45 protein-coding genes and 3 pseudogenes are annotated in these 57,671 nt (G+C 64.7%); 23 read left to right on the forward strand and 25 right to left on the reverse strand.

Annotated elements, in window-relative coordinates:
• Positions 1 to 420: hypothetical protein (locus GJ630_RS04270; RefSeq protein WP_191449437.1), on the forward strand; the 420-nt coding region annotated here is incomplete at its 5' end.
• Between the two features lie 207 nt (positions 421 to 627).
• Here GJ630_RS04270 and GJ630_RS04275 read toward each other — a convergent pair.
• The 3 genes from GJ630_RS04275 to GJ630_RS04285 all read right to left on the reverse strand — a co-directional run bounded on the left by GJ630_RS04275 (position 628) and on the right by GJ630_RS04285 (position 3,662).
• Positions 628 to 861 carry an HTH domain-containing protein gene (locus GJ630_RS04275; RefSeq protein ID WP_008308192.1) on the reverse strand — a complete coding sequence of 78 codons (234 nt, stop codon included), beginning with the start codon at positions 859 to 861 and terminating at the stop codon, positions 628 to 630.
• 312 nt (positions 862 to 1,173) lie between these two features.
• Positions 1,174 to 1,989: a winged helix-turn-helix domain-containing protein gene (locus GJ630_RS04280; protein ID WP_050036983.1), complete on the reverse strand. Its 816-nt coding sequence runs from the start codon at positions 1,987 to 1,989 to the stop codon at positions 1,174 to 1,176.
• A gap of 68 nt (positions 1,990 to 2,057) precedes the next feature.
• Positions 2,058 to 3,662 (reverse strand): FAD-binding domain-containing protein, encoded by a 1,605-nt coding sequence (locus GJ630_RS04285; RefSeq protein ID WP_050036984.1) that lies wholly within the window; start codon positions 3,660 to 3,662, stop codon positions 2,058 to 2,060.
• 142 nt (positions 3,663 to 3,804) lie between these two features.
• Between GJ630_RS04285 and GJ630_RS04290 the strand changes: the two genes are divergently transcribed.
• On the forward strand, positions 3,805 to 4,317 hold the full coding sequence (locus tag GJ630_RS04290) for a hypothetical protein (protein ID WP_050036985.1): 513 nt from the start codon (positions 3,805 to 3,807) through the stop codon (positions 4,315 to 4,317).
• A gap of 59 nt (positions 4,318 to 4,376) precedes the next feature.
• On the opposite strand, the gene GJ630_RS04295 is transcribed toward GJ630_RS04290, so the two are convergent.
• The 7 genes from GJ630_RS04295 to GJ630_RS04325 are packed head-to-tail and all read right to left on the reverse strand — an operon-like array spanning position 4,377 to position 11,285.
• Entirely contained in the window at positions 4,377 to 4,910 is a 534-nt protein-coding gene (locus GJ630_RS04295; RefSeq protein ID WP_044952001.1) for a hypothetical protein, read from the reverse strand.
• Positions 4,907 to 5,311, reverse strand: a complete 405-nt coding sequence (locus GJ630_RS04300; RefSeq protein ID WP_191449438.1) for a hypothetical protein — start codon at positions 5,309 to 5,311, stop codon at positions 4,907 to 4,909. Before GJ630_RS04300 ends, GJ630_RS04295 begins: the two co-directional genes overlap by 4 nt.
• A complete protein-coding gene (locus GJ630_RS04305; protein WP_191449439.1) occupies positions 5,304 to 6,008 on the reverse strand; it encodes a hypothetical protein in 705 nt (234 codons plus the stop codon). Before GJ630_RS04305 ends, GJ630_RS04300 begins: the two co-directional genes overlap by 8 nt.
• The gene (locus GJ630_RS04310) at positions 6,005 to 6,451 is read right to left on the reverse strand and encodes a hypothetical protein (protein ID WP_014041146.1); all 447 of its coding nucleotides are present in this window, start codon (positions 6,449 to 6,451) and stop codon (positions 6,005 to 6,007) included. Before GJ630_RS04310 ends, GJ630_RS04305 begins: the two co-directional genes overlap by 4 nt.
• Positions 6,444 to 7,169 carry a hypothetical protein gene (locus GJ630_RS04315; RefSeq protein WP_014041147.1) on the reverse strand — a complete coding sequence of 242 codons (726 nt, stop codon included), beginning with the start codon at positions 7,167 to 7,169 and terminating at the stop codon, positions 6,444 to 6,446. The genes GJ630_RS04310 and GJ630_RS04315 overlap by 8 nt, the downstream gene beginning before the upstream one ends.
• Positions 7,166 to 9,058: a type II secretion system F family protein gene (locus GJ630_RS04320; protein WP_371726949.1), complete on the reverse strand. Its 1,893-nt coding sequence runs from the start codon at positions 9,056 to 9,058 to the stop codon at positions 7,166 to 7,168. Before GJ630_RS04320 ends, GJ630_RS04315 begins: the two co-directional genes overlap by 4 nt.
• The gene (locus tag GJ630_RS04325) at positions 9,048 to 11,285 is read right to left on the reverse strand and encodes a type II/IV secretion system ATPase subunit (protein ID WP_191449440.1); all 2,238 of its coding nucleotides are present in this window, start codon (positions 11,283 to 11,285) and stop codon (positions 9,048 to 9,050) included. Before GJ630_RS04325 ends, GJ630_RS04320 begins: the two co-directional genes overlap by 11 nt.
• A gap of 377 nt (positions 11,286 to 11,662) precedes the next feature.
• On the opposite strand from GJ630_RS04325, the gene GJ630_RS04330 reads away from it, so the two are divergent.
• The 5 genes from GJ630_RS04330 (at position 11,663) to GJ630_RS04350 (ending at position 16,213) form a co-directional block, all read left to right on the forward strand.
• The gene (locus GJ630_RS04330; protein WP_014041151.1) at positions 11,663 to 12,184 is read left to right on the forward strand and encodes a hypothetical protein; all 522 of its coding nucleotides are present in this window, start codon (positions 11,663 to 11,665) and stop codon (positions 12,182 to 12,184) included.
• Positions 12,185 to 12,267: 83 nt separating this feature from the next.
• Positions 12,268 to 12,945: a helix-turn-helix domain-containing protein gene (locus GJ630_RS04335; RefSeq protein ID WP_014041152.1), complete on the forward strand. Its 678-nt coding sequence runs from the start codon at positions 12,268 to 12,270 to the stop codon at positions 12,943 to 12,945.
• A gap of 96 nt (positions 12,946 to 13,041) precedes the next feature.
• Positions 13,042 to 13,815, forward strand: coding sequence for an SDR family oxidoreductase (locus GJ630_RS04340; RefSeq protein ID WP_014041153.1), 774 nt, complete (start codon positions 13,042 to 13,044; stop codon positions 13,813 to 13,815).
• Positions 13,816 to 14,050: 235 nt separating this feature from the next.
• Positions 14,051 to 15,274 carry an FAD-dependent oxidoreductase gene (locus GJ630_RS04345; protein ID WP_064288815.1) on the forward strand — a complete coding sequence of 408 codons (1,224 nt, stop codon included), beginning with the start codon at positions 14,051 to 14,053 and terminating at the stop codon, positions 15,272 to 15,274.
• An 87-nt stretch (positions 15,275 to 15,361) separates the two neighbouring features.
• The gene (locus tag GJ630_RS04350; protein WP_014041155.1) at positions 15,362 to 16,213 is read left to right on the forward strand and encodes a translation initiation factor eIF-2B; all 852 of its coding nucleotides are present in this window, start codon (positions 15,362 to 15,364) and stop codon (positions 16,211 to 16,213) included.
• Positions 16,214 to 16,219: 6 nt separating this feature from the next.
• Here the strand turns inward: GJ630_RS04350 and malQ are convergent, their stop codons facing one another.
• Positions 16,220 to 17,710 carry a 4-alpha-glucanotransferase gene (gene malQ, locus GJ630_RS04355; RefSeq protein WP_023843398.1) on the reverse strand — a complete coding sequence of 497 codons (1,491 nt, stop codon included), beginning with the start codon at positions 17,708 to 17,710 and terminating at the stop codon, positions 16,220 to 16,222.
• Between the two features lie 141 nt (positions 17,711 to 17,851).
• Between malQ and GJ630_RS04360 the strand changes: the two genes are divergently transcribed.
• Positions 17,852 to 18,907 carry a glycosyltransferase family 4 protein gene (locus GJ630_RS04360; protein ID WP_044952006.1) on the forward strand — a complete coding sequence of 352 codons (1,056 nt, stop codon included), beginning with the start codon at positions 17,852 to 17,854 and terminating at the stop codon, positions 18,905 to 18,907.
• A gap of 14 nt (positions 18,908 to 18,921) precedes the next feature.
• On the opposite strand, the gene GJ630_RS04365 is transcribed toward GJ630_RS04360, so the two are convergent.
• The 4 genes and pseudogenes from GJ630_RS04365 to malA all read right to left on the reverse strand — a co-directional run bounded on the left by GJ630_RS04365 (position 18,922) and on the right by malA (position 27,029).
• Positions 18,922 to 19,251 (reverse strand): hypothetical protein, encoded by a 330-nt coding sequence (locus GJ630_RS04365; RefSeq protein ID WP_011223949.1) that lies wholly within the window; start codon positions 19,249 to 19,251, stop codon positions 18,922 to 18,924.
• Between the two features lie 129 nt (positions 19,252 to 19,380).
• Complete coding sequence (locus GJ630_RS04370) at positions 19,381 to 20,325, reverse strand: sugar phosphate nucleotidyltransferase (RefSeq protein WP_014041158.1); 945 nt, start codon at positions 20,323 to 20,325, stop codon at positions 19,381 to 19,383.
• A gap of 50 nt (positions 20,326 to 20,375) precedes the next feature.
• Positions 20,376 to 24,910: pseudogene (locus GJ630_RS04375) on the reverse strand (glycoside hydrolase family 15 protein).
• A 127-nt stretch (positions 24,911 to 25,037) separates the two neighbouring features.
• The gene (malA, locus tag GJ630_RS04380) at positions 25,038 to 27,029 is read right to left on the reverse strand and encodes an alpha-amylase MalA (RefSeq protein WP_191449441.1); all 1,992 of its coding nucleotides are present in this window, start codon (positions 27,027 to 27,029) and stop codon (positions 25,038 to 25,040) included.
• 97 nt (positions 27,030 to 27,126) lie between these two features.
• On the opposite strand from malA, the gene GJ630_RS04385 reads away from it, so the two are divergent.
• Entirely contained in the window at positions 27,127 to 27,462 is a 336-nt protein-coding gene (locus tag GJ630_RS04385; RefSeq protein ID WP_007188723.1) for a hypothetical protein, read from the forward strand.
• 485 nt (positions 27,463 to 27,947) lie between these two features.
• Here GJ630_RS04385 and GJ630_RS04390 read toward each other — a convergent pair whose 3' ends face one another.
• Complete coding sequence (locus GJ630_RS04390; protein WP_004958206.1) at positions 27,948 to 28,712, reverse strand: IclR family transcriptional regulator; 765 nt, start codon at positions 28,710 to 28,712, stop codon at positions 27,948 to 27,950.
• A gap of 413 nt (positions 28,713 to 29,125) precedes the next feature.
• Between GJ630_RS04390 and aceB the strand changes: the two genes are divergently transcribed.
• On the forward strand, positions 29,126 to 30,433 hold the full coding sequence (gene aceB / locus GJ630_RS04395; RefSeq protein WP_191449443.1) for a malate synthase AceB: 1,308 nt from the start codon (positions 29,126 to 29,128) through the stop codon (positions 30,431 to 30,433).
• Positions 30,434 to 30,478: 45 nt separating this feature from the next.
• Here the strand turns inward: aceB and GJ630_RS04400 are convergent, their stop codons facing one another.
• Positions 30,479 to 30,859, reverse strand: coding sequence for a VOC family protein (locus GJ630_RS04400; RefSeq protein WP_011223955.1), 381 nt, complete (start codon positions 30,857 to 30,859; stop codon positions 30,479 to 30,481).
• 102 nt (positions 30,860 to 30,961) lie between these two features.
• Here GJ630_RS04400 and GJ630_RS04405 point away from each other — a divergent pair.
• Positions 30,962 to 34,011, forward strand: a pseudogene (locus tag GJ630_RS04405) (FAD-binding and (Fe-S)-binding domain-containing protein).
• A gap of 325 nt (positions 34,012 to 34,336) precedes the next feature.
• Here GJ630_RS04405 and GJ630_RS04410 read toward each other — a convergent pair.
• Positions 34,337 to 35,635, reverse strand: a complete 1,299-nt coding sequence (locus GJ630_RS04410) for a DUF362 domain-containing protein (protein ID WP_191449444.1) — start codon at positions 35,633 to 35,635, stop codon at positions 34,337 to 34,339.
• Between the two features lie 123 nt (positions 35,636 to 35,758).
• The gene (locus GJ630_RS04415) at positions 35,759 to 36,889 is read right to left on the reverse strand and encodes a serine hydrolase (protein ID WP_191449445.1); all 1,131 of its coding nucleotides are present in this window, start codon (positions 36,887 to 36,889) and stop codon (positions 35,759 to 35,761) included.
• Between the two features lie 145 nt (positions 36,890 to 37,034).
• Between GJ630_RS04415 and GJ630_RS04420 the strand changes: the two genes are divergently transcribed.
• Positions 37,035 to 37,805 carry an IclR family transcriptional regulator gene (locus GJ630_RS04420; protein WP_014041168.1) on the forward strand — a complete coding sequence of 257 codons (771 nt, stop codon included), beginning with the start codon at positions 37,035 to 37,037 and terminating at the stop codon, positions 37,803 to 37,805.
• Positions 37,806 to 37,865: 60 nt separating this feature from the next.
• On the opposite strand, the gene GJ630_RS04425 is transcribed toward GJ630_RS04420, so the two are convergent.
• Positions 37,866 to 39,029, reverse strand: coding sequence for an acyl-CoA dehydrogenase family protein (locus GJ630_RS04425; protein ID WP_050037003.1), 1,164 nt, complete (start codon positions 39,027 to 39,029; stop codon positions 37,866 to 37,868).
• A gap of 82 nt (positions 39,030 to 39,111) precedes the next feature.
• On the opposite strand from GJ630_RS04425, the gene GJ630_RS04430 reads away from it, so the two are divergent.
• Positions 39,112 to 40,581 (forward strand): aldehyde dehydrogenase family protein, encoded by a 1,470-nt coding sequence (locus GJ630_RS04430; protein WP_191449446.1) that lies wholly within the window; start codon positions 39,112 to 39,114, stop codon positions 40,579 to 40,581.
• Between the two features lie 56 nt (positions 40,582 to 40,637).
• On the opposite strand, the gene GJ630_RS04435 is transcribed toward GJ630_RS04430, so the two are convergent.
• Positions 40,638 to 41,699 carry a zinc-dependent alcohol dehydrogenase family protein gene (locus tag GJ630_RS04435; RefSeq protein ID WP_064288805.1) on the reverse strand — a complete coding sequence of 354 codons (1,062 nt, stop codon included), beginning with the start codon at positions 41,697 to 41,699 and terminating at the stop codon, positions 40,638 to 40,640.
• Between the two features lie 143 nt (positions 41,700 to 41,842).
• Complete coding sequence (locus GJ630_RS04440) at positions 41,843 to 43,498, reverse strand: long-chain-fatty-acid--CoA ligase (protein WP_050037006.1); 1,656 nt, start codon at positions 43,496 to 43,498, stop codon at positions 41,843 to 41,845.
• 171 nt (positions 43,499 to 43,669) lie between these two features.
• On the opposite strand from GJ630_RS04440, the gene GJ630_RS04445 reads away from it, so the two are divergent.
• The 3 genes from GJ630_RS04445 to GJ630_RS04455 all read left to right on the forward strand — a co-directional run bounded on the left by GJ630_RS04445 (position 43,670) and on the right by GJ630_RS04455 (position 47,712).
• Positions 43,670 to 44,464 carry an enoyl-CoA hydratase/isomerase family protein gene (locus GJ630_RS04445; RefSeq protein WP_050037007.1) on the forward strand — a complete coding sequence of 265 codons (795 nt, stop codon included), beginning with the start codon at positions 43,670 to 43,672 and terminating at the stop codon, positions 44,462 to 44,464.
• A gap of 43 nt (positions 44,465 to 44,507) precedes the next feature.
• Positions 44,508 to 45,578, forward strand: a complete 1,071-nt coding sequence (locus tag GJ630_RS04450; RefSeq protein WP_050037008.1) for a phosphotransferase family protein — start codon at positions 44,508 to 44,510, stop codon at positions 45,576 to 45,578.
• A 169-nt stretch (positions 45,579 to 45,747) separates the two neighbouring features.
• The gene (locus tag GJ630_RS04455) at positions 45,748 to 47,712 is read left to right on the forward strand and encodes a 3-hydroxyacyl-CoA dehydrogenase/enoyl-CoA hydratase family protein (protein ID WP_191449447.1); all 1,965 of its coding nucleotides are present in this window, start codon (positions 45,748 to 45,750) and stop codon (positions 47,710 to 47,712) included.
• Between the two features lie 27 nt (positions 47,713 to 47,739).
• Here the strand turns inward: GJ630_RS04455 and GJ630_RS04460 are convergent, their stop codons facing one another.
• The gene (locus tag GJ630_RS04460) at positions 47,740 to 48,957 is read right to left on the reverse strand and encodes an acyl-CoA dehydrogenase family protein (protein ID WP_014041175.1); all 1,218 of its coding nucleotides are present in this window, start codon (positions 48,955 to 48,957) and stop codon (positions 47,740 to 47,742) included.
• Positions 48,958 to 49,125: 168 nt separating this feature from the next.
• Here GJ630_RS04460 and GJ630_RS04465 point away from each other — a divergent pair, with 168 nt between their 5' ends.
• Positions 49,126 to 49,827 carry an HAD family hydrolase gene (locus GJ630_RS04465; RefSeq protein ID WP_371726958.1) on the forward strand — a complete coding sequence of 234 codons (702 nt, stop codon included), beginning with the start codon at positions 49,126 to 49,128 and terminating at the stop codon, positions 49,825 to 49,827.
• 36 nt (positions 49,828 to 49,863) lie between these two features.
• On the opposite strand, the pseudogene GJ630_RS04470 reads toward GJ630_RS04465, so the two are convergent.
• Positions 49,864 to 50,672 (reverse strand): annotated as a pseudogene (locus tag GJ630_RS04470) (SDR family NAD(P)-dependent oxidoreductase).
• 276 nt (positions 50,673 to 50,948) lie between these two features.
• Here GJ630_RS04470 and GJ630_RS04475 point away from each other — a divergent pair.
• Entirely contained in the window at positions 50,949 to 51,392 is a 444-nt protein-coding gene (locus GJ630_RS04475; protein ID WP_014041178.1) for a MaoC/PaaZ C-terminal domain-containing protein, read from the forward strand.
• Between the two features lie 30 nt (positions 51,393 to 51,422).
• Here the strand turns inward: GJ630_RS04475 and GJ630_RS04480 are convergent, their stop codons facing one another.
• The gene (locus tag GJ630_RS04480; RefSeq protein WP_191449448.1) at positions 51,423 to 52,562 is read right to left on the reverse strand and encodes an acyl-CoA dehydrogenase family protein; all 1,140 of its coding nucleotides are present in this window, start codon (positions 52,560 to 52,562) and stop codon (positions 51,423 to 51,425) included.
• Positions 52,563 to 52,663: 101 nt separating this feature from the next.
• On the opposite strand from GJ630_RS04480, the gene GJ630_RS04485 reads away from it, so the two are divergent.
• The 5 genes from GJ630_RS04485 to GJ630_RS04505 are packed head-to-tail and all read left to right on the forward strand — an operon-like array spanning position 52,664 to position 57,486.
• Positions 52,664 to 54,034, forward strand: coding sequence for an ABC transporter substrate-binding protein (locus tag GJ630_RS04485; RefSeq protein WP_191449449.1), 1,371 nt, complete (start codon positions 52,664 to 52,666; stop codon positions 54,032 to 54,034).
• A gap of 3 nt (positions 54,035 to 54,037) precedes the next feature.
• Positions 54,038 to 54,925 (forward strand): branched-chain amino acid ABC transporter permease, encoded by an 888-nt coding sequence (locus GJ630_RS04490; protein WP_014041181.1) that lies wholly within the window; start codon positions 54,038 to 54,040, stop codon positions 54,923 to 54,925.
• Positions 54,918 to 56,039: a branched-chain amino acid ABC transporter permease gene (locus GJ630_RS04495; protein ID WP_050037014.1), complete on the forward strand. Its 1,122-nt coding sequence runs from the start codon at positions 54,918 to 54,920 to the stop codon at positions 56,037 to 56,039. Before GJ630_RS04490 ends, GJ630_RS04495 begins: the two co-directional genes overlap by 8 nt.
• On the forward strand, positions 56,036 to 56,773 hold the full coding sequence (locus tag GJ630_RS04500) for an ABC transporter ATP-binding protein (protein ID WP_371726961.1): 738 nt from the start codon (positions 56,036 to 56,038) through the stop codon (positions 56,771 to 56,773). Before GJ630_RS04495 ends, GJ630_RS04500 begins: the two co-directional genes overlap by 4 nt.
• Positions 56,770 to 57,486, forward strand: coding sequence for an ABC transporter ATP-binding protein (locus GJ630_RS04505; RefSeq protein ID WP_146416950.1), 717 nt, complete (start codon positions 56,770 to 56,772; stop codon positions 57,484 to 57,486). The genes GJ630_RS04500 and GJ630_RS04505 overlap by 4 nt, the downstream gene beginning before the upstream one ends.
• The last annotated feature ends 185 nt before the right edge of the window (positions 57,487 to 57,671 follow it).

Genomic DNA, 57,671 nt, shown 5'->3' on the forward strand with positions numbered 1-57,671 from the left:
GGCCGGGGCGTCATCACGTTCACCGACGGCGTGCCGGTGCTGGCCTACCACACCGGCACGGACCGCGGCGGTCCGCCGGCGCTCGCGGACCTCGCCATTCCCGGGCCGTACCACGTCTCGTTGTACACGCTTGACGCCGCTGACCTCGAATCGGCACACGAAGCAGCCAACCTCCGAGTCCCACCCGGGATGCCCGCCGAACGGCTGGGCGGCGACCCGGCGCTGGCCGACAGTACGCGACGGGCGGCTCCCGACGAGCGGCTGCCAGCGATGGGCGACGGCGACGCGGCAGCAGCCGAGGACGGAACCACCGAACAGAGTGCCGTCGAAGCGTTCCTCGACGATGCCGAGAAAATCGAGGCCATCAAACAGCAGGCGCGCTCGGAGGCCCGCGAACGTGCTCAGCAGTGGGAGTTCTGAATGGTCCCGCTTGCGTGGGGTTCTATACAGCCAGCCATGAGATCAGTCTGCTTTGCTACAGGTCTTCAGTGTGTCCGTCGTGACACGGCCCCAATCCCACTCCAAGAGTAAACCGCCTGACGGCACCGTCGCATAGTTGTAGCGATGTACCGATCTGTGTCGACTCCGAAGTCGGTACTATCGGGAAATAGTCGACAACAATCCGCATCAATCCGCTCGCACGGGGATCCACCACACCCGCGACCGGCCCCCGACTTTCTTGCTCGTGATATCTGTCTCCGATTCGAGGTCGTGGAGTTTGTTCAGCGCAGTCCGTCGCGAACAGCCGAGTCTGTCCGCCACCTCCGACGCCGTGAGTGGCTCCGCGTAATCGTTTCGGTGTCTGAACACCTCGATAACGTCCGATTCAGTGTACTGAATCTCCCGTCCAGGCGGAGACATACTTCTGTCAACGATTGCCACATACTTATACTGTCGGCTATTATTTCATTCTGGGTGAAAGTATAGAAACACAGCCCGTTGTTGTCGCAAAACGAACCCGGACGTCGGATCAGAATAGCATGAACGTTCTAAGCTGTTACAGCCCCTGTAACATGTGTTGTGTCCCGAAACAGTTACAGCGAATAAGTATAGGCCCCCACCGGCTATACCATGCTCCGGGGATACGCCATCCCGCCCTCCAGTGAGTGCTGGCGCGCCGACCAGTGCTCCCTTCGGCCCTTCCACACCGGATTCCATCCGTGAGCGACTGGATTATTGCTTGTTTTCTTGCACCGACAGGACCGATTCAAGCGGCTGTGACCGCGCTCTGTATCGGTCGAACACCGTCTCAGCCCAGCTATACACCGCTGTGGCGTCGGATTCGGCTATTGCCCGGACGTTGTTCCGATCGTCGTAGGCCGCCAGACAGACCCGCGAGCGGTCCAGTGCGAGGCCGATATCAAGCGGAGTATCGTGGACGTACGTGTCGATGTTCTCGTGTTCGACGCCTCGTTCCAGCGCGTCTGCGAAGTCCGACGCTGACCGTTCGAGGACGCTGTGATCGATGATGAACTCGATACGCGTCCCCGTTTCGAGCAGGTCCACCGCGACGTCGTTGAACACCGATGTAACGATCGGCGAGATGGCCCGAACGTCGCCGTCGACCTCGTGCAGCCAGTCCGTGAACCGATCAATCGCGGCCAGCGGGTTCTGTTCGGAACTCGTCGTGAGACAATCGGGGTCTAACAGCTCCGCCGGGAGATCCGCCGCGATGGAACCGAGGTGGGCTGCCAGCGGACCGACCGCCCGAGCCCGTTCGATCTCGCTCATGAGTGCCGTGTACTGGTCCAACACCCGCTGTCCAGTCACCGTGAGCCGGTACTCGCCGTCCCGTTTGACGACCCACTGCCGCTCGGAGAAGCCCGCGAGTATCCGCTGGATCGTGGTCCGAGTCGCGTCCACCGCATCGCACAGATCGGTGGGCCGTGCCGGACGCTCCCGGAGCTGGGCCAGTACTGCGAACCGCTGTGGTGACCCAGTAAGGAACTGGCAGTCCTCGAAAACGGTGTCGTCCGGACCCTCCGCCATTGGATACGTCTGCGTGGGCAACCGTCTTAGCCTCTTTGGCGTTTGGCAACACTGAACGAATTGTGGAGCTACTCGTCGCCGAACGAGCCGAGGGTGCTTTGGGTCCCGCCGTCTTCCGCGCCGTTCGACGCATCCGTCCCGTGTTCCGCGGCGATGCGTGCAGCGGCTTCGCGGCCGCCGGAGAAGGAGGCACGGCGCGCAATAGCCGAGTCCTGCAGGGCGTCGGCCGCGTCAGCGCGGACCTCCTCGTAACGCCTGCGGAACGCCTGTCTAGCCGCGTCGTAGTCGACGACCGGGTGCGGGTAGTCTTCGCCAATGCTGACGCCACAGGACGCCTGTACGTGGACCGGCGTCCCCTCGGGCCGGTCGAGGTACTCGTCGGGGAGCGAATCGAGTTCGGGCACCCACCGACGAATGAACTCGCCGTCCGGGTCCTGGTCACGGACCTGCTTTCGAGGATTGTACAGCCGGAGCGTCGGTTTGCCGATCAGTCCACATTGTGATTGCCACTGTGTGTAGTTGATCGCCGCCGAGGCGTCGATGAGATGGTGGTAGAACCAGTCCGCGCCGATCCGCCAGGGCTGCTGGAGCAAGTGGTAGTAGACCGAGGCACACATCGCCCGCATCCGGAAGTTGAGCCAGCCCGTCTCCTTGAGACACCGCATCGACGCGTCGACCATCGGGAACCCGGTCCGTCCGTGCTTCCAAGCGGCCACCAGATCGGGGTCATACTGTGCCGTGTTGAACCCCTCGAACACCGGGTTCACCGCCGTATCGAGCCAGCCGGGCCAGTCTTCGAGTTTCTGTTCGTAGTGTTTGTTCCAGAACAGCCGCGAGACGAACATCTCTTTCCCGCGGCCGTCGGGCGCGTGGGCCTCGATGTACTGGATGACCTGCCGCACGGAGAGACAGCCGAAGGCGAGGTACGGCGAGAGCCCGCTGGTCCCGTCCCGCGCGTCCGTCGGCGCGGAGATGTTCCCCGGGTAGTCGTCGATCCGCTCGGCGAACGCAGACAGCCGTTTGCGTGCTGGCCCGGTTCCGCCGCGCGGCACCGCAGATTTCGACGGCGTGAGGTCGTAGTGTTCCTCAATCGTGCTGATGTCGATGCCGCTATCGAAGCTCCGAGAGGTGACCGTACTCGGGTCCCAGTCGTACTGGTCGGCGGAGAACCACGCCGACACGTCGTCCTGCCACCCGTTGCGGGTCTCCGCTCGGTCCCGAACCAGCCCGTCGCCGTCGACGAATGTGACGCCACACTGTTCCCGAACGCGGCGGTCCCGCTCCCGGCCGTAGCGTCCGGTGGGAACGGCCATCGTCACGATGTCCCAGCCGGCCTCGCGGAACCGCCCCAGCACGTCCACCGGGTCCCCGTGGGCGTAGGTGAGCCCGCGGCCGGTCACAGTGTGGTACTGGTCTGCGAGGTCGGCCAGACAGTCGTGCAGGAAGCGGATACGGCTGTCACAGGCGAGGCCGTCCGCGCCGTAGAACGCCGGGTCGAACACGAACAGCGGGAGCATATACTCGGACGACGCAGCCCTCGCTACCGCGGCCTGATCGCGAATCCGAAGGTGTTCGCGATGCCAGACGACTGTGCCGGATACATCGCTCTCAAGCGTCGGAATCGCGTCCTGTCGTGGCGCGTCCAGCGTCTCGTCCGACTCCAGTCCCGGCATACGCGCTATTGATTCGTCATTGGACCACAGGCACCACTGTCTTTCGTCTCTCGAAGCCACAGTGTTCGAGAGGGCAGCCCAGTGGAGTGAGCCGCGGTCGGCTACCAGAAGGGTTACACCGCGAGACCCGCGCTAGTCGATAATGGAATTCGAGTCCACACGCCGACGATTCATGGAACTCGCCGGAGCGAGCGCGACAGTGTCGCTCGCCGGCTGTAACGCCCTTCAGGGAGGCGACAGCGACGGAACGAACACGGGTACAGGGCCACAGAGCCAGAGCGCGGACGCGGACTCCGCGACCGTGACGGTCGTGGTTGAACCGGACCAGACACAGTTGCGGGAACGACAGCAGGAGATCCAATCTGAACTCCAGGCAGGGAATCTCACACAAAGCGAGGCACAGGCGGAATACCGTACCGCACAGGAGAACCTTGGCGAAGACGCAATCAGTTCTTTCGAGGAGCGTGCGACAGCAGACTTCGGTCTCACTGTCGACGATTCTGTTCCCGAAGCGAGTGCGCTGTTGGTCACTGGCCCACCAGCCGGCCTCATTGGTACCCTTTCAATCGAAAGTGTCACCGGGATCCTCTCGCAAGCGACGTTCGAACAGATCCGGTCGCAGGTTCGGACCGAGACGCCGGGTGCGACGGAGTAACGAACGCTACGGACCGTCTCCTGATTTGCGGCGAGGGGTGCAGCTTTTGTTCCGGACTCTCACCACGAGGACCGACCGCTGGTCTCCAGAACCACGGTGACGGTGGTTTCGCCGCGTTCGGTCGTCGTCGTCACGTCGAAGCCGACGGCGAGGACGTGCGTGCGGCCGACCCGGTCCTGAGCGACGACGCCGCGGTCGGCGACGCAGTCCCCGAACTGGCGGTCCGGCCCGGACGGACAGTTCGCGTCTTTCCACTGCCGCGTTGCAGTGCCGTTGTAGGTTATATTGTAGTGAACACCGTCTTCGATTCGGGAGGTCTGGAGTCGGTCGAGCCGAGGCTGCAACCCCGTCCGAACGGCCGTCACTGCCGAATCGTTCGCGGCCCAGGCGTACTGGCTCGGGATGGACGTGCTCTCCGTCGCGACGGCTCGCTCAAGCACCCGAAGCGCGTCAGCAGACGGGTCGTCGTCGTAGTCTGCCGTCGCCCGAACGTCGTCGTGATAGCCCAGTTGGAGTGAGGCGAGCACGATTGGGACCAGCGCTACAGCGATGACCGTGGCCGCAACGAGGACTAGCTGTCCGCGCCGGGTCATGTGTACCACACGATGATTTGGACACTCCCGTGTCCCGTCGGCACAGTTGCGGTCCCAGTGCTGACGCCCTGTGGCGTCGGTGTTCCGACCGCTCCGTGCGGTGTTTCGACCCGGAAGAGGACGTTGTCGGGCAGGATACGGGCGACCCGGTTCGAAAGCGCGTCCCGTTCGCGGTCGAACGCCGTCGGACTCGACACGATCTCCTGCAGTCGCGTCGCTCCGCTGTGTCGCGGCGGGTCGTTAGCCAGCAGCGCCGCCGTATCGGAAGCGTAGGCGTCGAGCTGTGGCCCCTGTCGGTCCGGCGCTGGCGTCCCCAGGGCAAACCCGAGCGCGACGCCGAGAATCAGTACTGTCCCGAAGGCAACTTCCACGAGCGACAGCGGCAGCTGGGCTCTACGCATCGACGGTCACCACCAGGGTTTCCTTCGTCGACCGCGGGGCATCGTAGCTGACGGTCACGTTCCCAGGTTCGAGTTGCCCGGCCCGCTGGAAGCGCAGTTCCGTCGTCTCGTAAGGGACCAGTGGGACCTCGTAGCTGCCGTCCAGCCCGCTTCGGTTATGCAGGACGACCCGGTCGTTAGCGCGGACCGTCCAGACGGTCGTGGCGGCCGGCGGGTCGATAGTTACTGTGGCCTGCGCGCTCCGGCGAGGGAGCGTCACCGCGTCGGTCGTTGCCAGATCAGGCGTGAGGGTGCGTTGCTCCTGAGACTTGACTACGACGAGACGGCTGATTCGCGTGCCGCCGTGAACCGTACCGCTGCGTGCGATCTCCTCGTCAGCCACCGCGACGCTGACCGCGTACTCACCGGCCGGCGGTGCGCTCCCCTCCAGCGCCGACTGGTCGAAGTCGTCCACCCGAGATTTGTTGAGGACGTTGCTCCGGGCGGCCAGTGGACCGCCCGCCGCGACGAGTCGGTCAGCGATAGCGGCGGCGACCCGACGCTCGTCGGGGGCCCTGTCTGCGCCGGCAATCGCGGTGTCGGCCATGGCGACACCCAGTCCGGTGACGACGGTCAGCAATACAAGCGCGATGCCCAGCGCTGGTAGCGACGTCTGTGCGCGAGTAGAATGGTCACAGCGACGGTTCGACAGGGTCATCGCTCCGCCTCCAGTGTCACCGTCACGCTCCCCCGTGTTCCGGAGACAGCGACGACGGTCGGACTGCCGCTCTGCCACTCGCCTTCGAAGGTATCGACTCTGTCGGGCAACAATGGCTGTGTTCGGCCGCCGATTTCGGGGTCGGGATGGTCGAGGACGAGAGCATCCCCGTCAGTCCGGATGCTGTATCCTGCGCCGTCGATGGTCTCCGGCAGCGAAACCCGAACAGTGGCCGAGACGGCCCGAGCATCCGGCGGGATAGCCTGCTCGACGCGGGCCGTGGCTTCGGCGAGCGTTCGGTCGCCGAGTTCCGCCCCAACGGCGGATTGGTACGCTGGGACAGTGCCGCCGTACAGCGTAGTCGTCACTAGTCCGATGTACAGCAGCACCAGTCCCATGCTCAGCAGTTTCTCGACGACGGTGCTGAGCGCACGGTTATCCATGCCCCACCTCCGTCCGCATATCGTGGCGGACCAGATACAGCGTCCGGCGGCCCGGGAACGTCGCCACGACGCTCTGAACGCCGTCGCCGTCGATATCCCTGACTCGCGTGGTTGCGCCGACACGCTGGAAGGACTCGGTAAACGGACGGGGCGTCTCCGTCTCGATAGCCACGCTATAGTTGTCGGCCGGGAGCCGTTCGCGTTCGTGGCTGACGTTCTGGCGGATATGTGCGGAGACGCCGCCCGTTCCGGACACCGTGCCGCCGCTGGCGTTGACGAGCGGTGCACCGACGATGACCGCCGTGTCGTCCCGCGTCGCCGTCACCGGCGGGTCCGATTCGAGCCAGGCGTTGCCCGCTGTCCCGCGGACGACACTGCCCCCGAGAAACCGAACGCGGCTGTCGCCGGAGTCGTACACTATCGCGTCGATGGGAACCGTCCGCTGAACTCCCGAATCGTTGAGGACTCGGAGTTCCCGCTCCGCAGTGGTCAGCCGCCCCGCAGTAAACCGGACGCGAGCAGTCTGGTGGCCCGTCTGCTCGACCGGCCGGAACGTCGTCTCGAACGTGTTGGCGACGCGGGTCTCATCGGCAGTCGCAGTGTGGCCGTCGACGACGGTCCCGACGACAGCCGTCAGTCCACCGAGCGCGACGACGGTCAGTCCCAGCAGCAACACCACGCCGACGACGTGTGACTGAGCGTCGGTGTCGGGAATCAAATCAGACCAGCCCCCGCGAAAACGACGTAGGCGACGAGTACCAGCCCCGAGGAGTGTAACAGCGCTTCGTAGACGCCGCGACTCGCCGTGCCGGCGAACCAGCCACAGGCCAGCATCGTCGCCTGCGTGACGACGTAGAACCGGTGTTGCTCCCGGACGGGTTTGATTGCGGTCGGGTCGAAGGCAATGTTCGCGCCGCCCGAGACCGACGACAGTTGCGCGAAGCTATCGAGGACGTAGACGTTGACGGCGACGGTGATCCCGATGACGAGCAGCGCCGTCGTCCAGCCGACCGCAACGTAGACGAGCAGCGCTGAGCGGATGGATTTCCGGAGGTGATAGAGCTGGCCGATTTCGGTCTGGAGCGTTTCGAACACGTCCTCCGCGTCACTCCCCGTATCCAGTGCGCCGACGACCAGCCCGATGGTCTGTTCGGCCATCGGCGTGCCGACGCGGTCGACGAACTGGTCCAGCGCCGCGGCCCGGCGGTCAGCCGCGGCGTCGCCGGGGCTATCGCCCAGCGACAGTGTGAACGCGAGCGACTGGACATCGCTGGCGAGCGCACCGAGTTCCACGTCGTCGGCGACGCGTCGGACCGCCTCTGGAAACGGGCGGCCCAGCGCGACGTGGCCGGCGACGGCGTGAACGAAGTCCTGAATCTCCCTGTCTTTCGCGTCGTCCGCTCTGGCCCGGCGGACCGTCACCACGCCGACGGGGACGCCAATGGTAGCATACGAGAGAAGCGCGACGTTGACCGGACGGTAGCCCAGCGACCAGAGGCCAGCAGCGACGCCGGCACCCAGCGGGACGCAGGCGAGGAGTGCACTCGCAGGGTTCGAGGGGATCGAGGTGAGTATTGCCACGGGACCGTCCGGGAGGCTGTAACTCGGGGCAGCCGTGTTCCGTGGTCGGAGCGTAGCGACGACAAAGGCTGCCAGCAGCCCAGAAGCCATCACGAACGCCGCGCTCCCGTAGACGACGATGGCACGGACAGTCGTCTCGCCCAGCGGCGTCGCAACGGGCTCAGAGAGGCCGGGCGCGAGAATACCCATCACGGTGACGATGAGCACCACGAGCGCCGGCAACACCAGCAACACGACGAATAGCTCCGCAAGCAGTTCGAGATAGCCGGTCGCCCGCTCGTGCTGCCGGCTCTGCTCGTGGGAGAGCAAGCGGCCCTCCATCTCCAGGTACCCCTCAAGCGCCTCGGCGCTCTGGTTCGCGTGTTCACGGAACTTCAGCAGAAACGGTGCAAGCAGGTCCCGTGAAGGGGTTTCGCTAGCGACTCGTTCGATACCGGTGTCGAGACTGCCGGTGAGAATGCCCTGATTGAGTGCGCGCCGGAAGGCGACCGCCGTCTCGCCGTATGCGTCCTGTTCGGCAACGGCGCGGAGCATCTCGCGGCGGTCGTGGGTTCCGGAGGCGAGCACTCTGAGGTATCGGACTGCGCCAGGGAGCGTGGCCGCGATGTCCGCGCGCCGCGCGCTGGCCACCCACGAGAGATACCGGTTCCCGGCGACGAACACGCCCCGCTTGAGCGTGAGTCCAGCGACGGTTCCGATGCCGGTGGCCACGAGAAGTCGAGGGACTTCCGGCAGCGCCAGCCGATTGATGACCGGGAGGCTCTGCTGGAGCACCGCGACGAACGAGTCGAAGGTCCCCGGCGGCACGAGCATCGCTGCCGTGGCGGTTCCGACAACGCCCACAACGAGTGCCAGCCACGACAGCCCGTACACTCTGGCGACGTAGACGCCGAAGCCGGCGCTTGGATAGGCGGCCCGGTAGCGGTCGCGGGTGCTCGCGTGCCGGTCGTCCTCGGCGTGGTGGGCGAACAGAGCGTACAGACCCCGGTCGAGCAAGCCAAGTGTCCCGCCGCCCTCAGTCGTCACCCGTACTGACCTCCAGTTGCGGGTCGTCGGGCGTCCCGGCCTGTCGCCGCAGTCGCTCGACGGTCGCTGCCTCGTTCGTCTCTAAGTCGGCCAGCACGCCGAACAGGTCGTCGAAGTCGGTCACCTCCTCCTGGGCGAGATACTGCACGTAGCGATGGCGGCGGTGGAACGCGTCCTCGACGGCCGACACCGGTTCGTCCCGGAGGTCCGAAAGCCGGTCGAGAATGCCGGTGTCGACCTGCCGCTGCTCGTCGCCGAACTGCGGGTGGTCGTAGGCGAGTTCGAAGCTTCCGTCCGGTCGCCGCCAGCAGACGCTGTTCCAGTGGATGGTCGTCCCGTCCTTGTGTATCGTGCCGCTCCGGTCGGTCCCGGTCTCGACCATCGATGGGTCGTCGACGAACTCGACCACTTCGCCGACGTAGCGCTCTCCGCCGACGTGGCGGGGGAACACGACGAGGTCGATCTCGTTGAGCAGATAGGTCGGCAAGCCCTTCTCGATGACGCGATTGACCAGCGACTCGATATCGTCGGCGTGGGTCGTCCCGAGGACACCGTGACCCGTATTCAACGTCTCAGCGAAGGTTTCGAACGACGCGGCCGTGTTGATCTCCGCGATGACCTCGACATCGGGGTTCAGGTAATTGCACTGTGTCATCAGGTCGGCCATCGTCACGCGGCGGTGGTCCCGCTCGTGGTCTCTCGTGGTGAGCGAGACGCCGGTCTCGTGGGGAATCCGAACCTCACGCGACCCTTCGTCGATACTGATGGGACGGTCCCGATACGGGATAAACGGCATATGCGCGTTCATAAGGGTCGTTTTGCCGGCTCCCGTGGGTCCCGAAAAGAGGACGACCCCGTGAGACTCGTACAGGAGCCACAGCAGCGCGACGAGTTCCGTCGGCAGTGAGTCCCGCTGGACCAGATCGACCGGCGTCATCGCGTCGCCCGACTGTTTCCGGATGGAGATGTGTGGACCGCCTTCGCTAATAGTCGGCAAGGCAACTGCACAGCGGATGGTGTCGTCGGCGTCGTGGAGGCTGTCCCCGTCCGGGTCGATGTTGACCTTCGCGCTCGGGTTCGAGGCGTTGAGTTCGACGCCGTCGTCGGCAGCCAGTTGCGTGACGACGTTGACGAAGGCCGCCTCGGAGTCGAAGGCGAGGTTGGTCGGCACCCGGCCGTCGTGGCCGAGATCGGCGCGTGGGAGGACCTTCACGCGCTCGTCGACGCGGTTCGCCTCGATGTCTTCCAGCGTGTGGTCCCGGATGGGAACGGTGAGCTTTCCGTAGCCGACGAGGTCTCGAAGCACGTAGTACAGCAGGTCGTCGAGGCGGTCGTCGGCGAACCGATGGTCGACCGGCGGCACGGCCAGGTCGAGTTCGGCCAGCGCCGACCGCAGCCGGTAGCGGGCGGCGTCGACCCACTCGGTCGTGTTGCGGACGGTTAGCTGCCGGGCCAGGAGCGAGCGGGCACGCTCCCGCACGAACTCGACACGGTCCTGAACGACGCCGTCGACGCCGGTTTCCCAGACGCGCTCCTTGCACACCTCGATGAGTTGCTCGTCGCCGGGGAGCAGGTCCGGCTCTCGAACCGCGTACTTCGTCGTGAACGGGTCGGCACCGAGGAGATGCTCGCGGTAGACGACGACCGGAATCTCGAAGCCCTGAAAACGGACGGTGTGGCGCTCGACACGCTCGCTCGCGAACCGGTTAAGATACGCCGGGTCCGGGCCAAGGTCAGTCTCCGCCGGAGCGTAATCGTCAGTGTGGACGACGACGCCGTCGTCGGTCACGTCAGCAACGTCGATGCGGGAATCCAGCGCGTATGGGGTCAGGTCGTCGAAACACGCCAGCGACGAGAGCGCATGGTACTCGATTCGACGGCGGCTCGCTGGCGACGCGTCGATCAGTCGGTCGATTACCCGGCGGTGTTTCGCGTCGAACCCCCCGTTCATCCGCTCGACGGCCCCCTCACGCGTCCGCGGTCGCTCGATGTTCGCACCTGCGAAGTGTGATTCGACAGTCGACAGTGCGTCAGCCTCTGCCGCTGAAAGTACCGGATCACGGACATCGTACCGGAACCCGCTGCGTTCCCGTCGGACGGTCACGACGACGCCCGGATACACCTCGTCTTGCTCACGAACGTCCGGCGCGTACCAGGCGTCGGCGGCGTCCGGTGGCGTCGGTGCGGGAACCACCGGTGCGGTCTCCGTGCCAGCCTGTGCGGTCATACGCAGTTTTAAACTAGCTATTGTACTTAAAGTTGTAGACTTAGTTTTGCGGAATTTAATTAAAATATAATCTCCCTATATGGAGAATGTGAGTTGGAGTACAGACCATGAAAACACTCTGTCAGCATAGAGGCATACGAGCACAATAGGGGTGTCTGATAACATCAAAAAACCACTAATTAGGAGATATGATCCCGCTTTCGGGTCCGCTCTCTCCCATAACTCGGTGTTTCGAGATATGCACCAGAATTATCATAACTGTGCCAGCGGATCAGTTCACGTGGATGAAAGGAAAGGAGTCAGCGACGAGCAACGATAGCACAAAATCGGCAACTACCACACGACGACGGCTCCTCAAAGGAACACTTGGCACAGCAGTGACCGCGGCCGCGGTTCCGAGCCTGAGCGGCGTCGCGGCGGCCCACTTCCCGGTCGAGATCACGGTCGACGTCCAGCCCGAGAACGCGGAGAACTTCATCGACCTGTCGGAACACGACACCATCACCGTCGCAGTCGAGCAGTCAGAGTTCGTCAACAGCGACGGGGACAGCGAGACCTTCGACCCCACGGAGCGGGCCGTCCGCTATCGGTTCGGCTCGCGTCTCGCGCTGGAAGACGGCGAGGGGGCGCGTCCCGTCGAGGATGGCGAGATCAGGGAACCGGACGACGATGCTGCGGACGGCCAGGCGTCGCTCGTTCTCACATTCCCAGTCGATGAAATGGGCTTCGATGGTGGGGAGGAGACAGCATGGCTGTACTGGGAGCGGGACGAATCCGGGAACCACGGGTACGCGGGCTTCGATTCCGTGCGGGTGTATCGTGGGCAGCCCGCAAGCCGCTCGTTAATCGAACAGCTACAGCGATTGCTGGGTGGTGAGACAGCGTCCAGTTCTGACTGAGCGGCTGCGAACCGGAGCGGGGCTGTCAGTGCGCCTGTAATCGCAATGCTGGCGACTATATACGTCGACTCCGATGGCACGCTATGGCCATCGTTGCTGAAATCCTCCTCGCGGACGAGACGCTTCCGCTGGTCGGTGTGGCGGACTCGATTCCGAGCGGCGAACTCTCGATTTCGAACGCCGTCGGCCTCGAAGACGGACGACTGCTGCTTACAGTTAGCGTCGACGCTGGCTCCCGCGACGCCTTCGAGCGAGAACTCGACGCGCGGCCACAGATCACCGACGCGGCGGATATCGGGCAGACGGCCGATGGCTGGTTCTACAAGGTGGTCGTCGACAACGCACCGGATCTCATCGCGTCACACGACCCGGAGGAGTTCGAGGGCGTTGCGATGGACGCGACGGTCACCGGCGACGGGATACGGGAACAGAAGGTGTTCTCCGACTACGACGCGTTCAGTGCGCTACGGGACCGGTGTGCGGTCAACGACATCCCGCTCGAACTACTGCACATCGCTTCGGACCCCGAGAACCCCGGGGAACGCGACCAGTTCGGACTCACGGACAGGCAGTATCGGGCGATGTCCGTCGCCCTCTCCTCGGGGTACTACGACTCGCCGCGTCGCTGTTCGACGGCGGAACTCGCCGACAAGCTCGATGTGTCGGCCGCCGCGGCCTCTGACCTCTTGCGTCGAGCCGAAAAACAACTCATCAGTTCGACAGTCGGCCCCGACCAGTTCCGGAACGCGCTCGCACAGTAGCCGCCAGCCTGTGCGACTGCGCTGTTGCAGCCAGTATATAAATGGGCTTATCAGTAAGCAAAGGACGCTCGTGGCTGTCGCACTGACTAAACAGCGATGTCAGACGAATCTGCAGCAGACGATCAGGACGCACAGCGGCTTGCAGGCGACGTGGCGATTGTAACCGGCGCATCGTCGGGAATCGGTGAGGCAACCGCGGAGGCGCTGGCCGACGCGGGCGCGAGCGTGGCGCTGGCGGCCCGCCGCGCTGACGAGCTAGAGGCTCTGGCGGACCGAATCGAGTCGGCTGGCGGGGATGCGCTGGTTGTGCCGACCGACGTGACCGACGAAGACGACATCGACTCGCTGGTCGACGCGACGACCGACGAGTACGGTCGCATCGACATCCTCGTCAACAACGCCGGCGTGATGCTCCTCGAACCACTGGAGCGGGCAGATCGCTCGAACCTCCGGCAGATGGTCGAGGTGAACCTGCTCGGACTGATGAACCTCACCCACGCAGTGCTTCCGGTCATGCAAGAGCAGGAGAGCGGCCACATCGTCAACGTCTCCTCCGTCGCGGGACGCCGGGCCTCGGCCGATTCGAGCGGCTACAACGCGACAAAGTTCGGTGTGAACGCGTTCACCGAGGCAGTCCGGCAGGAAGTGACGACACAGGGCATCCGGACGACGGTTATCGAACCGGGTGCTGTCGATACGGAACTCGCGACACACGTTCCGGACGAGCAGGTGCTTGAGCGGTTCGCGGAGATGGACCTTCCGATGCTCCACCCCGACGATATCGCTCGCGGCATCGTGTACGCGACGAGCCAGCCCGCCCGCGTGGACGTGAACGAACTCCTGATCAGGCCGACCGGGCAGGATATCTGATCGAGGCCGGTCTTGCGAGTGGGAGACAACGGAGAAACGGAGCAGCCACCATTTACGCGGTCACACAGCCGACGACAACGGCTACTGGAACCGTGTCTCACTCGTTCGATCCGGTAGCACTTTACCGGGTTCGTGTCCACCGGCCGCGGTCAGTTTCCGGGGGTGAAACTGGACGCACAGTTGTCGAAACCCCCGGTATCGGAGGAATCTTACGTCGTCTACCCTAACCAGACACATGGCAATTGAGACGGATGTCCTCGTCGTCGGTGGTGGCGCGACCGGCGCTGGCGTCGCTCGTGACCTCGCACTCCGTGGCATCGACGTGACGCTCGTCGAGCGTGACGGGCTGACAAGCGGTACCTCCGGACGTTCGCACGGGTTGCTGCACAGCGGTGCCCGCTACGCCGAGGCAGACCGGGTCGGTGCCGAGGAGTGCATCACCGAAAACCGGATACTCAAAGAAATCGCCGGGGCCTGCATCCGTGACACCGGGGGCCTGTTCGTCCAACTCGCCGGGGACGACCCCGACTACTTCGAGGCCAAACGGGCGGCCTGTGAGGACATCGGCATCCCCGTCGAGACGCTGGACAGCGATGCAGCCCAAGAGCGGGTTCCCGACCTCGCCGCGGAGGTTGAGCGCGCGTTCGAGGTCCCTGACGCCGTCATCTACCCGTCGCGCCTGGTCGCCGCGAACGCCGCCGATGCTCGCGACCACGGCGCAGCGATACACCCGCACGCACCTGTCGAGGACGTGCTCGTCGAGGACGGACAGGTGACCGGCGTGCGGGTCGGTGGGGCAATCAACGACACTATCGAGGCCGACTACGTCGTCAACGCGACCGGTGCCTGGGCGGGCCAGTTCGCCGCGATGGCCGACCTCGACGTCGAGATGCAACCGACGCGGGGCGTGATGGTCTCCGTCGAGTACGACGACCTCGGGCCGGTACTCAACCGCTGCCGGGACCCCGACGACGGCGACATCGTCGTGCCACACGAGCGCGAGGCTGTCCTCGGAACGACGAGCGTCCCCGTCCGCGACCCGGACGAGTACGAGACGGAGCAGTGGGAAATCGAAGAGAGCATCGAAGAGTGTGCGGCGATGCTGCCGCCAGTTGCAGACGCCCCCGAGGTCCGAACCTGGTGGGGCGTCCGGCCGTTGTACGCCCCAGACGAGGACGAGCGCGGCGGCCGCGGCATCTCGCGTGGCTTCTTCCTGCTCGACCATGCCGACGACGGCGTCGACAACATGGCGAGCATCGTCGGCGGTAAACTGACCACCTACCGGCAGATGGCCGAGGCGACGGCCGACCTCGTCTGTGACGGCATCGGCGTCGATGCGGACTGTCGGACTGCGGACCGAAGGCTCCCGAGCGTCGACGACCCGGCGCAGTTGGACGCGCTCGTGGCCGAGTTCGACGGTCAGGGACCGACCGACGAGGACGTGGTCGGGTCGGTGTGACCACGCCCGTCGTGGCCCGTTGCAAGCCGCGGGAACGGGCTGTCAGCCGGCTGTAGCGTTATAAGGGAGGCAACCGCACGTACACTCATGATAAACGAGACCGTGCGGCAGATCGAGGAGATGGAGACACAGAGTTCCTCGATTGCCGCCGTGAAAGCTGCGAAGGCGCTCCGCGAGCTAACAGACCGCGAGTGCCACACGGTCGAGGACTTCCTCCGCGTGGTCGAGCGCAACAGTAGTGCGCTCCAGCGGGCGAACCGCTCGCACGCGCCGCTGTACACCACACAGCAGCGTATCGTCACGGACCTGAAAGACGCCGACCTCGACTCCGTCTCAGAGGCCAAGGAGCGATTGCTCGACACAATCGACGAGGTCGTCACGGAAATCGAGACCAGCAAGGACCGCGCGGCGGAGCGGGCGGCGACGCTCATCGACGACGGCGACGTGCTGGTGACTCACGAGAACTCCTCGACGGTGATGGCGACGCTCATGGCGGCGCTTGACGACGGCAAGGAGTTCCACCTGTACGCCAGAGAGTCGCGGCCGCATTTCCTGGGCCGGCGAACCGCCCGCCAGTTGGCCGACCGAGACGGGGCCGACGTGACGCTCATCGTCGACGGTGCGGCGGGCCACTACCTCTCGGAGGCCGACCGCGTGTTCGTCGGCATGAACTGCCTCATCGACGACACGGTGTACAACCGTATCGGGACGTTGCCACTGGCCGCGACGGCCAACGAGATGGACGTCCCCGTGACCGTCGTCGGGACCTCGTCGAAGTTCATCGGAAGCGGCTTCACCTTCAGGAACACGTTCCGGCAAGGTTCTGACGTGATGCTCGAACCGCCAGAGGGGTTCGATATCGGGAACCCGGGCTACGACGCGACGCCGACCCGCCTGCTCGATACGGTCGTCACGGAAGACGGTATCCTGCAGTTCTGAAGGTACTCAGCGGATCGTTCTGTCGGTGACCTGTCTGAGCCGTTCGGCGACCTCGTCGTTGATGGCGTCTTCGGTCACCCGCCACTGCCAGTTCCCGGTCGCCGTGCCGGGGACGTTGAACCGGGCGTCGCTGTCGAGGCCGAGCAGGTCTTGCATGGTCGTCATCGCGACGACGGCGTTCGAGTTCCACACCGCCTCGATGAGGTCCCAGTTGATCTCGTCTCCGTCGGTGCCGAGGTTGTAGTGGAGGCAGTCCCGTTGCCGGTCCGCGAGGTCGCGGTAGTAGCCGACGATAGTGTCCGTATCGTGGGTCGAGGTGTAGCCGACGGCCGACTCCGGGTAGTGCATCGGCTGGTACATATGCCCCTCCTCGCACCAGTCGGCGTACTGTGGCACGCGCATGCCGGGGAAGCCGAACCGGTCCCGAAGCGCGACGATGCTCTCGTCGAGAAAGCCCAGATCCTCGACGAAGAACGGCAGTTCGCCGAGCCGGTCTCTGACCGTCTCGAAGAAGTGCGCGCCGGGGCCGTCCCGCCACTGCCCGGCGGCCGGGTCGTCCGCCTCGGCCGGAATCGACCAGAACTCGTCGAAGCCCTTGAAGTGGTCGATGCGGGCGATGTCGACGAGGTCGAACAGCCGCTCGAACCGGTCGACCCACCAGCCGTAGTCGTTCGCACGGAGGGCGTCCCAGTCGTACACCGGGTTCCCCCACCGCTGGCCGTCGTCGCCGGGATTGGGCGGGACGCCAGCCACCTCTGCAGGGTGGTGGTCGTCGTCGAGTCGGAACACCTCTGGATACGCCCAGACGTCCGCCGAGTCGAGGCCGACGTAGATGGGGAGGTCGCCGACGAGGCCGATGTCCCGTTCGGCCGCGTACTCGGCCAGCGCCTGCCACTGGCTGTCGAAGCACCACTGGACGAACTTGTGGTAGCGAATATCGTCGGCCAGTTCGTCCCGGTATCGCTCCACGGCCGCCGGCTCGCGCGTTCTGATATCGTCCGGCCAGTCCATCCAGCCGGCATCGTCGAACTCGGCTTTCAGCGCCGTGAACAGCGCGTAGTCGTCCAGCCAGCCGGCCTCGCGCTCGCAGAACTCGGCGAACGACTGCTGGTCCGCATCGCTTGCGCTCTCGTCGAAGCGCTCGTACGCGGTCCGGAGCCGGCGCTCCTTGAACTCGGTCACGCGGTCGTACTTGACGTGCTGTTGTGAGAAATCCTCGGGCGGGTCGACCTCGTCCGCTGTGAGATAGCCGCGGTCGACGAGGTCGCGGAGGTCGATGAGCAACGGGTTTCCGGCGAAGGCGGACGACGACTGGTACGGGGAGTTCCCGTGGATGCTCGCCGTGGGACCGAGCGGACAGAACTGCCACAGCGACTGGTCGGCCCGGTCGAGAAAGTCGACGAACGCCCGCGCGCCGGCACCGAGGTCGCCGATACCGTGTGGCCCCGGGAGCGACGTTTGGTGGAGAAACACGCCACTCTGCCGTTCGAATTGCATACGCACCTGTTGCCCTGACAGGCATTTCAATGGGCGGGGTCGGTGACTGCCATCGTGTCTGCTTGCGGGGCCGGAGAAGGGCGCACGCAAACATATATATTGTATCCATTTGATGCTATGGTGAGAGAGCCAGTTACAGAGATGCCACCGAACGTTCTGATGCTTGGCTGGGGGTTCCCACCCAACATCACCGGCGGGCTTGATACCGCTATCGGGGAGCTGTTCGAACAGCTTGAACCGAGAGACGACGTCGAGTTCGAGTTGGTGTTGCCCGCGGAGTACGCGCCGCCGGACCGCGACGGCATCCACGGCGTCTCGACGGGAAGCGGCGACATCGTCACTCGCATCGGCCGGCTGGCTGGAGAGTTCGCCGACGAGGCGGCCGATGCCGACATTATCCACACGAACGACTGGTTCGGCTACAACCCCGGTTCGCGAGCCAAATCGGCCCACGACGTCGAATGGATCTCGACCTTCCACTCGCTGTCGGCGGACCGGAACGTGACGCCGCCACAGCGGGAAGTCGAGACGGAACAGCGGGTCGCCAACCGCTCGGACCACCTCGTCGCGGTGAGTGAGTTCACGCAGCGACGGATACGCGAGCAGTACGACGCCGACTCGACGGTCATCTACAACGGGTTCTCGTCGGTGGAGCCGACGGGCCGGGACATCAAAGCGGAACTCGGTATCGACGGGAAGATGCTGTTTTTCGTCGGCCGACACACCGACCAGAAAGGGCTGTCGTACCTGCTGTACGCGCTCTCGAAGCTCGGTCGGGACGACGTGAGCCTAGTTCTCGGTGGCTCGGGGCATCTCACTGAACAGCTCGAACGGTTCGCGGAGCTGCTGGGCGTCGAGGACCGAGTCTACTTCCCGGGGTATCTCCCCCAGTCGGAACTCGGGGACTACTACAACAGCGCGGACCTGTTCGTCTCGCCCTCGCTGGCGGAGCCGTTCGGCATCACCATCGTCGAAGCGCTATCGGTCGGGACGCGCGTCGTCGCCTGCGAGAGCGGGGCCGCGGAGCTGTTGAACGAGGACTGCGTCATCGAGGTCGAACCCGATTCGGACTCTATCGCCGAAGGGATCGAGCGCGCTCTATCGCTGTCGACGCCCATCGACTACGATGTTCGGACCTGGGAGGAAGTAGCCGACGAACACGTCGAGTTCTACCACGAGGTTCTCGACGAAGCCTGACGACGACCGAACGCTTACCGGAGGAAGCGAACGTCAGTGACCGGTTCCGGGTGAACGATGAGGTAGCCGTCGGCGGTCGGCTCCAGCCCCGTTACGGATGTCGTATCGGTTTGGGTCCGGTACGGGCTGTCTGCGGTCCCGTCAGCCGACTGGTAGGGGCTGTCGTACGGTGTCTGCCTGTCCTCTGGGGGGCGGTCGAAGTCCTCCGGCGGCAGGTATATCTTCTCGCCCGATTTCGAGCGGACCACGACGGCCGTGTCGCGGTCGCCCGAGACGTCGATTCTGGTCCGGCCGTCGTCGATTGTCATCTCGAACGTGACTGGCTCCGTTTCTGGTTGTGCCATGTTGTCAAGTAGCTTGCGTACGGCGAGTAAACGGCGCTGTGTCACTTAGTCCTTCGCCAGCGGTGTGGTGGCTGGCGGCGAATCGTGTCGCGTCCTGCACTCGAACGGTGGCCCCATCGCCGCGAGCCATCAGCGGTTGATGATGAGCGACCCGGACATGTTGTACCCCTCGACGTGGACGTTCTCGCCGAGAATCGTTTCGTCGATATCACAGTCGTGGACCTCGGCGTCCGGGAAGACGATGGACCGGTCGAGGCTGCTGTCGGTCACTTCCGCCCCAGCCATCACATGGACGGTGTCACCGATCTCGGAGTTCTCGACGGTCGCGTCGGGGTGGATGAGCGACCCGCCGTCGAGTTTCCACTCGACCGTTTCGAAATACGAGTCGGGCGTTCCGATGTCGAACCAGACGTCGTCGAACGTGAACGCGGACACCGGCTCCTGCTGTTGCAGCCAGTCGATGTACCAGCCCGGTTCGTCGGGGTTGTTGTCGCCCGAGAGGTACTCCTCAAAGCGGAGCGAGTCGGCCGGGAAGGCGTAACAGGCAATCGAGACGAGCGTGCTCTTGGGGTTGTCGGGCTTCTCCTGGAAGTCGACGACGCGCTCGCCGTCGAGTTCGACGAGCCCGTAGGACTTGGCTTTCTCCCGTGAGCCCACGTCGTAGGCGGCGAGTGCCGGCCCGTCGCGCTCCTCGAAGAAATCCAGAAACTCCGAGGGGTCGAAGCCGATGAGGTTGTCGCCGCCGATGACAAACAGGTCGTCGTCGATGCCCTCGCGGTCGATCAGTTGCGCGAGCGCGCCGACGACGCCGAACTTCTCGTCTTCGTCCGCCGTACTCTCGACGGAGAGCTGGACCTTCTCGTAGCCCATCTCGTCGATGTGAGCCTCGAACTCGTCGGCGAAGGCCTCGTTCGTGCTCAGGTACGTCGTCTCGATTCGGTCGTCGGCTTCCAGTGATTGCAGGACTCCATCGATAACCGTCGTCTCGCCGACCGGGAGCAGCATCTTCGGTCGACGACGGGTGATCGGCCACAGCCGTGTCGCGTAGCCGCCAGCTAGAACTATCGCGTCCATATCCCACAGTCAGACCCGAGTTATAAAGTGGTAACTACTTGTTGGAGTGGCTAGAGGTTGAGCTGCCAGACGGTTGTCCCGGCGGTGACCAGATCCTCGTCGTCCGCGGCGGCGACGATCACCTGGTTCTCACCGGGGTCGACGTCGACTGCGACCTCGAACTCACGTTCCTCGACGGGGATGTACGTGATATCAGCGGGCGTTTTGACGACGACACAGACGCCGGTCGTCTCGCCGGAGACGACCAGTTCGTTCCCGCGGAACTGCGTGTCGACGCGGAGCGCGGGGCTGCGGTCGGGCGTGTGGGCCCGCCGCTTGCGGTAGCGGTCGTCGACGAACGCGGGCGTTTCGACCGGTTCACCGGCGCTGATGCCGTGGGCCAGCCGCACGTACTGGGCCATCGACCACGCCAGCGGCGTCGCCGAGCCGGTCCCTTCGGCGAACTCCCAGTCGTAGTCGGTCGCGTGGCCCCGGTCCCAGATCTGTTCGGCGATCATCCGTCCCGAGTTCGCCACGTCCTGCATCATCTGGAGGGCGTTCTCCGGCGGGATGTCCGGGTCGTCACGGTGGAGTTCGTACTCGGCGCGCTCGCCGGTGAGCAGCGGCCAGAGGCGGCCCTTCCCTTTGTGTTCGACCGTCCACGGCGCGCCCTGGTCGTCCCGGCCGCGTTCGCCGTAGCCGTCGCCGTTGTACCGGTAGAACCCGGGTGCGTACTCCGTGTCGACGCTGATCGTGTCGTCGACTTCGACGAGCGAGTTCCGGATAGTTTCGTCGTCGTCGGGCTTGATGCCCAGCCGGACAAGTTCGAGGAAGCCGCCGTCGATGATGTTGCGTTCGTCAAGCGTCGGGCCGTCGTTGGCGAGTGTCCGGAGGTGCCCCATCTCGGGGTTCCCATCGAGCGTGACCCGCGTGTAGTAGGGCGTGTTAGTGTGGCGCTCGGTCCCGGTCTCGGTCGCGGTCCAGGCCTCGACGTTGTTCGCCCACTGGTCGGCCAGCGACAGCCAGACAAGCGCGTCGGCCTCGTGGCCAGTGTCGAGCGCGAGCTTCGCCGCACACGCGAGTCCGGCAATCTCGGCCGCAATCGAGGACGGCGAGAAGCCGGCCTCCTCCTCCCAGCGCTCCTGTGCGGTCTCGGGGCCGTGGCGGACGACGTACTCGGCCGACCGCCGGACGTTCTCGTAGCTGTACTCGACATCCTCGAAGTCGACGCCGCTCTCGGCGAGGCGATAGGCCATCACCTGCGGGAACGAGATGTTGTCCATCTGCTCGCCGCCCCAGCGGGTCGTCCCGTTGACGTAGGTGTTCTGCGGGATGAAGCCGGCGTCGTCCTGTTGGTACTCGTAGATGTACTCCAGTTGGTCCGTTGCGATGTCCAGCGACCCGATGGCGTCGAACACGCTAAACACCTGATACAGGTCACGTGACCAGACGAAGTTGTAGCCGTAGCCCTTGGGCTCCTCGGCGTGGACGGCTTCGCCCCACGGCACGGACGGCGAGGCAATAGACGCCCCGTGGTAGGTCTTGTCCTCGACCGCTAACAGCGTCATCAGCGCTGTCCTGTACTGGTTTGCCAGTGCCTCGTCGTCGGCAACCGACTCCGGAAGTTGCTTGTCCGAAAGGAAGTCACCCCAGCTGTCGGCGTACTCCGCGCTGACCGTCTCGTAGCCGCGGTCGAGCGCCCCGTCGCTTCGCCCAGCGCGGCGGCGGTGTCAGCCTGTCGCGCGAAGCCGAGCGCGACCGTGTCGCTGACTCTGGTCCCCGAGTCCAGCCGGCCGATGAGGACGAGGTTCGTCCCGTCGATGGATTCGACCGGGTTCGGGAGGTCTCCGTCGGAGTACAGCCCATCGAGGTGGTCGCTGCCGGCCGCGCCGACGGTGGCCCAGTCGAAACGCCCGGCCGCGGCCATCGCCACGGCGATGGAGTATGCGTCGCCGTTCTCGTCGACGAGCAAGTCGTTGTCCGTCTGATCGGTGTAGGCGCGAGGGTTCCGGCCCACGAGGTGGTAGCTCCCGGGCTGGCCGTATCTGATGGCGCGGTCCTCGGTGACCGTGCTGGTGAGCGCGATGTCCGCGACCGAGAACACGTCGTATGATTTGCCGTCCTTGGCGCTGAAGGACACGTCGGCGACGATGGCGTCGTGCTCGGGGTCGGTCGCGTAGTCGACGGTCAGCGTCCACTCGTGGCCCCGGCCGTCGCCGGTCTCGGTGAAGACGTGGCGATAGAGGAGCGCCTCATCGTCGACCGGTTCGACGCGTCGCCTGACGCTGTCGTCGGTCCGGCGGTTCTCGCGATGGGTCCGGACGGCGTAGTCCGTCTCGTCCGTACACCGGACCAGAAAATCCAGCGTCCGCAGGTTCATCAGGTCGACCTGCGGGTAGCGAGCCTCTGTCAGCGCGCCCTCTGTGAGCGTGAACCAGACGCGCGAGGGGTCCGGTTCGTCGTGGTCGGCGACGGTGCCGACGCCGTACTTCTCCCCGGTCGTCCAGGTCGGGCGCTCGCTCGGCCCCTCGGTTCCCGCCGATGTCGTCGGGAGCGCGTTTAGCTCACCCAGCCGGGCCGTCGCGTGGAGCCGCAACGCGTGGGACCAGCCAAGCGGCGTCGCGCTGTCGAGGTCGCCGTCGTCGAAGGCCTGTTCGGCGAGGTAGCCGGCGTCGGTCGTGAGCGGCCCGTCGTCCTCGAGCAGTTCGTACAGGTCGCTCGCGCGGTCGAGGTAGGCGTCGCCGCTCCCGTCGCGGTCGTTCAGCATATCGCCGACGCGGGCGGCGGCGAGGGCCCCCATCGCCGTCGTAACCGTCCAGACCTTCTCGCTGTCCTGATGACCGGTCCGCCAGCGGTCGCCCTCGTAGCGGGCCAGTCCCGCAACCTGGCTCTCGGTGGGGTTCCGAAAGAGTGTATCGAGCGTCGTGCTCACATGATCGGCCAGGCGGATGATGTGCTGGTCAGCAAGCGTGGTCGACTCGACGCTGTCGTACTCCTGCAGCGCGTCCGCGAGGTGGAGCCCCGCGGCGTCGATGCGGTGGTCCGGCGTCCCGTTTGTCAGCCCCATCACGTACACGCCCAGATCACTGTCCCAGAGCGTATCCAGCCCGTCTAGCAACCGGTCGGCTGCCGCCAGACTCTGCTCACAGACCGATTCGGGCATCGGGGCGCGGGTCACCGCGGCGAAGGCCTCGATGAACGTCGCAGTGGTGTGCGTGAACTGGCCGACCGAGTCCTCCCAGACGTTCTGACACGGCTCGGGCAGGTCGTTGGCCGCGATGTCTTCGATGAGCGTGTCGACGGCCGCATCGATCGTCTCCCGAACCATCGCCGTCAGTTCGGCGTCCATCTTGCCGCGGTGTGTTCGCAGCAGCGTCGCGAGGAAGGCGGTGACGGTCGCAGTCTGGTCGGCCTGATACTCCGGTGATTCGGCGTTGTGCTCGACTCTGGCGTTGGCCCAGCCCGGCGCGATAGCCCCGGTATCGGCCCAGACGCGGTGGGGCCACCGCCCGTCGGAAAGCTGGCTGTCACAGAGGAACGCCGCGCTCTCGGTCAACATTTCGACGGTGTCGATATCGAGTCGGTCGCCGGCTTCGAGCAGATGCCGGGAGACCGAGGCGTCGTCGCGGAACCAGACGTAGCCGTAGCCGCCGGAGTTCGAGTAGAACGGGTCGAACTCCGGGGCGGCGATGCGACCGCCGGTCGGCGAGGACAGCAGGTCAAGCACCCGCAGGTCCATCCGTATCGAATCTGACCGCGGCGTCGATTCGGCCACGTCGATGCGCGTTCGCTCCCGCCCGGCCTGCCGGAGATCGTCAGACGTCGTGTGCTCTCTCACACAGTCGGCGAGGTCGAGGAGTGCCGTCTCCCGGTCGACCTCGTCGTGGTTCGAAAGCTGGCTGACGAGCGTCGTGTCCTTGCTGCGACCGGACCGGTCGAGCGGCGCGGTCACGAGGAAGTCACCGGTGAGGCGGGTCTGGTCGCGTCGCTCGACTGGCTCCGACCGCGGGAACGCAATCGGGCTGCCGTCGAGTATCTCTGCGAGGCGTTCCGGCCGCTGTCCGGCGACGGCGTCCAGCCCGGTCGACGAGGCGAGGTAATCGTGCTCTCGCCGATGGTACACCTCCAGTACGCGCGAGTCGTCTGGCCCGGCGTCTTCGTGAATCAGCGAGCCGACGCCGCTGTCGCTGCTGTCGGGGGCCAGCGTGACGAACGCCACGAGCTTGGCGTCCTGTGGAACCGCCCCGCGCATCGCGACGTGCGTGACGTGGGCCCGGCCCAGCGTCAGATCGTACTGGTGGACCGTGAACGACCCCGCGTCGTATTCGGTCTCGACGAGCCGCGTCTCGCGGTAGTAGTGCTGTCTGATCGTTTCTAGGTCACTGAACCACCGTGTTTCGTCCCCAAGCATAACCCCGAGCCTGGAGCGGTCAATACCGGAGAGCCCGGAGAGCGAATCGGAGTAGTCCTTCAGCGTGCCGTCTTCGCCGACGTGTACGAGTCGGTCACCGTGCCCGGAGAAAGAGCCTGAAACAGTCCTGCGCTCCTCTGGAAAGCGCTCATGACGAGTCCGTTTGTATTCGTTGAGCGCTGTCGAAAGCCGCATACACATCAAAGCAGACCAATCTCTATAAACTCCTGTGGTTCGGACAAATTAGTGATACTTCGAAGGGCGTGGCTGCATATCGCCGAAGAGCGAAGCTGTTACTGCTGAACGGACCCACCAGCGCGGACTACTGGCTCAGGTCACTCTCGTCAGCCGGAAACACGCTCACACTATCGACGGTCACGGTCGCGCCTCCGTCACCAGCAGCCCCACGGTGCTCCCCGGAGACGAGGTCGGTATCGTCAGTCCCGGCCGGGAGCCTGACCGTCGTCGGCTCGCTGCCGAAGTTGAGTACTACGACGGCCGCGTCCTCGTCAGTCGCCCGTGCGTACGCGACGACACGGTCGGACGGGCCGTCCCGGACCTCGTACGGGATTCGGACGAGGTCCGCATCCGCCGACAACGCCGGCTGGTCGTGTCTGGTTGCCGAAAGGTCGCTGACGAACGACTGGAGCGCCTTGTCAGCGTGGTCCCACGCGAGGTCGTCGCGCCGGCCGCGCTGGCCGAACTCCTGCCCGGCGTACAGCAACGGCGCGCCCGGGAGCGTGAACAGCGCGCCCGCAGCGGCCTCGGCGGCGTCCCGCCCGTAATCGACAATATAGCGCGTCTCGTCGTGGTTCTCTGCGTACAGCATGAACGACGCGTGCTCCGGGAAGCCGATCTCCGCCCGCCCCTCGATGGCACTGAGGACGGCTTCAGCATCGCCGCCGTCCCCGACCTGCCGGAGCGCGGCGTAGGTCGTTGAGTCGAAGTGCATGTCAAACAGCCCGGCCTGAAAGTCGGGGATGTACGGGATGGTCTCGTCCAGTAGCAAGAACTCGCTGTCGCGGTCCTTGCAGTAATCGTGGATCTCACGCCAGAAGCCGTTCGGGACGGCCCAGGCCATATCACAGCGGAACCCGTCGACCAGTTCGGCCCACTGGGCGACCGCATCGAGCAGGTGCCGGCGGACCGGCAGGTGGTCGAAATTGAAGTTCGCGATGTGTTCCCACTCGAAGTACGTCTCCGGTTCGGTGTCACTTCGCCACTCGTACCACTCCCGGTAGTCGGCGTCCGGTCCTTCCACGGCGGACTCGAAGTAGGGGTGGGTCCGCGCCGAGTGGTTACACACGAGGTCGAACAGGATCTTGAACCCGCGGTCGTGGGCCGCCTCAATGAACCGCTCGTAATCCGCGCGGGTGCCCAGATCCGACGCGATTTCGAAGAAGTCAGTGATGTTGTAACCGTGGGGCGCGTGGTCGTTCTGTAACACCGGCGTGAGCCAGATGGCGTCGACGCCGAGCGAGTCGAGGTAGTCCAGCCGGTCGATGATCGCGTCGAAGGGCGAGGTGTCGCTCTCGCCGGCGAACGTGCGGACGTAGATCTCGTAGATGACAGCGTCCTCAGCCCAGGCCGGCGCGTCGTACGGTCGACTGGCAGCGACCCCGTCGCCGCTCGTCACTGTCTCGATGCCGCCCCCGTCGCGGCTAAACTCGACGGCGTCGGGCACGCTGTAGCCGTGGTCTCCGATGGCAACGGCGTGGATGCGAGCGCGGTCCGGGAGCGCGTCCAGCGGAATCCGGAGGGCCGTTCCATCGCGGGTCACCGCGTCGGCGTCGATGTCGTCACGGTCATCCAGCAGGAACTCGACGGTGAGGTCGCCGGCCGTCTCGGTTCCCTCCGGGTGGGGGCTGCAGTCCGCTCGAACGACGGCTTCGTCGCCCTCGATCTCCGGTCGCAACGTCAGGCGGGGCTGCCCGCCGCCACCGTCTTCGTCGCCGCTGTCCCTTGCCGAGGTGTACTCGCCGCTCCCGCTGTGACCTGAGCCACTTCGACCGCTGGAGACGCCGCTGTGACCGCCAGAGCGGCCGGACGTGTGTGTACCACTCGGCTGGAGTCTCCCCGGAAACGCGCGCACGGTGAGGTCGTGTTCGCCGTCGGGTGCAGTGAGTCGGATGACGTATCTGCCCGGCGCGTCGGGGACGAGGTGCTCGACCGGGTCGTCGCCGAGCGATACCGTTGATTCCTTTGGTGCCTGCGTCAGTCGCCACGTGTAGGTCGCCGACGGGTCCGGGTCGCGGGGCGCGAGTTCGACCTCGTCACCCGTCGCCACGAACCGCGGCGGTCCAGGATGGTGCATAGGTTCACTGCGATTGACAGTGTCTTTGTACTTGGGGTAGCCGCGAGCGTCCCGCCGCCGGCAGCACCGCTTTCTGACTACGGCGTGTACCACCTTTGTGCCCGACTACCGACGCGATGCCGGGTTTGCGCTGCTCTGTGGACTGGTGCTCGTCGCGTATCTGCGCCGGGCCGGCGCACTCGACACGCTCTGGGCCGAATCCGCCGTCGCTGTCGGGGTAATCGGCGCACTAGGTGTCGAAGCGCTGTTTGTGCTCGACACACCTGTGGCGTCGCTGTGGGAGCGCCGCGGCGTGCGGACGGCTTCGGCTGTCGCGCTTCTGGGTATTGCTGGCGGGTTCGCAGTCCTTCTGGGACCAATCGTCGTCGCTGCGGCGTGCTGGGGGCTCACAACGTACTTCGGTATCCTCGCCGTGAGTCTGTGGTACCCATAATCGTTCGCTCCTCACAAGAACAGTCCAGTCACAACACCAGCCGGTGGTCTTCCAGCAACTCTGTTTAGGACTCTGGGTAGCGACAAATGACACCGATGCGTGTTGATAGATAGATAGATCTGGCAGATATGCATCTCATTTCAGCGCTCAAAATCTTTACTCGAGTTTTATAGCCAATTTACAGTCTGACTCTATTTCTGTATCCATATTACACCTATAAAAGTCTATTTTTAGCTATTTGTTCTTATCTAGTAAATTTCTCTCCACAAAATAGGCTGTAAGACACTATTCAGGGCCACAATAGTCAGAATCTGAGGTTGTATGGAGACATCTGGAGCGGAGTGTCCTTCTCTGATGCAGTCCGACCTGTCCACCACGGGACGGGGACTCGGCTGTCGAATAACAGCTGTACGAGTATTAGATTCGACCGGTATCGGCCAGCTGTCGGCAACGGAACTCGGTTGACCTGACGATAGACAGAGTGGTTACTCGTGGGCCAGATTGACCTCAATGACGTTAGCAGCCTGTTGTACCGTGTCGATGAGTTGTGCCTTGCGGCCCGGCGATTGCAACCGGTTGATGGGCGCAGTGATGCTGATGGCGGCCTCGCGGCGGTCGCCGGTATCGATAGGAACCCCGACACACCCGGTGCCGTCAACCCGCTCCTCGGTGTCGTCGGCGACGCCGCGTTCTCGGATCGTCTCCAGTTCCGCGAACAGCGTCTCGCGGTCTGTGATAGTGTTGTCCGTCTCGGCCGGCAGCCCGCGAGTTTCGATGATTTCTGCGACCCGCTCGTCATCGAAACTCGACAGGAGCGCTTTGCCGATGGCGGTCTTGTGGAGGTGGATGCGCTTCCCGAGGCGCGTATCAAGCGCGACTGCCTGGTCGCCGCTGGTCGTGTGGATGTAGATGCCGTAGCCCTGCTCTTCGATCATCAGGTTCGCCAGTTCGCCGGTCTCGACGGCCATCCGTCTGACCTCGGGCTTTGCGACTTCGTAGATACCGTCATAGCGCTGTGCCATGCCGCCGAACTCCAGCCACCGGAGCCCGATTCGGTACTCGCCGTCCCGTTCGACGACCAGTCCTTCGTCTTCCAGCGTCACCAGGTGTTTGTATATCGTGCTCTTGGCCGGCTCCAGCGAGTCAGCGAGTTCGACCAGCGTCGCACTCCCACCGAGGTCTTTGATACCCGAGAGTACCGCCAGCGAAGTCTGCGTCGCCCGGACCGAGTCCGTTTTTGCCCGTGTCATTAGTCATCAGTTCTGCCGCCGCTCGAATAAAATTGCCGTATCGACTGTGACAACCGCTCTGCGGTAGCTTCCGGGGCGACACATACGGCAAAGTGTGCGTCATCGAGCTTTTCGACCGGCACAGGTATTCGAAAAGACGAAACGGAAAATCGGGTCACTGGCGCGAAACCACCGGTTGAAGTCGCCGGGGGCTCCCTAATGTGGCGACCGAACGGCCACGAGATACCGACAGACCAGTGTACGCCGTTGACCGTTGTGTCGTCCGAGCGGAGAAGAAATGAAAGGTAATATAGCATAGGTATTTCGTATTTCCGAATCTACTGAGAGATGGTGGAGCGACCGCTCTCGTTGATGATTCGGTCGATGGTGGACGGTAGATTTAAGCGGCTCCGTTGGGTTTTCTGAGATGAGTTATGAGTGTGACGCGACACTACGACCGCGAGTTCGTCAGAACGTTCTTTACCTCGCCGACAGCGGTGGACGGTGAGGAGGATTCCGCGAAGATGCTGCGAAGCGCCGGCCAGCTCCGCGGCCTGCAGGCCCCGGATGTCTGGGTCCCGGATAACGAGGACGCGACGGCACCGAATATGCGCGCCGAGGGTGTCGAGAACATCATCGACGTCGTCGCCAACCAGGGCGCTGAGTTCCCCGGCGAGATTCACCCGCGCGTCGTCTGGCACCGCGAGTCCCCGGCGACCCGCTACCAAGGCTTCCAGCAGATGCTGGAGATCACGGACCCTGAGAACGGCGCAGTCGAACACATCGACGGCTTCGTCATCCCGGAAGTCGGCGACATCGACGACTGGAAGAAGGCCGACGAGTTCTTCACCATCATCGAGAACGAACACGGGCTGGAAGAAGGGAGCCTTTCCATGTCGGTCATCGTCGAGAGCGGCGAGGCCGAACTGGCGATGGGCGACCTGCGCGAGGAGATGGGCAAGCCCTCGAACAACCTCGAACGTATGTTCCTGCTCGTCGACGGCGAGGTCGACTACACGAAGGATATGCGCGCGATGACGCCTACCGGCGAACTCCCGCCGTGGCCGGAACTGCGCCACAACACCTCCCGCGGTGCCAGCGCCGCCGGCCTTATCGCCGTCGACGGCCCCTACGACGATATCCGCGACGTCGAGGGGTACCGCGAGCGGATGAAGGACAACCGCGCGAAGGGGATGACTGGCATCTGGTCGCTGACACCGGGGCAAGTCGTGGAGGCGAACACGGCCCCGCTCCCGCCAAAGACCGGGAGCTGGCTCCTCGAAGCCGGCGGTCAGGAGGTCGAACTCGAGGCACAGGACGGCAAGCAGGTGTACGACGGCGACGACCTCTCGCTTGAGGAGGTCAGCGACGGCGGCTATGTTCTGCAGGCGGGCGGTGACCGGCTGGAACTGGACGAGGACGAACTTACCGAGGAACTGCTCGACCGCACCGCGTACATCCCCAGCATGACCGACATCGTCGACTCGATGGAGGAGTTCGAGGCCGCGAAGGAGGCCGGCAAGGGCGCCATCGCGATGACTCAGGCCGCGACGCTGGTCATCGACGGCGTCGAAGTCGAGGTCAGTAAAGACCGGATGTGGGACGAAGCGACCTACCAGGCCGCCCAGACACCCATCACGCTGTTCCAGGACGTGTACGAGCACCGCCCGGACCAGCACGAGGAACTGGCGGAGATGTACGGCACTGACATCGTCGAACGCGCCACGGCTGTCGGCAACTAACGGCCGTCCTCAGTATTTCGTCACTCGAAACGCCGCGGGCGTGGTTCAGTCTTCCAGCGGTTCGATGAGTTCGACGTGGTGGCCGTCGGGGTCCGCGACGAAGGCCGTGTACGCGCCGGCCTCCGGCTGTGGGCCGGGCTCTTTGACGACGCCGTGATGATCGATGCGGTCGACCGTCGCGTCGACATCGTCCACGCCGAGAGCGAGATGGTCCCAGCCGGACCCCATCTCGAAGCTCGTCTCCCCGTCCGTTTCTGCCAGTTGCAGTTCGACGCCGCTGTCGTCGGCCACGTAGTAGTTCGTCGTCTCGCCGTCGGGCGTGGTGAACTGCCAGGACTCCTCGAAGCCGAACTGCTCGTAGAACGCGATCGATGCTGTGGCGTCGGCCACGTTCAGGCACATATGAAGGATGCTTGCATTGCCCATACATCGCTTCCAGTGCCCTGCGTCAAATAGCTGACGGGCTACGTAAAGCGAATTGTGACCGCATGCCACAGACTTTAATGATTATTACTCCTGAATGCTCGTATGGCGATCGAAAATGTCGAGGACACCTGGTCAGCACAGGAACTGGACCTGAATCGACCGGATGTCGACGCGTATCGGGATCTAGCGGAAGCGCTCCGTGCACGCGTCACAGGTGGGGTTGAGTTCGACGAATACGCCCGGATTCTGTACGCAACGGACGGGAGCATCTACCGTGCCGAACCGGCAGGGGTCGTGTATCCGACTGATACCGACGACGTGCAGGCGGCCGTCGAGGTGGCGACGAGCCACGGCGTCCCGATCATGCCCCGCGGGACCGGGTCGTCGCTCGCCGGGCAGACCGTCGGCCCGGGCTGTGTCGTTCTGGACATGTCCCGGCACATGGACGATATCCTCGATATTCGGCCGGACGAGCAGACGGCGCACATCCAGCCCGGTGTGGTGCAGGACGACTTAGACGACACGCTGGCCAACTACGGTCTCAAGTTCGCGCCGGACCCGGCGTCGTCGAACCGCGCCTCGGTCGGCGGCGGCATCGGAAACAACTCTACCGGCGCACACTCCGTCAGGTACGGCATCACCGATGCCTACACCGATGCAGTGAAAGCTGTCCTCTCTGACGGCTCGCTCATCCACGCCCGGGAGGTCGTCATCGACTCGCCGGAGTGGGACGATATCGTGAGCAAGGACGACCGCGAGGCCGACATCTATCAGACGGTCCGCGAAGTCGTCGAGGAGAACGCCAACGAAATCGAGGACCGCTACCCTGACCTCAAGCGCCGGGTGTCTGGCTACAACCTCGACCGCGTTATCTACGAAAACGACGACGGCGAGCGCGTGCTGAACCTCGCGAAGCTGTTTGTCGGGAGCGAGGGGACCCTCGGGGTCATTGTCGAAGCCGAACTTTCGCTGGTGACCGTCCCCGAGGAGACCGCGCTGGCGCTGTACTGCTTTGACACGCTTCCCGATGCGATGCGGGCTGTCCCGGTCGCGCTTGACTACGATGTCAGCGCGGTCGAGTTGATGGACGACGAGATGTTCAGGCTCGCAGCCGGCTCCGACGGCTACGCCGAGTACGTCGACCCGATTCCGGACCGAGCGGCCGCGGCGTTGATGCTCGAATACGACTCGGAATTGCACGATGACTTCGAGGCGGCCATCGCGCGGACCAACGAACGATTCCTCGATAACGGAGCGGCCTTTGACGTGGTGGAAGCCTACACCGACGCGACCAGGCTGACCTCTGGAAGCTCCGCAAAGCCGCGATTCCGCTCCTGATGTCCATGGACGGCGACCCCAAACCGTACCCGTTCATCGAGGACGCGACGGTCCCGCCCGCCGAACTGGCCGAGTACGTCGAGAAGTTCGAGGCTGTGCTAGCTGACCACGACACCTCGGCCGCGTACTTCGCCCACGCCGGCTCCGGAACACTCCACATCCGCCCGATTCTCAACCTGAAGGAGGAATCCGGTATCGAAGACATGCACTCCATCACCGACGACGTGACCGACCTCGTGCTCGAACACAATGGGTCGTTCTCCGGTGAGCACGGCGACGGGATGGCCCGAACGGAGTTCACGCCCAAGATGTACGGCGAGACGCTCTGGGATGCGTTCAAACAGGTCAAGACGGCCTTCGATCCGCAGTGGTGGATGCACCCGGGCAACGTCGTCTACCGTGAGGGGCCGGCGGATATCGGCCCTGATGCCGACCGAGGGGTCGGTGCGGACATGCGTGAGAACCTCCGGTACGGGCCCGACTACCAGTCTCTGGAGCCACAGACGACGCTGGACTTCGAGGACGAAGGCGGCTTCTCGGAGCTCGTCGAACTGTGTAACGGCTGTGGGACCTGCCGCCAGACCGACGGAGACGTGATGTGTCCGACATACCGCGCCTCGGAGGAGGAGGTCCAGACGACACGGGGCCGCGCGAACCTCCTCCGGTCGGCTATTAGTGGCGACCTAGATGAAGACGAGATTCACTCCGACCGCTTCCAGGAGGAAGTGCTCGACCTCTGTGTCGGCTGCAAGGGCTGCAAGAGCGACTGCCCGACCGGCGTCGATATGGCGAAACTCAAGACCGAGCTGAAACACCAGCACCACGAAGCGGAGGGGGCCAGCCTCCGGGAACGCCTGTTTGCTAACATCGACACTGCCTCGAAGCTCGGGTCGGCGCTGGCACCGATTTCGAACTGGGCGACAGACATTCCGGGCGCGCGGGCCGTTATGCAGAAACTGTTCGGCATCGCGCCGGAGCGCGAACTCCCCACCTTCAGCCGAGAGACACTCCAAGACTGGTTCGATGCACGCGGTGGCTCGACTGTCTCGCGGGCCGAAGCCGACCGCAAAGTCCTGCTGTTCCCCGATACGTACACGAACTACTCGTACCCGACGGCCGGCAAGGCCGCCGTCGAAACGCTGGAAGCCGCAGGCGTTCACGTCACCATTCCGGACAACACCGCGCCGTCCGGACGAGCGGCGTACTCCACCGGAATGCTGGACGTGGCCCGCGACCGAGCCGAGACGAACACGGACCGGCTGGCGGACCGCGTCACAGAGGGGTGGGACATCGTCTTCGTCGAGCCCTCCGATGCCGTGATGTTCCAGGACGAGTACCGCGACCTGCTCGACGGCCCCGAAGTCTCGCGGATGGCCGAGAGCGCCTACGGCGTGCTGGAGTATCTCGATACCTTCCGGCTCGACGACGCGCTGCCGGTCGAGGACCGGTCGCTCGGGGCCGCCGGGGCGGTCAGCTATCACGGCCACTGCAACCAGAAGGGGACCAACAAGGATCACCACGCCGTCGGCGTCATGCGTCGCGTCGGCTACGAGGTCGACCCGCTGGACTCGACGTGCTGTGGCATGGCCGGGAGCTTCGGCTACCACGACGAGCACTACGATCTCTCGAAGACTATCGGCCGGCTGCTGTTCGATAAGGTCGAGGAGAGCGACGGCGACCGCGTCGTTGCCCCTGGTGGGTCCTGCCGCTCGCAGTTGGGTGACCGCGACGGCGTCGACGAGCTCCCGCCCCATCCTATCGAAGTTGTCGCCGAGCGACTACCAGACACAGCGACGACCTCACGGTCGGCGTGATAGGAACATGGGCTGTTTGTCTGGACTCATACCCGAATAGGATGTTGTTTTCGGATATTTGGAGGTATATTTGGCAAAACACTTCGATATAACCGTTCGACAACTACAATCGGGATATATCTCCAGATAGTACGATGATAGCGCTCGAATATCACAGTATATAGAGTTTTATCAGCAGCTCTGCCTGTATTCAGGTCCACCGCTTGTTCGGATCGAATCACATGCCCAAAGTAATACTGGTATAATATGTTGTAGTCGGAGAAACGGATGTACAGTTGTTAGAAATTGTTCCAGATGCATGACGGGGACCGTCGTCACCCGACTGTCAGTCCCGGGTAAACGACGCGGTGCCGTCGGTGAACGTGAGCGACTCGCGGCCGGTAACCTCGGCGGCGGTCGGCAGGTCCTCGACGAGCGGCTCGGAGACGTGCAGTTCGGACAGGTCCTGCGTGGTCTGTATCCAGACGATCCGGACGGTGTCGGGGTCGTAGCCACCGAGCGCGGACAGCGCCGTCCGGATGGCGAACTCATCGTCCGGCGCAACGAGGGGGAGCTTCACCTTCGCCGTTGACCCGCTGGTGAGCGCGTTCGCGTACGTCTTCTGCAGGTCCAGCTGGTCGACCGCAGCCTGGCGGGTGATATCGGCCAAGCCGATGCCGTTGCCGTTGCCCTTCGTCGCCTCGGTGAGCCCGCGAGCGTACAGCAGTTTGATCGCCGGCTCGTCGGGGTCCGGCGCGTTGAGGACGCGGTAGCGGCCGATGACGTTCGTGTCCATCCCCGCGCCGGAGACGTCCTTACCGAGTTCGTCGACGACGAGCAGGTCGATGTCGTCGACCGGAAGCGTCGCCATCTCGTCGTAGGCCTGCTCCAGCAACGCTGGCTCGCGGTCGGTGAACGAGCCCGCGGGAATCGCTTCGACGTGGGCCGTCTCCTCGTGGAAGTTCTCGACCAGCGCCACGCCGCCGACCAGCGGCAGTGCCGACTCAACAACCGGGAGTGCAGCTTCCAGCGTCTCCACGTACCCCTCCTTGATGGCTGTCGAGTGGAACGCCTTTGCGCCGTGTTGCTTGCCCAGCCCGACGACGGTCATCTTCATCAGACCACTCTCGATGCGGCCGCTGTAGTTGGTATGGGGCTTCACCCGGTTCACGACGACCACGGCATCCGCTTCCTGTGCCGCCGTCGAGACGTGGACCGGAAACTCGGTGTCACCGACAGTAACGGTGTCGACCTGTGCAGTGTCCATCCGGGCGTCGATGGGGGCATCAAGGCGCGACTCCGTGATACCCAGGCTCTCCAGCACTTCGCGCTGGCCCTCGGGCGTTGCCCCGCCGTGGCTCCCCATCGCCGGGACGACGACCGGCTCGAAGCCCCGATCACGGATATCCGCAACGACAGTCTCGACGATGTCGTCGATACGGTGGATGCCACGGCTGCCGACGGCAACGGCAACAGTCGCACCCGCTTCCAGCCCGTCAAAGTCGAGGCGGTCGAGTTCGGTCCGCGCCGCGGCCGACGGGTCGTCGACGGCGGCCGTCTCCGGCTCGTACCGGACGCGAGCGAAGCCCGGCAGCGGCTGTGGGTCGATAAGGTGGTCCACGTCGCCTCGGTCGGGGAAGTTCATATCGGAGGATCAGTGCCGAGCCATACAAAGACCGGGGTCGCCCAGCTCTATGGTGACCGGGGATACGGACATCGACCCGAACGATCAGGAATGCCTACGACGGCAACCCCCAGACCGGCGCAGTCAGTCCTGTAACAGCAGTCGGACGGCGTCGGAAAGCTGGCCGACGCGGGCGGCGTGTTCGAAGGACTCGTCGCGGATACCGTTCGTGACGAGCGCGAACCCGACGTTCAGTTCGGGGTCGGCCCAGCCGAACGAACTCCCGAGGCCGGCGTGGCCGAACATGCGCTCTTTGCTGGCGGCCCCGAACATATCGGCGGCCAGCCCGCCGGTCCAGACGCCAAGGCCGTAGCGGGCCGGGCGCGATAGCGTGCCGTCGGACTCGGTTTCGGCGTGAGTCGTGGTCGCCTCGTCGACAGTCGCTTCGGTCAGCAGTTGCGTCCCGTCCAGCGACCCGCCGTTGGCGAGACAGGCGTAGAACCGGGCCATGTCCCGGGCGGTACCGATGCCGTTGGCCGCGGGCATCACCGTCCGGCGCATCGCTTCCTGATTGTATGCCCCGGCGTACGCGGCAGGGTCTTCGAGCCCCTCGTCGATATCGTGACACCGTTCGAACGCCTCGTAGCCAGCCAGGGTCGCCACGTCGTCGGGCTCGTCGTCCCGCAGACCGATACCGGTCTGGTCCATTCCCAGCGGCCCGAACACGTTCTCCGCGACGTATGCTTCGACCGGCTGGCCGCTACAGCGGCGGATGAGTTCGCCGACCAGCCAGCCGTAGTTGATGGCGTGATACGCCGGCGTCGTTCCGGGCTCGAACACGGGGTCGATGTCTTCCATCGCCGCGACGACGGCGTCCCAGTCGCCCCAGCTTTCGTACTGTTCGTCGAACGCACCGAAGGGGAGGCCGGCGGTGTGGCTGAGTACCTGCCGCACTGTGATGGCTGCTTTCTGCGTGCCGTCGTCGGCGAATTCCGGCCAGTGCTCGACCACTCGGTCGTCGTAGTCGAGTTCGCCCTGCTCGACGAGCTGGTGCAGGCCGACACCGACGAACGGCTTCGTACAGGAGAACAGCACGTGGCGCGTCTCGGGCGTCGTTTCGTCACCGTCGGGACCCGTGGAACCGCCGGCGAAGTCGACGACGAGGTCCCCGTCGACGTACACCGCCAGCTGTGCGCCGTGGTGCAGTCCGACCTCGAGTTGTCGGTCGAACTGAGCCCGGAGCTGTTCGATGGCGTCTGCGCTGAGTTGTGTCATGGTTTGTCTTGAATTCGGCCGCGTAATAGAAGTTAGGTCCGGCTACCAAACCAACCAGCGGATGGCCACTGCCTGCATTCGAACCGCCAGACCATCATGGTCGATTATGCGAAACGTTGATGTCACTAAGCGGTCACAACTCCGTATGCTCGAAAACAAGAACGGAACGTCCGAGGTATCGACGACCCGGACGTCGTTCGAGATTCTGGCGCTGATTCGGGACGCGGGAGGCGCGACAATTGCGGAGATTCGGGCGGAGACGGACCTGGCCAAGAGCACGGTGTATCGGCACCTCAAGACGCTGCACGACATGGACTATCTCGTCGAGGAGGACGGGGAATACCGGCTCTCGCTGCGGTTTCTGCAGCTCAGCGAACCGCCGCGGATACGGCGACCGGGCTATATCGTCGCCAAACAGAAAGTCATCGAACTGGCGATAGAGACCGACGAGCGGGCACTGTTTCTGGTCGAAGAGGGGTTCGAGGGCGTCTATCTCCATCGGGCCGGCGGCCGGAATCCCCTGCAGAGCGACACGATGATCGGCAAACGTCGGCCGCTGCACGCGCTCGCCTCGGGAAAAGCCATCCTCGCGGAGTGGCCCGACGAACGCATCGAGGAGTTCGTCGAAACCACTGCCCTCGAAGAGTTGACGGCGAACACGATTACCGACCGGGACGCGCTGTTCGAAGAACTCGAACAGGTCCGCGAGCGGGGTTATGCGACCAACATGTCAGAACATATGGACGGCCTGCGGGCGGCTGGCGTGCCGGTGTACAACCACGAGGACGACCTCATCGGCGCGTTGAGCGTCTTCGGGCCGAATGGCCGGGTGAGCCAGGACGACATCGAATCGACGTACCCCGATCTGCTGGAACGGAAAGCCAGCGAGCTGAAGATTGACCTCACGTACGATTGAGAAGTACTGTTTCGTGTCAGCGGGGCTGTTCCGTATACCGGAAGAGATTCGACGGCCGCCCTACTCGAACGCCGGAATGCCGGTCAGATCGTGTCCGAGGATGAGCGAGTGGATGTCGTGCGTCCCCTCGTAGGTGTAGACGGTTTCGAGGTTCGTCAGGTGCCGCATCGGGGAGTAATCAGCCGTGATGCCGTTGCCGCCGAGCATCTCGCGGGCCACCCGTGACTGCTCGCGGGCCATCCGTGCGTTGTTGCGCTTGGCCATCGACACCTGTTCCGGGCGGAGGTCGCCGCGTTCCTTCAGGTCAGCGAGCCGGTGAGCGAGCAACTGGCCCAGCGATATCTGGGTCGCCATCTCCGCGAGCTTCTCCTGCTGGAGCTGATAGCCGGCGATCGGTTTGCCGAACTGCTCGCGGTCGGTGGCGTACTCGTGGGCGGTCTCGAAACAGTCCATCGCGGCCCCCACCGTCCCCCAGGCGATGCCGTAGCGGGCCTGTGTGAGACAGGACAGCGGCCCCTTCATGCCCTCGACGCCCGGCAAAACGTTCTCCTCGGGGACGCGGGCGTTCTGCAGGCCGATCTCGCCCGTAATTGACGCGCGCAGCGAGAGCTTCTCGTCGATCTTGTTCGTCGTCACGCCGTCGCGGTCAGTCTCGACGAGGAAGCCCCGCACGGGGTCGCCGTCGGCGGACGTGACTTTTGCCCAGACCACTGCGAGGTCGCTGATGGGCGCGTTCGTAATCCATGTCTTCGAGCCGTTCAGGACGTAGCCGTCGGCGTCGCGCTCGGCCGTCGTCTCCATCGCCGACGGGTTCGACCCGTGTTCGGGCTCGGTCAGACCGAAACAGCCCACCCGCTCGCCGCTGCCGAGCGCCGGCAACCACTCCTCCTTCTGGGCATCGCTGCCGTAGGCGTGAATCGGGTACATGACGAGCGCACCCTGAACGCTGGCCATCGAGCGCAGGCCGCTGTCGCCGGCCTCCAGTTCCTGTAACAAGAGGCCGTAGGCTGTCTCGCTGAGTCCAGGCAACCCGTACCCGTCGAGGTTCGGTGCGTAGAACCCGAGTTCACCCATCTCGGTGATGAGGTCCGTCGGGAACGTCCCGTCGATCCAGTGCTGGCCGACGTCCGGTTTGACTTCGTTCTCGACGAAGTCCCGGGCCGTGTCACGGACCATCCGCTCTTCCTCGCCGAGGTCGCCTTCGAGACCGAGGTAATCGATCATATAGGATCTGTGGCCGGGGTTCAATTAAGCGTTTGCCTGCTGCCAAAGTGCTAAAAGTCCGTAGCGCTGTCGACAGCATGGAATGTCACAACCAGATAGCCAGACGGCGTGGAGCCAACTGTACATCGACGGCGAGTGGCGCGACGCCGGAGCGTCTGATACGATTCCGGTGACTAACCCCGCGACGGGCGAGGAAATCGCGGCGGTGCCCGCCGGGACAGAGGGGGACGTCAACGACGCCTATCAGGCCGCCGAAGCGGCCCAGTCCGACTGGGCGGCGCTGTCGCGCGAGGAACGCAACGAGTACGTTCAGGCGATGATCGGGGTAATGCAGGAACGACTCGACGAGATCGTCGAACTGCTCGCGACGGAGTCGGGCAGTGTTCAGGCCAAAGCGACTGCCGAGGCCAACTTCGCCATGGCGGACTTCCAGAGCGCACTGGAAATGGTCCCGCCGGAGGAAGAGGTCCGCGATTCGATGTATCACGAAGATAAGGACCATCACATCGTCCACGAGCCCGCTGGCGTCGTCGGGATTATTTCGCCGTGGAACTTCCCGCTACACCTCACGACGCGGGCGCTCGGTCCCGCGCTCGCACTGGGGAACACCGTCGTCATCAAGCCCGCGACGGACACGCCGATTACCGGCGGGCTCCTGCTGGCCGACATTGCCGAGGAAGCCGGTCTCCCGGACGGCGTCGTCAACGTCGTCACGGGCCACGGCTCCGACATCGGCGACCGGATGGCCGGCCACCCGACCGCCCGCGTGATGTCGTTCACCGGGTCGACGGCAGTCGGCAGGTCTGTGGCCAGTCAGGCCGGGGACGCGCTCGCGCTCCCGGCGCTTGAACTCGGTGGGAACGGACCGTTCGTCGTCACCGAGGACGCCGATATCGAGGCAGCCGCCAAGGCCGGCTCTGTCGGCGCGTTCGGCCATCAGGGACAGGTGTGTATCTCGATTAACCGCCACCTCGTCCACGAGGATGTCTACGATGAGTACGTCGAGAAGCTCGTCGAACACGCGGAGTCACTGACTATCGGGAACCCGCTGGACGAGGACGTGGAGTTCGGCCCGATCATCAACGAGAGTCAGGTCGACCAGCTTACCTCGTTCATCGAACAGACTGTCGATGCCGGCGCGACGCTGGAAACGGGCGGCGAGGTCGAGGACCTGTTCCTCGAACCGACCGTCCTCTCGGGGTGTACCAACGATATGTCCGCGGCCTGTAACGAGCACTTCGGCCCCGTCGCTCCGGTCATCCCGTTCGAGTCCGACGAGGAAGCTGTCGAACTCGCCAACGACACCGAGTACGGCCTCGCCGCGGGCGTCTACAGCGGTGATGTCGAACACGGTCGTTCCATCGCCGACCAGATCGACGCCGGGATGGTCCACGTCAACGACCACCCGATTCAGGACGAACCCAACGCCCCGTTCGGCGGGATGAAAAACTCCGGCCTCGGCCGGTACAACGGCGAGTGGATCATGGACGAACTGACCGAGACCAAGTGGATCTCCGTCCAGCACGAAGAGCGCGACTACCAGCTGCTCTGAGCTGTCGGTAGCTCTGTCAGCGGCGTCGCAGAAATCAACGCTGGCCCCGAACCGGCTTAGAACTCGTCGATGACGGGGATACCGACCGTCTCGTACTCGCCCATCGACGAGAGGGTGGCCGGCACGTCTTCGAGCGCGAGCGTCTCCCCGACAATCTTCGACGGGTCGAGCGTCCCGGCGTCGATGAGCCGGAACAGCTCGTCGTAGCGAACCGGCGGCATCCCGTAGGAGCCGTGGAAGTCGATTTCCTGCAGGGTCATCGTATCCACTGGGAGAGAGATTTCGCCGGCCTCCTCGTCAGTCGTGAGGCCGACCTGAACGTGGGTGCCCTGCTTGTCCAGTGACTCGACAGCGTTGCGACACGTCTCGGCGATGCCCAGCGCGTCGATTGCCACGTCGGCCCCGCCGTCCGTGACTGCATGGACCTCGCCGGGGACGTTGTCCGCCTCGGCGGCGTTGATTGTCGCCGCCGCGCCGAGGTCCCGCGCTCGGTCGAGTTTGCCCTCCTGTACGTCGACCGCAATCGGTTCGGCCCCCAGCGCGTCGGCGATGTGGACCGCCGAAAGCCCGACGCCGCCACAGCCGTGAATCGCGACGGCGTCGCCCGGCCTGAGGTCCGCCCGGTCGGTCAGCGCGTGGTACGCCGTCATGAACCGGCAGCCGAGCCCGGCCATCTCGGTGAAGTCGACGGCATCCGGCAGCGTGACGCAGTTGAAATCGGCTTCGCGGACGGGGAACGCCTCGGCGAACGCCCCCGGTGCGGCGTCGAGGAATCCGAGCGGCATCGATGTCTCGCAGATATTAGCGTGCCCGCGCTGGCAGTACTGGCACGACCCGTCGCCGAGGTGGAACGGGACCGTAACGCGGTCCCCCTCGGAGAACTGTTCGACGTCTGCACCCACGTCGGCGACGACGCCGGCCGGCTCGTGGCCCAGAATCTGCCCGGGCCCGGTCTGGATGCCGAACCACTCCCAGTCCCCCTGCCAGGCGTGCCAGTCACTCCGGCAGACCCCGCAGGCTTCTGTCTCGATGACGACCTGATCCGGCTGGGGCTCCGGATAGGGCACGTCCTGAATCGTGAGCGGTTCGCCGTGCTCCTCAATGACAGCTGCTCGCATACCGCAAGGTGTGCAGGGCTAGCATAAATACTTATCCGCCATTGGACATGAGGTGGCTGATTCGGCAGCGATAGCTGCTCGCGACCGAGGCCGCCGCCGATACTATTTTGACAGCCGGAATGCCCCGCCGCGCTTCAGTCGGGTTACGTCGCCGGAGCGTTCTCGGCGACGGTTTCGATGACCGACTCGTCGACGTACTCGTCACGGAGCGTCTGCTTGGAGAACTTCCCGGTCGCGCCCTTGGGAATCCCATCGACCAGACGGATGGCGTCGGGGACCCACCACGACGGGTACGACTCGGCGACGAGGTCTTTGATCTCCTGGCGCAGCGCGGCTTCGTCGGACACAGCGTCGCGTGTGACGACGAACGCGGCGGGGCGCTCGTCCCACCGCTCGTGGGGGACCGGGACAACTGCGGCTTCGACGACCTCGTCGTGACCCATGACGGCGTTTTCGACCTCGACGCTGGCGATCCACTCGCCGCCGCTCTTGACGAGGTCGTCCATCCGGTCGACTACGTCGACGTACCCCTCCGGACTCACCCGGACAATGTCACCGGTCTTGAACCAGCCGTCGTCGGTGACAGCCTGTTCGGTCGCGTCGGGGGCGTTGTAGTACTCCTGTGTAACCCACGGGCCGCGCATCCAGAGTTCGCCCAGCGACTCGCCGTCCCAGGGCACTTCCTCGCCGTCGGTGTTGACGACTTTGAACTCCAGGCCGGCAATCGGAAGCCCCGCGGAGTGGCTCCGCAGGTCGAACAGCTCCTCCTCCGGAAGGTCCGCCAGCCCGGGCTTTGGCTCGTAGGCGTGGGTGACCGGCGACGTTTCGGTCATACCGTAGCCGGAGATGAGGTCCACGTCGAACTCCTGCTTGTAATCCTCCATCAGTGACCGCGGCGTCGCGGACCCGCCGCTGGTAAAGTACCGAACCGACGAGAAGTCCACGTCGCTCTCGCGGGCGTACTCCAGCAGGTCCATGAAGACGGTCGGGACCGCTGCCGAGACGGTCACGTCCTCTTCCTCGATGAGCCTCGCCAGGTCCTCGGCCGACGGGTTTGGCCCGGGGAGGACCGTCTTGGCTCCGGCGGCGATAGTCGTGAACGGGCGACACCAGCCGCTGACGTGGAACATCGGAACGTACGTCAGTTCCACGTCGTCGGTCTTGATGCCGACCTCGCTGGTCATCAGCGACATGACCTGTGTCCAGTACATCTTCTGGGTGTACTCGACGCCTTTGGGCTTGCCTGTTGTCCCGGACGTGTAGCACATCCCCGCGGGCTGGTCCTCGGGCAGTTGCGGGAAGGAGTAGTCCGGGTCGCCGTCGGCGATGAACGATTCGTAGTCGACGACTGGCCCCAGCGACGTCTCCGGTACCTGCTCTCCCATCACGATGTACTGCTCGACGGAGGCGAACGCCTCCTCGTCGTACGCCGCTTCGAGCTTCTCCAGCATGACGGGGTCGACGATGAGGATCTCGTCCTCGGCGTCGGCCACGATGTGCTGGATGTGCTCGTCGGGGAGGAGGAGGTTAATCATGTGTACCTGCGCACCCATGCAGGCGACGCCGTAGTAGGCCTCCTGATGCCAGTGGTTGTTCCAGGCGAAGGTCCCGACTCTGTCGCCGCGTTCGATGCCCGCCTGTTCGAGCGCTGAGGCCAGTTTCCGCACGCGCTCGGCGTACTCCGCTATTGTGTATCGGTGAATCCCCTGGTGTGTCCGCGAGACGATCTCGCTGTCGGGGAACACGTTTTCGCCACGCCACAGGAATGACCGGAGGTTGAGTGGTGCACCACCTGGCATACTCCGTGTCAACACACACCGATATGTTAAAACTAGCCCTGCTCGCTGTGGTAACCCTCGACGTGCCACCCACAGTTCGTGGCCAGCGCTGTCTGAAACTGTGAACCAGCGGTAAATTTATACCGGAACCATGTGAAGCGACCCCATGCAGCGACAACGGAGTGATATCCAGTGAGCGAGTCCGTACTGCTCTCCATCACCGACGGCATCGCCACGCTGACGCTGAACGAACCGGAAACGCGGAACGCACTCACACAGCCCGTGTACGACGCCTTGGAGCGCCACCTCGATACCATCGAGACTGCGTCCGATGTTCGGTGTGTCGTCATCGAGGGCACCGGCGAGTCGTTCTCGGCCGGCGGCGACATCGAGGGAATGAGCGAGCGGCTCACGAACGACGACCCGACCGACGACGCCGTCAGCGAACTGGCTCGTCGGACCCGCGACACCATCGCCAGGGTCGTCGCACTGCCGGTCCCGACCGTCGCAAAGGTCGACGGGTCGGCCGTCGGGGCCGGCGCGAACCTCGCTATCGCCTGTGACATCCAACTGGCGAGCGAGTCGGCCAGCATCGGCTTCGTGTTCCGGCAGGTCGGCCTCAGCGTCGATGCCGGCACATCGTATCTGCTTCCCCGCATTGTCGGGACGAACGTCGCAAAGGAACTCGTATTCACTGGCGAGATACTGGATGCCGAGCGAGCCGCAGAACTGGGCCTGTTCAACCACGTCTACGACGCCGAGTCGTTCGAGTCCGAAGTCGCGGCGACTGTCAGCCGCATCGCCGATGGGCCGACCGTCGCCCTCCGGCACTCGAAGCGACTGCTTCAGGACGGGCTGGAGAAGTCCTTCGACCGCGCCCAGCGCGATGAGGCGACGGCTCAGGGCATCGTCTTCGAGACCGCCGACCACGAGGAGGGTGTCGAGGCGTTCCTGACCGACCGCCGGCCGGAGTTCGTCGGACGATGACACGACCCGCAGTTTTTCATGAGATGGACGCGAAACGACGACCATGACTGAACGCAGCACCGACTACTACCAGCGGCTGGTCGACGAAAGTGCGCTCGAAGAGTTCCTTGCGAGGGAGATAGGCCCGGCCGAGACGTTCGACGTTGCGCGCCACGAACAGGGCCACTCCAACGAGACGCTGTTTGTCACCTGGGGCGACCGGGAACTGGTTGTCAGGCGACCCCCGCCGGGCCAGACCGCCGAGACGGCCCACGACGTATTACGGGAGTATCGCGTCATCGACGCGCTACAGGACACAGCCGTGCCGGTCCCACCGACGGTGACGGCCTGTGACGACCAGACGGTCATCGGCAGCGATTTCTACGTCATGGCCCGCGTCGAGGGGACCGTCATCCGAGACGAAGAACCGGAGCGCTTCACGAACGACGATGCCCGAGAGGCCGTCGGCACCGAACTGGTGGACACCCTCGCGGCCATCCACGAAGTAGACCCCGAATCCGTCGGCCTGTCCGACCTCGGCCGTGCAAGAGGGTATGCGAAGCGCCAGGTCACGCGCTGGGGGAAACAACTGGCGTGGGCGTTCGAGCGGACGGCCGAATCCCGAACCATCCCTGAACTGGAGCGGGTTGGCTCGTGGTTACAGGACGAGTGCCCCGACGACCATCCGGAGACACTGGTTCACGGCGATTACAAACTCGACAACGTGATGTTCGGCCCCGGTGCTGACCCCGAACTCGCCGCTGTCTTCGACTGGGAGATGGCGACACTGGGCGACCCACGGGCCGACCTCGGCTGGCTGCTCTCGTACTGGCGCGACGCCAAGGACCCGAAGCCGGAGATTCCCGACCTCGCGATGGAGTTCATCGAAGCGCCGGGGTATCTGACCCGGCAAGACCTGGTCGACCGCTGGGAAGCCCAGACGGGCCTTACTTTCGAACACGAGCGGTTCTACCGCACGCTCGCCGTGTACAAGCTCGCCGCCCTCGGCGAGATGTTCTACCGCCGCTATCTGGAAGGCAACGCCGACGACCCGTTCTATCCCCTGATGGAGAACCGCGTCCCGGCGCTGGCCGACCGCGCGATTCGGATTATCGAGGGCGACGAACCGCTCTGAAAACGAAGATAGACGATTGAGATTATCTGCCGGGCAAGTAGACGGTTTTCCTGAAGTGGATTGAAACAGCCAGAAAGCCCCGACTGGCTGATGACACCGTGACCAACACCACCAGCCACGATTGCTGCTAGGGGGATGATTGATATGTGTTGCAGTAGACACTACGCGTATGCGAGCAGAGCAGACAGAGATAGCGACAGTTGCAGTGCTCGGTGCGGGAACAATGGGTCACGGTATCGCCGAGGTCACGGCTATCGCCGGCTACGACGTCGTGTTGCGTGACATCGATGCAGACATCGTCGAAGACGGCTACGACGAAATCGAGTGGTCGCTCGAAAAGCTCGCCGAGAAGGGGCGACTCGACGAGGACCCCGACGACGTGGCGGCGCGGGTCGCGACGACGACCGATCTGGAGGCGGCGGTCAGCGACGCGGACCTGGTCATTGAGGCCGGGCCGGAACAGCTCTCGGTGAAGCAGGACATCTTCGAGTCCGTCGACGCCGCCGCGCCGGAGGACGCCCTGCTGGCGACCAACAGCTCCTCGCTCTCAATTACGAAAATCGCCGCGGCGACGGAGCGGCCGGAATCGGTGCTGGGTCTGCACTTCTTCAATCCGCCGGTGAAGATGGACCTCGTCGAGGTCATCTACGGCGAGGCGACGACCGACGAGACGGCTGAGGCCGGCTACGAATTCGTCGAGTCCATCGGCAAGACGCCGATTTACGTCCGCAAGGACGTGCGCGGGTTCGTCGTCAACTCCGTCCTCGGGCCGTTCATGAGCGAGCCGGCCTGGATGGTCTCGGCGGGCGAGGCGACCATCCGCCAGGCCGACGCCGCGATGGTCCACGAGCGGGGCTACCCGATGGGGCCGTTCGAACTCGGCGACCTGACCGGCATCGACATCGGTTACCACGTCCGGAAGGAGGCCGGGACGCCGATTCCGCCACTCATGGAAGAGAAGGTCGAGAACGAGACCCTCGGCCGCAAGACCGGCGAAGGGTACTACGAATACGACGACGGCGACGGGCCGGACTACGGTCCAGAGGACGCCGACGGCTTTGACCATCTCCGCGTCGAGTCGGTGATGGCAAACGAGGCCGCGAAGCTCGTCGGCGACGACGTGGCGACGCCGGAAGCCATCGACACGGGGATGCAACTCGGCGCGGGCTTCCCCGAAGGGACCTGCCGACGGGCCGACGACATCGGTCTCGACACCGTCCTCGACAAGCTCCGGACGCTCCACGACGAACACGGCGACGACCGCTACGAGCCGGCCGACTACCTCGTCGAACTCGTCGAGGCCGGCCATACCGGCACGGAAGCGGGCCGGGGCTTCCACGAGAACGACACCGGCGACGGCCCGGGTGACTACCACACCATCAACTGGGAACTCGACGACGATGGCCTGCTGGAAGTGGAACTCGACCGGCCATCGCGGATGAACGCCATCAGCGAAACGCTCGCCGACGAGGTCGTCGACCTGCTCTCGTCGGTCGATGATGACGAAGTCCGAGCCGTCGTGTTCGAAGGGGCCGGCGACCGCGCCTTCTCCGCCGGGGCCGACATCTCCGGCTTCGCGGACCGTGACCCCGCACAGACTTCGGAACCGACGGAAGTGTTCACGACCGTCGCCGAGTACCCGCGGCCGACGTTGGCGCGCATCGACGGCTACTGTCTCGGGGCGGGCCTGGAGCTTGCCCTCGCCTGTGACCTCCGGCTGGCGACGACCGACTCGGAGTTCGGCTTCCCCGAAATCACGCTCGGCCTGCTGCCCGGGGGCGGCGGGACCCAGCGCGCGATTCGGATGTTGACCGACGCCCGAGCGAAGGAACTAGTCTTCCGCGGCGAGCACGTCTCCGCCGAGCGGGCGGCCGACTGGGGGCTCATCAACCGGGCCGTCGACGCCGACGAGTTCGACAGCGTGGTTGGGGAGTTCGTCGAGGACCTCGTCTCCGGGCCGCCGATTGCCCTCCGCAAAGCCAAGCGCGTGATGAACGAGGGGGCCGACGAGAGCCTCGACGCCGGCCTCGAAATGGAGAGCCAGGCCTTCGCGCTCCTGCTGACGACCGACGACGTAGCGGAAGGAACGGCGGCCTTTGCGGCCGACCGCGAACCGGAGTTCGAGGGGCAATAGCGACCCGTTCCGCTGGCGGCCCGCGTTCTACTCCCGGTAGCGACGGACTGGCTCCAGTTCCTCGCTGTCCACGTCCTCGAACGCCTCGCGGGCGATGGTACGCAGGTGAACCTCGTCGGCCCCGTCGACGATGCGGAACGTCCTGACCAGTTCGTAGAAGTCCGCCAGCGGGAGGTCCCGGCCGATGCCGTTGCCGCCACAGAACTGGACCGCGGTGTCGATGGCGTCCTGTGTCGCCCGGGCGGCGAACACTTTGCTCATCGACACCTCGACGCGGGCCTCCTGCCCGGCGGAGATGGCGTCCGCGGCGGCCCGGACCAGCGCCCGCGCGGCCTGAATCTGTGTCTCCTGTTCGGCGATTTCAAAGCGGACGTGCTGTTTGTCGGCCACGGAGTCGCCGAAGGCCTGCCGTTCGGTGGTGTAGGCCTTGGCGATGGACAGCGCCCGCTCGGCCATCCCCGAGAAGCGCATACAGTGGGTGAGTCGCGCCGGGCCGAGGCGTTGCTGGACGTGCTGGAAGCCGTTGCCTTCCTCGCCCAGCAGGTGCTCCTCGGGGACGCGAACGCCGTTGAACTCGATTTCGGCGTGGCCCTTCGGGTCGCCCTGGCTGCCCATGTGCGGGACGTTCCGAACGATGTCCACGCCGTCGGCGTCGGCCGGGACGATGAACACTGAACACCCTTCATACGGGTGCACGTCCTCGTCCGTCCGGGCAAAGACGAGCAGGATGTCGGCGTCGACGCCACCGGTCGTCCACCACTTGTGGCCGTCGATGACCCACTCGTCGCCATCCTTCTGCGCCGTGGTGCGTATCATCTTCGGGTCAGAGCCCGCGCCCTGCATCGGCTCCGTCATCGCGAAGCCGGACTGTATCTCGCCCTCGACGAGCGGGTCGAGGTACTCCGATTTCTGGAGGTCCGTCCCTTGCATCTCCAGCAGGTGCATGTTCCCCTCGTCGGGCGCGTCCACCCGCATCGCAATCGGGCCGAGGAGGCTTCGACCCGCTTCCTCGAACGTCGGCAACACGTCCCGGAAGTCATAGCCCATACCACCGTGTTCCTCGGGGATTTGGGGGGCGTACACGTCGTACTCTCGCGCGGCCGCGCGGAGGTCCCGAACCGTCGCGTCCGAGATCGCGGTCCCGCCTGCGAGTTCGCGCTCCCGCGGAATGACGACCTCGTCCATCAACGCTCTGGCGCGCTCGGCGAGTTCAGTCGCGGCCTCGGAATCGGTGAACGATATCATGGCACACTTTCGTTCTCGTACGTCGACAGCATAAGTGTTGGAGCACAGCGAACGCGTGGTCGGCCGTTTATTTGCCGGAATCGTGTTCCGGTACGTCATCACGGCGTCCCCACCACGACACCGAGCGTCGGCGGTAGTTTCATACCCGGGCCAGTCCAAGCCGCTGCCGTGAGCGAGAGTCCAGACGTCGAGGCCGTCTTCTGGGACATCGGGGGCGTCATCCTTCGGATGGAGTCCGTCCGGGCGGCCCACCGCGAGTTTGTCGAGCGCCTGTGTGCGGAGTACCCGGCGACTGCTGCTGCCGACGCGTCCCTCGAACAGTGGCGGTCGGTCCTCGGAACGTACTTCGGCGAGCGCGACGGGACGGCGTTCCGGCCGGCCCGCGAGGGCTACCGGCTGGCAGTCGACGAGATTCTGACAGTCAGCCCCGAGGAAACCGAGTGGGAATCGCTGTTCCGGAGAATCCGCGACGAACGGGCCGAACCCAACCCCGATGCCGTCGCGGCCATCGAGACGCTGGCGGACGCGCCGCTGCATCAGGGCGTCATCAGCGACGTGGACGACGCCGAGGGCGAACAACTGTTGCGGACCTTCGGGGTCTGGGACGCGATGGATTCGTACACCGCCTCGGAGGCCGTCGGTCGGACCAAGCCCGACCCGGCGATGTTCGAAACGGCACTGACAAAGGCCGGGGTCGAACCGGCACAGGCCGTGATGATCGGTGACCGCTACGAGCACGACATGGACGGCGGGACGGAGGCCGGACTGTGGACGGCCGCCTACGGGGCTGAGGACGGACCCGCCGTGGATATCGCGCTCGACGACCTCCGGGAATTACCGGACTGGCTCGGAATCTCGGACGGGGAGTGACACCGCGGTCCCAGCCGTCGGTACTGGTCCCGGCGCTCAGATGTCGGGCGTCTCTTCGAGCCGCGGGACGCCGGCGGCGGTGATGGTCTGGCCGACGATGTACGACGACGCCGGGCTGGCGAGGAACCGCGCGATGTCGGCGATTTCCTCGGAGAGGCCGATGCGGCGCTCGACGGCCTCGCGGTCGATGTTGTCGGCGCTGACGCCCATCTGTGACTCGACGCCCGGCGTGGCGACGAAGCCCGGTGCGATGCAGTTGATCCGGATATCGCGGTCAGCCCACTCCGCCGACAGCGTCGACGTGAGGTTGCTGACGCCGGCCTTGGCGGCCCCGTAGTGCTCATGTACGGCGCGCCCTGTTCGCCGGCGACGCTGGAGAGATTGATGACCGCCCCGCCGTCGCCGTCGGCCAGCGCGTCGCCGGCCGCCTGCGTGCAGTGGTAGGTCCCGTGGAGGTTGATGTCGACGATGGTCTTCCAGCCGTTCTCGCTGATGTCGTCGAACCCGGCCATGAAGCTCGCGCCGGCGTTGTTCACGAGCACGTCCAGCCCGCCGAACTCGTCGACGGTCGCCTCCACCAGCGCCTCGACGGCCTCGCGGTCTGTCACGTCGCATTCGATAGCGACCGCCTCGCCGGGCCGGTCGCTGTCGTTGATCTCGTCGGCGACGGGGCCGACGTTGTCCTGCTCGCGCGAGCAGACAACCACGTCGGCCCCGTCGGCAGCGAACTCCTCCGCGATTGCTCGGCCGATGCCGCTCGATGCGCCCGTGATAATCGCCCGCTGACCCTTCAGGCTAAACCGCTCCGTGTGTGGCTTTGACATCGCTTCTGACATCTCGGGCATCCCCAATAAAGCTACGTCCTGAGCCCCCTCTGCGGGATTCCGTTGAATATAGTTGAACAGCCAGAACAGGCTGAGGTGCTTCGTATCTTTGCGGTGGTGGTGAGAACGACCGGAGAACCCCGGTACCATTAACACCGGCGCGGGACACGGTGACGACGTGTATGTCCAGCAACAGTAGCAGACCGCAGTCCCGGAACCGGCAGATGCGGACGCGGCAGTGGCGACCAGACCAGAAACCGAAGCGTCGTTCCGCAGTCGCTTGCGAGGGACGGTACGATGGCCGGTGAGTTCGAAACCGTCGAGGTTGGCGAGGGATTCACCACGTCGGGGCGAACCATCACCGAGGCCGACGTGGTCAACTTCGCCGGTGTCAGCGGGGACTTCAATCACCTCCACACGAACGCAGAGCGGATGGCCGACTCGGGGTACGGTGAGCGTATCGCCCACGGCGCACTGGTGTTTTCAGTCGTCACCGGACTGCTGTGGCAGGCCCGCGACGAGGCCGAAAAGCGGCACATGGTCGCGTTCTACGGGCTCGACCGCCTCCGGTTCGTCAAGCCGGTGTTTCTGGGGGATACGGTTCACGTCGAGGCCGAGATCGTCGACAAGGAGCGGCGAGACCACCCGGTTGCGACGGGCGTCGTCCGGACCGAAGTCACCGCGCTGAATCAGGCCGACGAAGCCGTCTTCTCGGCCGAGTTCCTGACGCTCCGGCGGTAGACTGTGCGGTCTCCCAGCCTCGGTGCAGTCTTACAGCACGCGGTCGGCGATGATGTTCTTCTGAATCTCGCTGGTCCCCTCGTAGATTTTGGTGATTCGGGCGTCGCGGTAGTACCGCTCGACGTTGTGGTCGGTGACGTAGCCCGCACCGCCATGGACCTGAATCGCCTCGTCGGCCACGTCGACGGCGTGCTCGCTGGCGAAGAGCTTCGCCATGCTGGCCCACTTCGTCGCAACGTCGAGGTTGTCCTCGTCGATGGCGCTGGCAGCGCGGTAGGTGAGCGACCGCGCGGCCTCGACGTTGGTCGCCATCTCAGCGATCTTGTGTTCGATGGCCTGAAACTCACTGATCGGCTGGCCGAACTGCTCGCGCTCGTTCGCGTACTGAACTGAGTCGTCGATGGCGGCCTGAGCGGTGCCGACAGCCTGTGCGGCGACATTCGCTCGCCCGCTCGCGAAGAAGTCCATCAGCTGGTAGAAGCCAGCGCCCTCCTCGCCGACGAGGTTCTCCTCGGGGACGCGAACGTCGTCGACGATGATTTCGGCCAGGTCCGACGCGCGGATGCCGAGCTTGTTGTCGATTTTCTCGGCCTGCAGGCCGTCGGTATCCGTCGGCACGAGGAACGCGCTGATGCCCTCGTGGCCGGCGTCGGGGTCGGTCTTGGCCATCACGACCATCACGTCAGCGACGGTGCCGTTCGTAATCCACATCTTGTTACCGTTAAGCACCCAGCCGTCGCTGTCGCGTTCGGCGTAGGTCTCGATGCCGGCCACGTTCGAGCCGTGGGCGGGTTCGCTGATGGCGCTGGCACACGCCGACTCGCCGCTGGTGATTTTCGGCAGCCACTCCTCTTTCATCCACTCGTCGCCGTACTTCTGAATCATGCTCGACCCGAAGCCACGGGAGCCGATGGCGCTCCCGATACCCGGGTCGGCCCGCCAGAGTTCCTCGGTGACGACGACGCCAGTGAGGCTGTCCATCCCCGCGCCGCCGTACTTCTCGGGGACTTCCGGCGCGATGAGGTCGTACTGTGCCGCCTGCTCCATCAGTTCCGCCGGGTAGCGCTTCTCCCTGTCGCATTCCTTTCCGAGCGGCTCGATCTCGTTTTCGCCGAATTCACGCACCGCTTCTCGGACTGCCGTCTGCTCGGCCGTCAAGCTAAACGCCATATTCGATGTGTGACGGCCACCCAGATATAGATTTGGTCGAATCCTCCCGCATCTTTAATGTGTATGGTTTGGAACGTGGTACCACCCACCGAGGGTAAACCATGGCAGACCCAACGAGCACACCCAGCGACAGTAGCACAGCATATACCAACAGCATCGGTCGGCGGTCATTCATCAGAGCGGCCGGGGCGAGCACGGCGCTCGGACTGTTCGCCGGCTGCAGCGGTGATGGCGGCGGTGGTGGGGAGAACCCCGATGGAGGTGGTGGCATCGCCGAGACGGTCACCATCGGCCACCTTGCACCGCTGAACAACCCGCTCGGCGTTGGCTCGAAGCGGTCGGCGGAGATGGCGGTCGCCGAAATCAACGACGACGGTGGTATCGCCGACCAGACCGTCGAACTCGTTACGAAGGACACGCGGGCGTCGCCGTCCGAGGCGCGCACCGTCGCAGGCGAGTTGGTCCGACAGGAGGAAGTCGACGCCATCGTCGGCACGTTCTCCAGCGAGGTGACCCAGTCTATCATGGACCTCGTGTCGGAGTTCAATACGCCGTTTCTGGTCACCGGCTCCGCCGCGCCGAGTACCGTCACGGAGTTCGTCGCGTCCGACTACGAGCGCTACAAGAACACGTTCCGGGTCGGGCCGGTGAACTCCCACTTCCAGGCGGAGGTCATCAGCCAGTACGCCGGCCACCTCTCGGACCGCCACGGATGGAACACGTTCGCTGTCGTCGCCGACGACGCCGAGTGGACGACGGTGTTCCGGAACCGGCTGGTCGACCTGCTGAAGGAGGCGGACTTGGACGTGCCGATGGTGAACGGGCTGGCAACGGATACTACCTCTTTCGGGTCGGTGCTTGACGATGTGGACGCGGCGGGTGCGGACGCGATGTTCCGCTTCTTCGCACACATCAACGGCGGGCCGATGGCGGCCCGCTGGGCACAGGGCGAGTACGAGTTCGGCATCGAGGGAGTGCACGTCGCGTCGATGCTGCCGGCGTACTACCAGCTCACCGAAGGCGCGGCGGCCTACGAGACGACGACACAGTCCGGCGCGGCGGGTGTCACCGACATCACGTCGAAGACGGTCCCGTTCACGGAGGCGTACATGGAGGCGTACGGCGACGCCGATGACCCGCCGAGCAAGCCGATGTACATGGGCTTTGTCACCTACGACGCGATACACGTCTTCAAGAACGCTGCCGAGCGCGCCGGTACCGTCGACCAGGAGAACAACCTCGATACAATTGTCGACGCGCTGCTCCAGACTGACTTCACCGGTGTGGCCGGGCAAATCCAGTTCTACGGGGCCGACGAGACGTACGCTCACGACCTGCGAGAGGAGCGAGACGGTGACGGCGTCATCACGAACTACCCGCTTACCCAGTGGCGCGAAGACGGCTCGCTCGAATGTGTCTACCCGGAGGGCTTGCAGACAGCCGAACACGCCGCGCCGCCGTGGATGGGGTGAACGATGCTGGGCGACATTGCCAGCGTCATCGTCGACGGCGCGCTCATCAGCGCCGTCTACGCCCTGATCGCTATCGGCTTCACCATGGTGTTTGGCGTCGGCGGCGTGTTGAACCTCGCCCACGGTGCGCTGATAATGGCCGGCGCGTACACCTACCTGAGTCTCGTCTCGGACAGCATCCTCGCGAGCGTGACGCTGCCTCCGATAGTCGCGTTCCCGCTCACTATCGTCGTCGTCGGCCTCATCTCCTACGGCCTCTACGTCGTGTTAGTTCGGACCATCGAGGAGAACGTCGTCATCACGTTCCTCGCGACCATCGTGGTCGCCATCGCCTTCACCGAACTCGTCACGCTCGTGTTCCACGCGCAACCCTACCAGTACAGCGTGGTGCCGGGCGTGCTGCAGGTCCAGGCGCTCGGGACCCGAATCCTGTACGTCGAACTCGCGGCCTTTGTCGTCTCGTGGGTCGCGATGGGGCTGCTCTGGTACTACGTCACCAAGACCGACAGCGGGCGGTCGATACGCGCCACCTCGATGAGCGAGCGCGGAGCCATGCTCACCGGCGTCGACGTGTCGGGCGTGCGTGCCCGTACGTGGCTGGTCGCGGGCGGCCTGGCTGGCATCGCCGGCGTGTTCTTAGGTGGCATCGGGGCGGCCGAACCGACGATGTGGCTGGAACCGCTCGCGCTCGCGTTCATCATCGTCGTCGTGGGCGGCATCGGCTCCATCAAGGGGTCGGTCGCCGCGGCCTACATCGTCGGCTACCTGCAGACGGCGACCGGACAGTTCCTCGGACAGAGCGTCCGCGGCATCATGTCGCTGGTGGTCCTCGTGGTCGTCCTGCTGGTGCTGCCACAGGGCCTGTACGGCACGGAGTTCGTCCATGAGTGACCGAGAGCAGACCGGCCGAGGTATCGGCCGGCTCGTTGGCCGCGCCGAATCGGTCCTGAGAGACAGCGTCCTCCCGCAGGGAGCCGGCGTCATCGGAGCGGTCGGCCAGCCAGCGGAGCGGCTGCTCTGGCCGGTCGCCGAGCGGTACAACCGGACACTCGGCAAACGCTTCGGCGAAATTACCGGCCTGCAGTTGTTGCTGTTGCTGGTAGCTTTTGGCGGTCTCGTCACCGCGCCGCTGTGGGGCCAGGACTACCTCAGACCGCTCACGCTTGGCGCGGTCTGGGCCGTCTTCGCGATGGGCTGGGACATCCAGAGCGGTTACACCGGCTACATCAGCTTCGGCCACTCGGCGCTGTCGGGGGCGGCCGGCTACACCACCGGCTTGCTGGTGCTCCATCTGAATCCGGAGCTATCGCTGTTTGTCACAGTCCCGCTGTCGATACTCGCGACGACGGTGCTGGGTCTGGCCATCGCCGTCCCCTCGCTCCGTCTCCGTGGCCCGTATTTCTCGCTCGTCACCTTCGTCACCGTCCTGCTGTTCTACCGGCTGACAAAGGCCCTGAGCCACTGGACGAACGGCCTGCGGGGCATCCGCGTCGACGTGTTCACCTACGACCTGACGCTGCAGTACTACATGGTCGTGGTGCCGATGCTCGCGGTTGCGGCCACGCTGACCTACGTCGGGCGCTCCGATGTGGGGACCGTGCTAGTCGCCATCCGCGAGAACGAGGATGCCGTCTCCGCGGCCGGGTTGGACCCGACGAAGTTCAAGCTCTGGTCGTTCGTGCTGAGCGCCGTCCCGATGGGTATCGGCGGGGTCCTGCTCGCCCACGTCAACGCGGGCGTCGACCCACAGACGTTCGTCATCGTGGACAACAGCATCCAAATGATAGCGATGGCAGTCATCGGCGGCATGAGCTCGATTCTGGGACCGCTCGGCGGCGCGTTCCTGTTCGTCGGACTCCGGGACGTGTTCCTCGTCGGCCTCGGCGAGGAACTGCGCTGGCTCGCCCTCTGGCTGCTCGTTCTCCTCGTGCTGGTGTTCGCCCGGGACGGACTGTTCCGTCTCCTCTGGCGTGCACTCGGCGCGCTGGGAGGTGACCGACGGTGACGCTGCTGTCGGTCGACGGGTTGACCAAGCAGTTCGGCGGCCTCGTCGCCGTCGACGACCTCTCCTTTGGCGTCGAGAGCGGCGAGATACTCGGCCTCATCGGCCCCAACGGCTCCGGCAAGACGACCGTGTTCAACTGCATCATGAGCATCTACGCGGTGACCAGCGGAACGGTGCGCTTCGGCGGCACAGATATTACGGACGACAAGACACACCAGATTGTCAACCGTGGACTGTCGCGCGTCTCTCAGGAGTCCAATCCAATCGGGTCGATGACCGTCCGAGAGAACATCGAGCTGTTCACCTTCCCCAACAGCGTCCGCTCGTTCGACGGCGGCGCGAGCGACGAGGCAATCGCGAGCTACGCCGCCCAGGTCGACATCGAGGACGCCCTCGACGACGACCCCGGGTCCCTGCCCCACGCCGACGTTCGCCGCCTCGAAATCGCGAAGGCACTGGCGACGGAGCCGGACCTCCTCTTGCTCGACGAGCCCTTCGCCGGCTTGAACCAGACGGAGGTCCGGCAGCTTTCAGAGCAGTTCGAGTCGTTCCGCGAGCAGGGCATCACCATGGTCGTCGTCGACCACAACATGCGCGGCCTGATGGACCTCGTCGACCGGGTCGTCGTGTTGCACAACGGCCAGAAGCTCGCGTCGGGTGACCCGGCCGACATCGTCGGTGACGAACGGGTTCAGGACGCCTACCTTGCCGGGGAGGTGAACGCGGTCCAATGAGCGACCCGCTGCTCGAAGTCGAAGACCTCGACGTGTACTACGGCAAGTCACAGGCGCTTGACGGCGTTTCGCTGACCGTCGAGCGCGGGGAAATCGGCGGCATCGTCGGCCCCAACGGCGCGGGGAAGACGACCCTGTTGGACGCCGTCGCCGGCTTCCTCGACTACGACGGGACGATTCGGTTCACCGGGCGAGACGTGGCCGACCTCGACCCCCAGCAGTTGGTCAACGACGGCCTCGTCTACTGCACCGAGGACCGCGACCTGTTCCCGTTCTTCTCGGTGCACGAGAACCTGCTCATGGGTGCGCAGTTCCGCGAGGACCGCGATGCCGTCCGGGCTGACCTGGACATGGTGTACGACCTGTTCCCGCGGCTCGACGACCGCCGGGACCAGGAGACCCAGACCATGAGCGGCGGCGAACAGCAGATGCTGGCCGTCGGACGTGCGCTGATGGGCGACCCGGAGCTACTCGTCCTCGATGAACCGACGCTCGGACTGGCTCCTGTCATCATCGACGACATCAGCGAGGCCATCGAGACGCTGAACGGTCAGGGTCAGACGCTCCTGCTCGTCGAGCAAAACGCCACGTTCGCACTGCGCCACGCCCACCGGCTCTCACTGCTGGAATCCGGCCGGGTCGAGCTCAGTGGCTCCGCCGCGGAGTTCCAGAACAACGACTACATCACGGAGGCGTACGTCGGCATCCACTGAGCGAGCGCTGGCGAACCGAATCCTCGGACGTGTTAACACTACGTCCGTCGTCGACTGCCACTCGTGCAGTCGCACTTCGCTGTCGGCGGTTCGTATTCTCGAACAGATGCCGAATACAGTGAAAGCAACGGGTGGCCAGCCATCGGACTACACCGCCCCGCAAAATGGGCGCATATATAGCTGTA

It is taken from the genome of Haloarcula sp. CBA1122 (assembly GCF_009741785.1).
Lineage (GTDB): Archaea > Halobacteriota > Halobacteria > Halobacteriales > Haloarculaceae > Haloarcula > Haloarcula hispanica.

What these genes read in the sequence shown, in the direction of transcription:
- GJ630_RS04345 (WP_064288815.1), top strand. Translation starts at nt 14,051, where the DNA reads ATGGCAATTGAGACGGATGTCCTCGTCGTCGGTGGTGGCGCGACCGGC.
- GJ630_RS04425 (WP_050037003.1), bottom strand. Translation starts at nt 39,029, where the DNA reads ATGATCGATTACCTCGGTCTCGAAGGCGACCTCGGCGAGGAAGAGCGG.
- GJ630_RS04280 (WP_050036983.1), bottom strand. Translation starts at nt 1,989, where the DNA reads ATGGCGGAGGGTCCGGACGACACCGTTTTCGAGGACTGCCAGTTCCTT.
- GJ630_RS04400 (WP_011223955.1), bottom strand. Translation starts at nt 30,859, where the DNA reads ATGGGCAATGCAAGCATCCTTCATATGTGCCTGAACGTGGCCGACGCC.
- GJ630_RS04360 (WP_044952006.1), top strand. Translation starts at nt 17,852, where the DNA reads ATGCCACCGAACGTTCTGATGCTTGGCTGGGGGTTCCCACCCAACATC.
- GJ630_RS04305 (WP_191449439.1), bottom strand. Translation starts at nt 6,008, where the DNA reads ATGACCCTGTCGAACCGTCGCTGTGACCATTCTACTCGCGCACAGACG.
- GJ630_RS04335 (WP_014041152.1), top strand. Translation starts at nt 12,268, where the DNA reads ATGGCCATCGTTGCTGAAATCCTCCTCGCGGACGAGACGCTTCCGCTG.
- GJ630_RS04490 (WP_014041181.1), top strand. Translation starts at nt 54,038, where the DNA reads ATGCTGGGCGACATTGCCAGCGTCATCGTCGACGGCGCGCTCATCAGC.
- malQ (WP_023843398.1), bottom strand. Translation starts at nt 17,710, where the DNA reads ATGCAATTCGAACGGCAGAGTGGCGTGTTTCTCCACCAAACGTCGCTC.
- GJ630_RS04390 (WP_004958206.1), bottom strand. Translation starts at nt 28,712, where the DNA reads ATGACACGGGCAAAAACGGACTCGGTCCGGGCGACGCAGACTTCGCTG.
- GJ630_RS04325 (WP_191449440.1), bottom strand. Translation starts at nt 11,285, where the DNA reads ATGACCGCACAGGCTGGCACGGAGACCGCACCGGTGGTTCCCGCACCG.
- GJ630_RS04310 (WP_014041146.1), bottom strand. Translation starts at nt 6,451, where the DNA reads ATGGATAACCGTGCGCTCAGCACCGTCGTCGAGAAACTGCTGAGCATG.
- GJ630_RS04460 (WP_014041175.1), bottom strand. Translation starts at nt 48,957, where the DNA reads ATGATATCGTTCACCGATTCCGAGGCCGCGACTGAACTCGCCGAGCGC.
- malA (WP_191449441.1), bottom strand. Translation starts at nt 27,029, where the DNA reads ATGCACCATCCTGGACCGCCGCGGTTCGTGGCGACGGGTGACGAGGTC.
- GJ630_RS04475 (WP_014041178.1), top strand. Translation starts at nt 50,949, where the DNA reads ATGGCCGGTGAGTTCGAAACCGTCGAGGTTGGCGAGGGATTCACCACG.
- GJ630_RS04300 (WP_191449438.1), bottom strand. Translation starts at nt 5,311, where the DNA reads ATGCGTAGAGCCCAGCTGCCGCTGTCGCTCGTGGAAGTTGCCTTCGGG.
- GJ630_RS04430 (WP_191449446.1), top strand. Translation starts at nt 39,112, where the DNA reads ATGTCACAACCAGATAGCCAGACGGCGTGGAGCCAACTGTACATCGAC.
- GJ630_RS04480 (WP_191449448.1), bottom strand. Translation starts at nt 52,562, where the DNA reads ATGGCGTTTAGCTTGACGGCCGAGCAGACGGCAGTCCGAGAAGCGGTG.
- GJ630_RS04505 (WP_146416950.1), top strand. Translation starts at nt 56,770, where the DNA reads ATGAGCGACCCGCTGCTCGAAGTCGAAGACCTCGACGTGTACTACGGC.
- GJ630_RS04340 (WP_014041153.1), top strand. Translation starts at nt 13,042, where the DNA reads ATGTCAGACGAATCTGCAGCAGACGATCAGGACGCACAGCGGCTTGCA.
- GJ630_RS04440 (WP_050037006.1), bottom strand. Translation starts at nt 43,498, where the DNA reads ATGCCAGGTGGTGCACCACTCAACCTCCGGTCATTCCTGTGGCGTGGC.
- GJ630_RS04410 (WP_191449444.1), bottom strand. Translation starts at nt 35,635, where the DNA reads ATGAACTTCCCCGACCGAGGCGACGTGGACCACCTTATCGACCCACAG.
- GJ630_RS04295 (WP_044952001.1), bottom strand. Translation starts at nt 4,910, where the DNA reads ATGACCCGGCGCGGACAGCTAGTCCTCGTTGCGGCCACGGTCATCGCT.
- GJ630_RS04420 (WP_014041168.1), top strand. Translation starts at nt 37,035, where the DNA reads ATGCTCGAAAACAAGAACGGAACGTCCGAGGTATCGACGACCCGGACG.
- GJ630_RS04285 (WP_050036984.1), bottom strand. Translation starts at nt 3,662, where the DNA reads ATGCCGGGACTGGAGTCGGACGAGACGCTGGACGCGCCACGACAGGAC.
- GJ630_RS04450 (WP_050037008.1), top strand. Translation starts at nt 44,508, where the DNA reads ATGACTGAACGCAGCACCGACTACTACCAGCGGCTGGTCGACGAAAGT.
- GJ630_RS04485 (WP_191449449.1), top strand. Translation starts at nt 52,664, where the DNA reads ATGGCAGACCCAACGAGCACACCCAGCGACAGTAGCACAGCATATACC.
- aceB (WP_191449443.1), top strand. Translation starts at nt 29,126, where the DNA reads ATGAGTGTGACGCGACACTACGACCGCGAGTTCGTCAGAACGTTCTTT.
- GJ630_RS04365 (WP_011223949.1), bottom strand. Translation starts at nt 19,251, where the DNA reads ATGGCACAACCAGAAACGGAGCCAGTCACGTTCGAGATGACAATCGAC.
- GJ630_RS04350 (WP_014041155.1), top strand. Translation starts at nt 15,362, where the DNA reads ATGATAAACGAGACCGTGCGGCAGATCGAGGAGATGGAGACACAGAGT.
- GJ630_RS04455 (WP_191449447.1), top strand. Translation starts at nt 45,748, where the DNA reads ATGCGAGCAGAGCAGACAGAGATAGCGACAGTTGCAGTGCTCGGTGCG.
- GJ630_RS04495 (WP_050037014.1), top strand. Translation starts at nt 54,918, where the DNA reads ATGAGTGACCGAGAGCAGACCGGCCGAGGTATCGGCCGGCTCGTTGGC.
- GJ630_RS04275 (WP_008308192.1), bottom strand. Translation starts at nt 861, where the DNA reads ATGTCTCCGCCTGGACGGGAGATTCAGTACACTGAATCGGACGTTATC.
- GJ630_RS04370 (WP_014041158.1), bottom strand. Translation starts at nt 20,325, where the DNA reads ATGGACGCGATAGTTCTAGCTGGCGGCTACGCGACACGGCTGTGGCCG.
- GJ630_RS04415 (WP_191449445.1), bottom strand. Translation starts at nt 36,889, where the DNA reads ATGACACAACTCAGCGCAGACGCCATCGAACAGCTCCGGGCTCAGTTC.
- GJ630_RS04435 (WP_064288805.1), bottom strand. Translation starts at nt 41,699, where the DNA reads ATGCGAGCAGCTGTCATTGAGGAGCACGGCGAACCGCTCACGATTCAG.
- GJ630_RS04290 (WP_050036985.1), top strand. Translation starts at nt 3,805, where the DNA reads ATGGAATTCGAGTCCACACGCCGACGATTCATGGAACTCGCCGGAGCG.